Origin of the sequence: Humitalea sp. 24SJ18S-53, from assembly GCF_050632385.1 — a bacterium.
Taxonomy (GTDB): domain Bacteria; phylum Pseudomonadota; class Alphaproteobacteria; order Acetobacterales; family Acetobacteraceae; genus Humitalea.
In genome coordinates this window covers 5,694,429-5,749,650 of sequence record NZ_CP192599.1, presented here as the reverse complement: position 1 = coordinate 5,749,650, position 55,222 = coordinate 5,694,429, and the positions used below count along the sequence as shown (strand labels likewise).

Sequence of the window (55,222 nt, the reverse complement as noted above, 5' to 3'; positions counted from 1 at the left end):
GGATCGCGGGGGGCCTTCCCATGGACCGGCATCAGGAGCCCGGGCGGGCTGTGCCGATCGTCATGCTGGTGGCGGCACGGAAAACGGCCGGCCAGCAAGGTCCCGCAGAAGGAGGAGGGTGGCGCGGCGAAACGGCCGTGCCCGAGGAAGCACTTCGCACATAGGCGCCATGCGCCGCCGCGTCAACGGCGGGGCGGTTCCGATTCGGGCGGAGGTGGCGGCGGGTCGGCGCGTTCCCGGGCCTGGGCCTTGCGGCGCTTGAGGTTTTCCCGAAGGGCGGCGGCCAGGCGCTCGGAGCGCTTTTGGGCCGGGGTCGGGCGTGGCGGGGGGGCGGGGGCGTCGGGCATGCGGCGGGCAGGATAAGGCGGCGCGCCTGGGTTAGCGATACGTTCATGCCGCGCCGGCTAGGGGATGCGGGCATGACGGTGCAACGAATCTCCACCGAGCCCGCCGGGCCACGGCAGCCTGGCGCGCCACGCGCCCCGGTGAAGGCCGCCGATTTCAAGGCGGCCTTGGCGCGCTTGGCGCGGCCAGCGGTGGCCCAGGCCGCCGCACCCGCCGCCGCCGCGCCAGCGCAGGCTGTCGTGCAACAGGTCGCCCTGGGGCGCGGCGCCGTCCCGCCCAGCCAACCCGCCTCGGGCCAGGCCTTCCGCGACCGCATCGCGCAGGCCGAGCGCAGCGCCGAACACCCCGGCGGCGGCTATACCCAGCGCAACCCGACGAGCGGCGCGATCGGGCGCTACCAGATGATCCCGGCCGCCTTGCAGGATATCGGCTGGCGCGACGCCGACGGCGGCTGGACCGCGCGCGCCGCCGCCCAGGGCGTGCGGAGCGAAGCCGATTTCCTGGCCAGCCCCGACGCGCAGGAAGCCGCCATGGGCGACTACCTGCGCCGGACGGCTGCCCAGTTGACCGCCCATGGCGCCCAGGCCGGGCGCAGCGTGACCGGCAGCGATGGCCAGCCCGTGCCGGTGACCGAGGCAGGGCTGCTGGCCGCCGCCCATCGCCGTGGCGCCGGCGCCGTCGCGCGCTGGCTGGCGCATCGGGAGACCAACCCGGACACCCCGCCCCCGCCCGCCCAACGCGCCGCCTTTGCGAGTATCGAGGCGAGGCTGCGCGGCTTCGCCGACCTGCCGGCGCCGACAGCACGGCCGATCACCCTGGCCTCGGCGGGGCGCGGCCAGGCGTCCTGACGCGTTATTCCACCCGGATATTGGCCGCGGTGATAACGGCCGCGAACTTTTGGCCCTCCGCCTGGATGAAGGCGGTGAAGGCGGCGGGGCTGGCGCTGGGCGCGGGTTCCAGCGCCGCGCCGTCAAAGCGTTCGCGCGTCGCGGGCATCGCCAGGAAGCGGGTGGTTTCGACAAACAGCCGCTCGACGACCGCGGGCGGCGTATTGGCCGGGGTCAGAAGCCCGTGCCAGGGGGCGATGTCGGTGCCGGGATAGGTCTCGTTCAGCGCCGGCAGGTCGGGGGCGATGGCCATGCGCGCCGGCATGGTGGTGGCGAGCGCCCGTAGCCGGCCCTCACGCACCTGCGGCCAGGATGTGGCGACAGTGTCGATCATCAGGTCGACCTGGCCGCCGAGCAAAGCCTGCAAGGCGGGGGAGCCGCCATTGAAGGGCACATGGGTCATGCGGATGCCGGCTTTCTGGCAGAACAGCTCCATCGCCAGGTGCAGGCTGCTGCCGACGCCGCTGCTGGAATAGTTCAGTTTGTCGGGATTTTGCCGCGCATGATCGACCAGCGCCGCGACGCTGGTGACAGGCAGTTTCTGGGGATTCACCGCCAGGTAGCAGGGCGTGACGGCCAGGTTGGTGACGGGGGCGAAATCGCGCACGGGGTCATAGGGCAGCCGCCCGCGTTGCAAGGCCGGCAGGATCGCATTGGCGGCGATATTGCCCATGCCGATGGTGACGCCATCACTCGCCTTGGCCAGCGCATCGACGCCGATGCTGGACCCGGCACCGCCACGGTTTTCCACCACGACCGACCGGCCCAGCACGCCCTGCAGATGCGCGGCCAGCAGCCGCCCGATCAGATCGGCGGCGCCGCCGGGCGGAAAGGGGATGATCAGCCGGACATTGCGGTCGGGCCAGGCGGGTTGGGCGTTTGCCCCGGTCGCCAGAATGGCCCCCGTGCCGGCCAGCACATCGCGCCGTGAAAACATCGCCTGCCTCCCCTGTCTGGACTCGTTCGGTCCTTGTTCCGATGGTGCGTGTGGCAACCCGCGCGGGTCAATCGCGCAGGTGATGCGGAGGATTCGGATGACCACACCTTCACTCGACCCATCACTGGGCGGTGTGCTGCCCGTGCTGCCGACGCCCTTTGGCGTCGATGGCGCGCCCGATGTCGTGGCCTTCCTGCGGCTGGCGGATTTCGCGATCGAGTCCGGCGCGGATGGCATCGTCTTCCCCGGCATGGCGAGCGAGGTCGAGACCCTGACCCCGGAAGAACGGGCATCGCTGGTCGCGGCGCTGGGGGCGCATCTGGCGGGGCGGGTGCCCTTTGTCGTGGGCGCGTCGGATCGCGACCCGGACCAGGCGGCGGCGCGGGCGCGGGAGGGCCAGGCGGCCGGTGCCGTCGCCGCCATGGTGATGGCGCCGCCCGGCGCCGACCAGGTGCGGCATTTCGCCACCATCGCCGCCGGGGCGCCGGGCATGGCGCTGATGCTGCAGAATGCGCCTGCGCCCAATGGCGCCGGCCTGTCGCCGGACGCCGTCGCAGGGGTCTGCGACGCGGTGCCGGCGATCCGTTGGGTCAAGGAGGAAACCCTGCCCTGCGGCCAGCATGTCGCGCGCATCCTGGCCGCGACCGGGGGGCGGTTGGCGGGGGTGATGGGCGGCGCGGGGGCGCGTTTCGTGATGGATGAACTCGCCCGCGGCGCCTGCGGCACCATGCCGGCGCTGGAGGTTGTGGATGCGCATGCCGCGCTCTGGGCCGCCTGGCGGCGTGGCGACAAGGCCGGCGCGCGGCGCATCTATGACGCGACCCTGCCGCTGCTGTGCCTGCAGATGGTGTTCCGCGTGCGGGCGACGAAGGAGGTGCTGCGCCGCCGCGGGTTGCTGCTGCATACGGGCGCCCGCGCGGCCGGCCCCGTGCTGGATGAGGGTGACCAGGCGGAGATTTCCGCCCTGCTCGCCACGGCGGCCCCCGTGCTGCGATGACCATGCTGGACGCGATCCGTGGCATCGAGGCCTTCATCGTCGAACTGCCGCGGGAGACGCCTTACCTCGGCCCGCTCGGCCCCGGCGAGACCATCAATCGCCGTGGCTACCTGGTCCGCGCGGGCAATCGCACGCTCTACCCCAGCACCGACCGCAGCCTGCTGGTGAAGGTGACGACCGAGGAGGGGTTGGTCGGCTGGGGCGAGACCTATGGCATCGTCGCCCCCCTGGCGGTGAAGGAATTGATCGCCGATGTGATCGCCCCGCTGCTGGAGGGCCGCGACATCGCCGCCCCCGCCGCGCTGCATGATGAGATGTTTGACCTGCAAAGGGTCCGCGGCATGTCGGGCGGGTTCTTTGGCGATGCGCTGGCGGCGGTGGATATCGCGCTGTGGGATGTCTTGGGGAGGCGACTGGGCGTGCCGGTTTCGACCCTGCTGGGTGGGGCGCGGCGCGAAAGAATACCGGCCTATGTCTCGGGCCTGCCGGTCGCGGGGCTGGCGGCGAAATGCGACATGGCGCTGGGGTTTCGCGACCAGGGGTTTGCGGCGCAAAAATTCGCGGCGGTGGTGAGCCACGACGGCGCGCTGGCCGAAATGGCGGCGCTGCGGGAGGTTTTGGGGCCGGAACACCGCCTGATGATCGACATGCATTGGCGCAATACGGTGCCGGAGGCGATCGCGCTGATCGGCGCGCTGGCCCGCCACGACCTGGCCTTCGCCGAGGCCCCCATCGCGCCCGAAGACGTCGAAGGCCTGGCGCTGGTCGCCCGCGCCGTCGCGGTGCCGGTCGCGGGGGGTGAGGAATGGCGCGGCACGGCCGATTGGCTGCCGCGTTTGCAGGCCCGCGCCATCGGCATCGCGCAGCCGGAAATGGCGCGCACCGGCATCACCGGGTTTTTGCGCGCGGCCACGTTGGCGCAGGCCTTTGCCGTGCCGCTGGCGCCGCATGCGACGGTCGGGATTGGCATCTTCCTGGCGGCATCGTTGCAGGCCGCCAGCACCGCCTGGCGCTGCGACTGGCATGAGTGGCAGCACAGCATCTGGGACGCCACGCGGCGGTTCGTCGTGTCGGAGATGGACTGTGCCGCCGGTTTCTACAGCGTGCCGACGGGGAATGGCATCGGCGCGGAACCCGCCGATGCCGTCTGGGATTTTGTCGTGGGCTGATCAGGCCGGCAGTCGCCCCTCATAGTCTGTCCGCAGACGGGTCCAGCCGTCCCAGAAGGTTTCCGGCTCCGTGCCGTTCAGGCGTGCGACCAGCACATCGAGGTGCATGTGCCAGCCGGCGCTGACGTTCAGCAGCATCGCACGTTCGGTCACGCGACGATGCGTGACGGTGAGCAGCACGTTCTTGCCCAGGGTTTCCAGTTCGAAGGTCACGCCGCCGGTGCTGCCCCAGGTGATGCCGAGCCTGTGGGGCGGATCGAGTTCGGTGATCTCCGCCGACAGCCGGTGTTCCTCGGCAAATCCTTCCGGGCGCTGGCCGGGCGGGTTGGAAAGTTCCGCGTTGCGCCAGACGAATTCGAAAGTCGCGCCGAGTTTCATCTCCATCTCGCCCGCGGCCAACCATTGGCGGCGCAGGTCGCTTTCGGTGAGGTAGGCCCAGACGCGTTCGATCGGACCAGGCAAGCGGCGCTGGATCTTCAGGGTGGTCGGATCGGTCAGCACGCCATGGGCGTCGAGCATCGCAACATCGTTCATTGGTCGTCTCCTTTGCTGGTCGGGGATTTACGCGCGTCCTCCTGACGGAGGAGTTGTTCGAGAACATCCAGACGGCCGGTCCAGAAGCGCTCGTAGAAGCCCAGCCACTCATGCGCATTGGCGAGCGGTCCGGGGTCGAGGCGGCATAGATGCGTGCGGCCCCGCACCTCCCGCCGGATCAGCCCGGCATGTTCCAGCGCCTTGATGTGCTTGGAGGCGGCGGCGAGCGAAATGGCGAAGGGTTCGGCGAGTTGGCCGACCGTGCGTTCGCCGCCGGACAGGTCGCGCAGCATCCGCCGGCGGGTGGCATCGCCGAGGGCGTGGAAGATGGCGTTCAGCGGGGCGGGATTTAATTCAACCATAAGGTTGAATATGAGGGCAGGCGTTTAGATAGTCAACCGATTTGTTGAATGACGGATTAGTAGCTGGAGGCCAGCCCGCTTTCCTCGTTCACCGCCCAGACCCGCCAGTCCGGCCCGCGCTTTTCCAGCCGGGTCAGCGACAGGTTGCGGATGGAGAATTGCAGCACCTGATGCGGCGAAATGCCGGTCGCATGCGCGATGGCCCCGCGGATGCTGCCGCCATGGGCGACGATCACGACATCCTGGCCGGGATGCGCGACGGCCAGGCGTTCCATCACCGCGCCGACGCGGGCGATCACATCGGCCAGGCTTTCGCCGCCCGGGGGGCGTTCCTCGGCGCCATGCGGCCAGAAGGGGTGGGCCGGTTGCAGCATGCGGCTGGCCGCGTCCTCATGCGTCAGCCCCTGCCATTCGCCCAGGGTCTGTTCGCGCAGATGGTCTTCCTGGACCAGCGGCTGTTCCGGCTGCCCGGCGGCGAAGATCGCGGCGGCCGTGGCGTGGGTGCGCGACAGCGGCGAGACATACCAGCGCGCGCCGGTGGGCACCCTGTCGGCCAGCCAGCGATAGGCCTGGGCATCGGCTGCCAAGGCCAGGCCGCAGATCGGCACATCCATGTCGCCATACAGGACGAGGCGCGCGGTGGGTTCCACCAGCGCGTGGCGGATCAGGAAGAAGCGGGTGCTGGTCATGGCCGCTGCTTAGCGCAGAAGCGCCCGGGGTGGAATCTGCACGCTATGCTTGTGGCGGTCAGCCGGGGTGACGTAGCCTCATTGGCAACAAAAAGCGGCTGCGGGAGAAAACCATGGCTTTTGGGAAACGGCTTCTCGGCCAGTCGGCGCTTGGCGCCCTGTTGGCCGGGCGCGGGGCGATGGCCCAGACCGGGCGCCGGCTGACCGTCGGCGTGTCATGGTCCAACTTCCAGGAAGAGCGCTGGCGCACCGACGAAACAGCGATCCGCGGGGCCCTGACCGCGGCCGGGGCGCAATACCTGTCGGCCGATGCCCAGGCCAACAACACCAAGCAATTGGCGGATATCGAGGGGCTGCTGACCCGCGGCATCGGCGCCTTGATCGTGCTGGCGCAGGATGCCCGCGCGATCCAGCCCGCCATCCGCCGCGCCCAGGCCGAAGGCATTCCCGTCGTCGGCTACGACCGGCTGATCGAGGTGCCGGGCGTGTTCTACCTGACCTTCGACAATATCGAGGTCGGCCGGATGCAGGCGCGGGAGGTGCTGAAGCTGAAGCCGCGCGGCAACTACGTGCTGATCAAGGGCTCCTCGGCCGACCCCAACGCGGACTTTTTGGCGGCTGGCCAGCGGGAAGTGCTGAAGCCCGCCATCGACGCGGGCGCCGTCCGCATCGTCGCCGAGCAATATACCGATGGCTGGCGGCCGGAGGTCGCGCAGCGGAACATGGAACAGATCCTGACTGCTCAAAATAACAACGTGGATGCGGTGCTGGCCGCGAATGACGGCACCGCCGGGGGCGCCATCGCCGCGCTGACCGCACAGGGGCTGGCGGGTCGCGTGCCCGTGTCGGGCCAGGATGCCGACCATGCGGCGCTGAACCGCATCGCCCTCGGGACCCAGACCGTGTCGGTCTGGAAGGACAGCCGGGTTTTGGGCGCACGTGCGGGCCAAATCGCGGTCGCGTTGGCCGGCGGCGCGGCGGCGGCCAGCGTGCCGGGTTCGGCCAAATGGCGGTCGCCCGGCGGGGTGGAGTTGGATTCCATCCTGCTGACCCCGGTGCCGATCATCCGTGACAACCTGGGTCTGGTGCTGGAAGCCAACTGGATTTCCCGCGAAAGGCTGTGCCGTGGCGTCGCCGCCGCCGACGCCCCACCCGCCTGCCGGGGATGAAGGCGGGGCTGCTTCGCACCCTCGGCATCGATCCCAGGCTGGCGGCGCTGGTGGCCACGCTGGCCGCCATCTGGCTGGGGCTGCATGCGCTGACCGATGGCGCCTTCCTGACGCCGCGCAACCTGTGGAACCTGGCGGCGCAGACGGCCGTCGTCGGCATCATGGCCTGCGGCATGGTGCTGGTCATCGTGACCCGGCGGATCGACCTGTCGGTGGGGTCCATCGCGGGCTGCGTGGGCATGGTGATCGCCGTGCTCCAGGTCGAGATCTTTGCCCCAGGGACGTGGTGGAATCCGTGGCTGACCCTGGCCATCGGGCTGGCGGTCGGGGCCGGGATCGGGGCGGCGCAGGGGGCGTTGAATGCCTACCTCGGCATTCCGGCCTTTGTCGTGACCCTGGCGGGGTTGCTGATCTTTCGCGGCATTGCCTGGCTGATCACCAGCGGGCGCACGGTGGCGCCGATGGACCCGACATTCCAATTGCTGGGGGGCGGGTTCGAGGGCTCGATCGGCGGCTCCGCCTCCTGGCTGGTCGGCGCGGCTGGCGTCGCGGTATTGGCCTGGTTGCGCCTGTCCACGCGGCGGCGGCAGCAGAGCTTTGGCTTCGTCACGCGGCCGTTGTGGGCCGAGGCGGTGACGATCCTGGTGATGGCCGTGTTCATCCTGGGCTTCGTCGCGGTGATGAACAGCTACACCCGTCCGCGCACCGATATCGTGCAGGGGATCTCGATCCCCGTGCTGGTGCTGATCGCGGTCGCCTGCGCGCTGGAATGGCTGGCGCGGACGCGCCGCTTCGGCCGCTACGTCTATGCCATCGGCGGCAATCCGGAGGCAGCGCGGCTGGCCGGCGTGCCGAGCGCGCGGATCATCGTCGCCGTTTTTGCCCTGATGGGGTTTTTGGCGGGGTTGGCGGGGGCCGTCGCGACCGCGCGGCTGAATGCCGGGGCGAATTCGACGGGGGAACTGGCGGAACTATCGGTCATCGCCGCGGCCGTCATTGGCGGGACCTCGCTGGCCGGCGGGTCCGGCACGGTGGTGGGCGCGGTGCTGGGGGCCTTGATCATGCAAAGCCTGGACAATGGGATGGTGTTGCTCGGCCTGCCGTCGGCGCTGCGGAACGTCATCATCGGCGTGGTGCTGATCGTCGCGGTCTGGGCCGATGCGCTGTGGCGCAAGCGGTCGGGCAAGGCGGCTGAGGCATGACCGCGCCGCTCGTCACGATGCGCGACATCCACAAGCAGTTTGGTGGCGTCGCGGCGCTGGATGGTGCGGAGTTGGAGGTCAGCGCCGGCGAGGTGCTGGGGCTGCTCGGCCACAATGGCGCCGGCAAATCCACGCTCGTCAAAGTGCTGTGCGGCGCCTACCCGGCCGATGGCGGGGAAATCTGCTTGGACGGCGCGCCGGTCGAGATCCGCAACCCGCGCGATGCGCGGCGCCTGGGGATCGAGACCATCCACCAGACCCTGGCCCTGGCCGACAACCTGGATTCCGTCGCCAACATCTTCCTGGGCCGCGAGATCGTGAAATGGGGCGGTGCCCTGGATGTCGCGGCCATGGAAGCCGCCGGCCGTCAGGTGCTGAGCCGGCTGAACCCCAATTTCACCAACTACCACGTGCCGGTCGGAAGCCTGTCGGGCGGCCAGCGCCAGGTCGTGGCCATCGCCCGCGCGATCCAGTTCAAGGCGCGTGTGCTGATCATGGACGAACCGACGGCGGCGCTCGGGCCGGCCGAAACGGCGATGGTCGGGCAGTTGGTGCGGCGGCTGCAATCGGAAGGCATGGGGCTGATCATCGTGAGCCATGATCTGCACGACGTGTTTTCGCTCTGCGGGCGGCTGACGGTGATGAAGACCGGCAAGCCCGTCGGCCACGTCCGGGTGCAGGACGTGACGCAGGATGACGTGCTGGGCATGATCATCGCAGGGAGGATGCCGCACTGATGCAGACCGCCGTCTATCCCAGCCTGGAGGGTCGCGGGGTGCTGGTCACCGGGGGTGCTTCCGGCATCGGCGCCAGTATCGTCACGCATTTTTGCGCCCAGGGGTCGCGGGTCGTGTTCCTGGACATGGACCTCGCCGCTGGCGAGGCCCTGGCCGCCCAGACCGGCGCGCGCTTTTCCCCCTGCGACCTGCGCGACATCGCGGCGCTACGGGCCGCCATCGCCGCGGCGGGACCGGTGTCTGTGCTGGTCAACAACGCCGCGCGCGACGATCGCCATGCGCTGGAGGACGTCGAACCGGACTATTGGGACGAACGCCTGGCCACCAACCTGCGCCACCAGTTCTTCGCCGCCCAGGCCGTGGCCCCGGCGATGAAGGCGGCGGGGGCGGGGTCGATCATCAACATGGGCTCGGTGTCCTGGCTGCTGAGCCAGGGCGGCATGCCGGCCTATACCGCCGCCAAATCGGCGGTGCGCGGGCTGACGCGCGGCCTGGCGCGCGACCTGGGCGGCTTCGGCGTGCGGGTGAACGAGGTTGTGCCGGGATGGATTTTTACCGAACGGCAGGAACGGCTCTGGGCCACGCCGGAAGCCGTCGCCGAAACCATGAAGCGGCAGTGCATCCCGCAAAAACTCTTTGCCCCGGATGTCGCACGCATGGTGCTGTGGCTGGCGGCCGACGACAGTCGGATGGTCACCGCCCAAAGCTTTGTCGTGGATGGTGGCAGCATCTGACCGTCTGGGTTTCGTATCGGCCGGGCGATGGTCTAAACACCGCCGCAATGACCCCTGCGATGTCCTGCGAGGCGCTGACCAAGCGCTATGATCCCACCGCCCCCGCCGCGGTCGAGAACCTGTCCTTCACCATGCCCCGGGGCGCCACCTGGGGGCTGCTGGGCGGCAATGGCGCCGGCAAGACCACCACCATCGCCATGCTGCTGGGGCTGCTGATCCCGACATCGGGGCGGGTGTCGGTGCTGGGGCACGACATGGCGACCGACCGCTTCGCGGCGCTGGCGCGCGTCAATTTCTCCTCCCCCTACATCGCCCTGCCGCATCGGCTGACGGTGCGGGAGAATTTGACGGTCTATGGCCACCTCTATGGGGTGCCGCAGGCGAAGCGGCGGATCGCCGACCTCGTGGAACGTTTCCAGATGGGCGATTTCATCGACCGCGCGGCCGGCCAGCTCTCGGCTGGCCAAAAGACCCGCGTGGCCCTGGCCAAATCGCTGATCAATACGCCGGACCTGCTGCTGCTGGACGAACCGACCGCCAGCCTGGACCCCGATACCGGCGACTGGGTGCGGTCGCTGCTGGAGGACTACCGCGCCGAGACCGGCGCCGCGATCCTGCTGGCCAGCCACAATATGAATGAGGTGGAACGCCTCTGCGGCCATGTGCTGATGCTGAAGCAGGGGCGGGTCGTGGACAGCGGCAGCCCCGCCGGGCTGCTGGAAAAATACGGCCGCGACGATCTGGAACAGGTATTTCTCGACATCGCGCGCAACCGGCGGGCGGCGGCATGATCTTGGCCGCGCGGCGTATCTGGGGCCTGGTCTACCGGCATCTGTCGCTCTACCGCCGGTCCTGGCCGCGGGTGCTGGAACTGGCCTATTGGCCGACCTTGCAGATGGTCGTCTGGGGCTTCGTCACCGCCTATCTGGCGGGGGTGCAGGGCAATTTCGGCTCGATCGCGGCGGGGATGCTGCTGGGCGGGGTGCTGCTGTGGGAAGTGGCGCTGCGCAGCCAGATGGGGTTTGCGATTTCCTTCCTGGAAGAAATCTGGTCGCGCAACCTGGGTCACATTTTTGTCAGCCCGTTGCGGCCCTGGGAACTGGTCGCCGGGCTGATGGTCATGAGTGTCGCGCGCATGCTGGTCGGCGTTCTGCCGGCCATCGGGCTGGCCTGGCTGCTCTATGGCTTTGGCTTGTTCGCCATGGGGCCGGTGGTGGTCGCCTTCTTCGCCCTGCTGGTGGTGATGGGCTGGGCCGTGGCGCTGGGCGTCACCGCGCTGATCCTGCGCCATGGCGCCGGGGCGGAGGCGCTGGCCTGGTCGGTGCTGTTCGGGCTGACGCCCTTCGCCGCCGTCTTCTACCCCGTGTCGATCCTGCCGCATGGCATGCGGGAAATCGCCTGGCTGGTGCCGGCCAGCCATGTGTTCGAGGGCATGCGCGCCGCCCTGTTGGAGGGCCGCGTCGCCTGGGAACAATTGGGCGTGGCGGCGGCGCTGAACCTGGTCTGGCTGGGCGCGATGGCCTGGGTCTTCATGGGCCAGTTGCAGCATGCGCGGACGCGCGGATCGCTGCTGGGCATGGGCGAGTAACCCGAACTTAATTCGTTCCTGTGCAGGATCGGGTTCTGTCTCCCGGGGTTCCTGCCATGCGCCTTCTCGACAATCTTTCCGTGGGGCGAAAGCTCGCGCTTTCCTCCGCCGTGACGCTGACCCTGCTCGGCGGGCTTGTGGTGCTTGTGCATCGGGAGGTGACGCAGATCGCCGCCGAACAGGTCGTGCTGGGCCATACGGCGGATGTGCTGGATGTGATCGACCGTGCCACCACGCATGCGTCGCAGATCCCGGCGCTGATCCGCGACATCGCCAATGAACAGACGGCGGCCGGGGTGACGCAACTGGCCGGTGCGGTCACGACCGAACTGCAAGCCACGCGGCGGGCGGTGCAGGAGGGGCTGACCTTGCTGTCGCCCGGCCCGGTGCGGAACGCGCTGGCCGAATCACCGCCGGCGATCGATGCCATCGCGACGGCGGTCGCCGCGGAAACAACGGCTCGCGAACAATTGCTGACCGCGCGCGACACCAAGCTGTTCCCGCGCGGCACCGATTACGACCAGGTGTTCGAGGCTGTGTCGAACGGCCTGGATTTCGAATTGCGCGAAAGCCCGAACGCCGATGACGCGCGGCAGCGGCTGATGGCCTTCCATACCGCGGTCAACGATGTGCGCCTGGGCGTGCAACGCTATTTGACGACGGGTGAGGCGGAGCAGTTGCGCCGCGTCCGGCGCGGTGCGGCGCAGCAGCGGGTGCATCTGCGCGGGTTGCTGTCTCTGCTGCCCGACGCACGCCTGCAACAGGATGTGCAGCGCCTGTCGGCCTCGGCCACCACCATCGCCGAATCGGCCGAGGAAGTGATCACCGCCGGGCAGGCCCTGGTGACGATCCGCCGCGACCAGACGACCCCGGCGATGCAGCGCTTCAACGATGCGCTGCGCCGGACGGAAGCCGCGGCCGACGCCGAGGCGACCACGAGCCGCAGGCAGATGACGGCCAGCGTCACCCGCACCAGCAATTCCACGCTGTATCTGGGCGGCACCATCGCGTTGCTGCTGATGATGTCCTCCTACTTCGTCAGCCGTTCCATCGGCGCGCCGCTGCGGCGCCTGGCCGGGGCGACGCGCCAGATCGCCGGGGGCGACACGTCCCACCCTGTGCCGGACACGGCGCGGCGCGATGAGATCGGCCGCACGGCGGCGGCGCTGGAAAGCCTTCGCCACACCGCCGCCGAGGCGTTTTCCCGTGGCCAGATGCTGGAACAACTGCCGGTCGGCGTGATGATGGCGGATCCGAAGAATGGCTTCCGCATCGTCGCGATGAATGCGGAAAGCGAGCGCCTTTTCGCCCGTGTCGAAACCCTGCTGCCCTGCGCCGCCACGGCGCTGAAGGGCCAGCCGATCGGCGCGCTGCACGCCGACCTGGCGGCGCTGGAGGCCATGCTGTCCGACCCCGCGCGCCTGCCGCACCGGATGCGGATGCGCCTGGGGGCAGAGGTGCTGGACGTGACGATTTCGGCCATCACCGACGCCAAGGGCGGCTATGTCGGGCCGATGCTGGCCTGGACCCTGGCGACCGAGCAATCGCGCCTGGCCGATACGTTTGAGGGCGAGGTCGCCCATGTCGTCGAGACGGTGGCGGCCGAGGCCCAGGCGGCGCAGACCGCCGCCCGTGCCCTGCGCGAAACCGCGGCGACGTCGGGGCGGGAGGCGGCGATGGTTGCCGATGCCTCCGGCCGTGCATTGGGCGATGTGCAGGCGGTGGCCGCGGCGGCCGAGGAAATGGCCGCCAGCGTCGCCGAGATCACCCGCCAGGTGGGCGATGCCGCGCGCATCGCCGGCCAGGCGGTGACCGAGGTCCGGGCGACCGATGCCACCGTCCGGGGGCTGGCCGAAAGCGCCGGCAAGATCGGCGATGTGGTGAAGCTGATCAGCACCATCGCCGCCCAGACCAACCTGCTTGCCCTGAACGCGACGATCGAGGCCGCGCGGGCCGGCGATGCCGGCAAGGGCTTTGCCGTGGTCGCCAGCGAGGTGAAGGGCCTGGCGGCCCAGACCGCCCGCGCCACGGAAGAAATCGGCGGGCAGATCGCCAATATGCAGCAGGTCACGACCACGGCGGTCAACGCGATCCGCGGCATCGGCAGCACGGTGGAACGCACCAGCGAAATCGCCGTCGCCATCGCCGCCGCCGTCGAACAGCAGGGTGAAGCGACGCGGGAAATCGCCCGCAGCGCGGCCCAGGTCGCCGAAGGCACCGGCACGGTCGCCAGCCGCATCGAAGGGGTGCGCGAAGCGGCCGAGGCGACGGGTGGTTCGGCCGAGGCGCTGCTGAGTGCGTCGGATTCGCTGATCACCTCGGCGGCGACCTTGAAGACCCGGTCCTCCGCCTTCCTCGCGGCGGTGCGGGCGGCCTGAGGGAGGCGGGGGGAACCCCGGGGCGGGCGCCTTTGCCCCGCCCCGCGGAAGGTGCGACCTTGCCGCGGTGATCGCCGCGGGAGCAACAGGTGCATGGATGACGAGACGGCCCTGCTTTCAGCCGCCGAGACCGGACGCCGCATCGCCGCCGGCACCCTGACCCCAGAAGCCCATATCCGCGCGGTGCTGGACCGCATCGCCGCGCTGGATGGGCGGGTCCACGCCTACATCACGCCGCTGGCGGAGCGGGCCATGGCCGCCGCGCGTCATGCCACGGCGGAGATCGCCGCCGGGCGCCGGATCGGGCCGCTGCATGGCGTCGGCTTCGCCGTGAAGGACAATTATTTCACGGCCGGAGTGCGGACCACAGGCGGGTCGCGGCTGATGCTGGATTTCGTGCCCGACGCGACCGCGCATCTGATCGAACGGCTGGAAGCGGCCGGGGCGATTTTGCTCGGCAAGCTCAACACCTGGGAATACGGCACCGGGAACGGCGGCGTGTACCACGACCTGCCGTTCGAGGTGGCTCGCAACCCCTGGAACCTCGACCATTTTACCGGCGGATCCTCGACCGGCAGCGGGGCGGCGGTGGCGGCGGGGCTGGCGCCCTTTGCCCTGGGGTCGGACACGGGGGGGTCGATCCGCCTGCCGGCCGCGGCCTGCGGGCTGGCGGGGCTGAAGCCGACCTATGGGCGGACCAGCCGGGCGGGGGTCCTGCCGAATTGCTGGTCGCTGGATGTGACCGGCGCCTTGTGCTGGACGGTGGAGGACGCGGCGCTGGTGCTGGAGGTCATCGCCGGGCACGACCCGCAGGACCCAGGCAGCGCGGAGGCACCTGTGCTCGACTACAGCGCCACCCTGCATTCCGGCGTCGTGGGGCTGACCATCGGGCTGGTGCGCGGCCTGGGGAATGAGGTGTCGCCCGACATCGAAGCTGGCGTGGTCGAGGCCGCCCTGGTCCTGGAACGCCTTGGCGCAAAACTGGTCGAGGTCAGCCTGCCCGCCCCGCTGGCGGATTTCCGTCGCGCCGCCGGGCTGATCAACTGGTCCGAATCCCATTCGATCCATGAGGCGGATTTCCGCGAACGCCCCGCCCTGATGGGCCGGGCGCTGCGGGAGAAAATGACCAATGGCAGCCTGGTGCGCGCGGCCGATTACCTGGCGGCGCAGCGGCTACGGCGGCAATTGGCCCTGTCGACCGACGCGATCTTCGCGGATTGCGACCTGGTGCTGCTGCCGGGGGCGTTCCGTGTGGCGCCGCGTTTCGACGACGCCGATGCCGTCATGGGTTTCACCCGCCAGAGCGCGATGAACATCGCCAACCTGTCCGGCCATCCGGCGATGTCGGTGCTGACCGGCTTCGATCCCGATGGCATGCCGCTGAACGCCCAGATCATCGGGCGCTATTTTGACGAGGCGACGGTGCTGCGCGCGGCGCAGGCGCTGGAGGCGGCGACATCGCACCGCGCGCGCCGGCCTGCCCTGTAGGAGACCCCAATGCAGCCCTCCCCCGCCGAGATCGACGCTTTCTGCGCCCGCCATGGGCTGGACGCCCTGACCCCAGCCCACCGCGCCCGCATGGCCGAACTGGCCGTGGCGGTGGCCGAGGCCGCCGCCGCCCTGCCCCGCCCGACCGACAAATTTTTGGAGCCGGCGACCGTGTTCCGGGTGCCGGCGTGATGCAGCCCTGGGAACTGACGGCCACCGCGGCCGCCGCGAAATTGCAGGACGGCAGCCTGACGGCGGAGGCGCTGACGCGATCCTGCCTGGACCGCATCGCGGCGCAGGAGCCCGCGGTGAAGGCGTGGATCTTCCTCGACCCCGTCGCCGCTATCGCCAAGGCGCGGGAGGTGGACAAGGCCGCGATCAAGGGTTGCCTGCATGGGCTGCCGATCGGCGTGAAGGACATGATCGATACGGCCGACATGCCGACGACCCACAACTCGCCGATCTACCAGGGCCTGCAACAGGGGCGGGACGCCGCCTGCGTCGGCATCGCGCGGGCGGAGGGCGCGGTGATCCTGGGCAAGACCGATACGGTGGAATTCGCCGCGGCCGGGCGGCGGGCGCTGACGCGCAATCCGCATGACCTGACGCGGACGCCGGGGGGGTCGTCATCGGGCTCTGCCGCCGCCGTGGCCGCCGGAATGGTGCCGCTGGCCTTTGGCACGCAGACGGGCGGCAGCACGATCCGCCCCGGCAGTTTCTGCGGCATCTACGCGATGAAGCCGACGCATGGCGTGGTGAACAGCGAAGGCGCCAAGCGCTACTCCCATACGCTGGACACCATCGGCTGGTACGGTCGCGCACCATCCGACCTGCGGCTGCTGGCCGAGGCGTTTCGGCTGTTCGGGTTGGACGTGCCGCTCGGCAAGACCGTGAAGGATTTGCGGATCGGGTTGTTGCGTGGGCCGAACTGGCATCTGGCGGCGCCCGAATCCCAGGCGGCGCTGCTGCTGGCCGGCAAGCGGTTGGCGGATGCCGGGGTGGTGGTCGAGGAGGTGACGCTGCCCGCACCCTTCGATGGCATCACGGAAGCGCAGCGCATTGTCCTGATGGGCGAGGGGCGTGGCGCCTTCCTGGCAGAATATGTCTCGGCCTTCGGCAAGCTGCACGCCGACTTCCGCAGCAGGGTGGAGAATGAGTCCGGCATCACGGCGGCGATGATGGCCGGCGCTTATGATCTGGCCGGCGATTGCCGCCGCAGTTTCGATGCCATCGCCAGCGGCTACGACGCCGTGCTGACCCCAGCAGCACCTGGCGAAGCCCCCGTGGGGCGCCAGGACACTGGCAATGCCGTGTTCAACAGCATGTGGACCCTGCTGCACGTGCCCTGCATCGGCATCCCCTGCACCGAGGGGCCGAACGGCCTGCCGGTGGGGGTGCAGATCATCGGGCAGCGCTTTGGCGATGCGGCGCTGCTGGATGTGGCGGCGCTGGTGGCACCGGTGATCGACCCTAAGCTGCCTGGGTAGTCCAGGCGTCGAGGATCTGCGCCCCAGTTGCGGGCCAGATGCCGCCGCGGGCAAGCAGTGTGTCCAGCATTTCGGCCAGTGCCCTGATGCGATGTGGCTGGCCCATCAGCCAGGGCGTGATCGCCAGGGTCAGGATGCGCCCGCCACCAGTCGCGCGGGCCTCGGCATCGATGGTGCTATGGGCGGCGAGGATGGCGGCACAAAAATCTTCCGTCGCCATGTGCTGTTGGAACAACAGGCGCTGGTCCGACAGGTCATAGGGCAGCGGCATCGCCGTCAGCGGCCCAGCGCTGGTGGTGACGGCATAGGGCATTTCGTCGTTGACCCAGTCGGCGACGTAGTCGATCCCGGCCTCGGCGATCAGGTCCAGGGTCTGCGCGGATTCCGAAAAGGCGGGCGAATGCCAGCCGCGCACGCTTGGGCCAAAAGCCTCGCGCAGCGTGGTCACCGCTTGCTGCACCAGGGCGCGTTCGGTCGCCACGTCCACCCCGCCGTGGTGGATCTTGCCCATGTCCACGCCGGCCGCAGCGACCTCCCACCCCGCCGCCTTGATGTCGCGCACCAGGGCCGGGTAGCGCGGGGCGAGGGCGGCGCTCATCAATGCCGTCGCCGGCAGGTTGCGTGCGGCCAGCACGCGCATCAGGCGATAGATGCCGACGCGGTTGCCGTAGTCGCGCTGGGTGTAGTCCCAATAGCTCGGGTAGGGGCGTTCCATACCGCCCGGCGCCAGGATCGGCGTCAGCGGCATGTCCATCGGGAAATGCCCGGCATGGACCGCGACCCAGAGCGCCACGCGGGCGCCACCTGGCCAGGTGACCGGGCGCAGGGTCGGCAGGTTGCGATGGGCAAAGCGGTCGTGATCCAGCCCACGACGGCGCCACGGGTATTGCATGTAGCTGTCGGGCAGGCCGGTCATGGTGTGCCCGCCGCGATCCAGGCCTGGAATTCGGCCAGGTGATGGTCGATGAACCAGCGTGCGATTTCGCGGCCGGTCGCAAGCCAGACACCCTCCTGCGCGGTGATATGCGCGAGCACATCGTCCAGCGCCGCGATGCGATGCGGCTGGCCGGTCAGATAGGGGTGCAGGGGCATGCACATCACCGTGCCGCCTTCGTCATGCAACTGGTCGAACTGCGCCTTGCAGATGGCGGCATAGCGCGCGGGCGGCGAGTTCCGCATGTTGAACAGCGGGACGTCGTTGATCTCCAGCGAATAGGGAATGCTGACCAGGCTGCCGGATCGGGTGTTGACCGGCATGGGCTGGTCGTCGTGCAGCATGTCCAGCGTGTAGAGGATGCCTTCCTCGGCCAGCAGGTGCTGCGTCGTTTCGTCATTGGACAGCGCGGGCGACAGCCAGCCGTCCATGCGCTGCCCGCTGGCGCGCAGGATGGTGGCGCGGTCGGTGCGGATGACCTCGCGCTGCTGGTCTTCCGACATGCCGTAGAAGTAGCGGGTGTTGTAGGTGCCGTGGCTGAACAATTCCCAGCCGAGTTCGCAGCAGCGTTCGATGATCTCGGGGTAGTGGTCGCAGACGGCGGTGTTCAGCGACACGGTGCCGCGCACGCCGTGGCGGGCCATCACATCCGCCATGCGCCAAAAACCGACGCGATTGCCGAAATCGCGATGCGCGTAGTTCAGCACATCCGGCAGCGGGCGCGGCCAGGGCGTGCGGCGCGGGTTGGGCGGTGGGTCGAGTTCATAGTGTTCGATGTTCGGCGCCAGCCAGACGGCGATGCGCGCGCCATTCGGCCAGGTGATTTTTGGCCGGTTTGCATAGGGCGCGAAGTCGTAGTGGCCGGGTTCGGCAAGGCGGCTCATGACGCCATGCCCCGCATCACGTCGAAGGCCGCGACACGGCGATCGGCCTGCCGCGCCGGCATGGTGCTTTCCTGCATGGCACGCTCCGTCGCTACACCGTCAGGCACTCGTTCCACTTTTTGCCGCGACCTTCAAGGTGGGCTGGCCTTGCCGGCCTACCCCAGGAAGCGCGACGTCCAACCATCATAGTCATCCTGCCGCGTCACCCGGCGCATCAACTCGGCCGGCGCCAGGTTCGGCAGCGATTTCGGCGCCGTGCCGTCGCGTAGCGCCTTCAGCGTCGCATGAATCGCCTGCACCGCCGCCTGGAAGGGCTGGTGGCCCTGCAAGGCGATCCGCACCCCACGTGCCGCCAGGTAGTCGCGGTCGGCCAGTTCGGCCGTCAGCGTGCCCAGGACCAGGGGGATGGTCGCGACCTCCGTGACCGCATCCAGTTCCGCGCGGGTGGTGACGCCGGTCAGGAACAGCGCATCGGCGCCCGTTTCGGAATAGGCGCGGGCGCGCAAAACGCCCTCCTCAAGCCCCATGACCCCGACCGCCCCGGTGCGGGCGAAGATGCAGGTGGCAGAATCCTCGCGGGCGGCCAGGGCGGCGTTGATCTTACCGATTCCCTCGACCAGCGGGATCAGCCGGGTCGCGCCATCGCCAAAGGGGCGGGGCAGGTCGGTGTCCTCGATCGACATGGCGGCGACGCCGGCGTTCTCCAACTCCCGCACCGTGCGCATGGCGTTCAGCGCATTGCCGTAGCCATGGTCGGCATCGACCACCAGCGGCAAGCCGCTGGCCCGCCCGATGCGGCGGGCCTGGTCGGCGAATTCGGTCAGGGTCAGCACGATCAGGTCGGGCGCACCCAGCACCGCCAGCGACCCGGTGGAGCCGGCGAACATGCCCAGCTCGAACCCGAGATCCTCGGCGATGCGGGCGGAGATGGGGTCATGCACCGACCCCGGATGCACACAGATCGGGCCGCTCAGGATGGCGCGGCAGGCGGTGCGTCGTGCGGTGGCGGTCATTCAGGGCGTCCCATCCAGTTTGGCCGGGTGCGTTGACCCGTCATGGGGGCGCTTCTAGCGTTTCCCCGAACAAGAGGAACGGGTCCAAGATGTCTGCCAATGAGGAAGAACGCTTCCTGACCTTGCACGAGATCGTCAAGGCTGCGCGCAACAAGGTGACGCCGAACGTCTGGGACTACCTGACCGGCGGCACCGAGACCGAGACCACCCTGGCCCGCAACCGCATGGCGCTGGACACGGTGGCACTCCGCCCGCGCGTGCTGCGGAATGTGAGCAACGTCGATACCTCGGTCGATTTCTTCGGCCATCGCATCCGCCTGCCGGTCTTCGCGGCCCCCGTCGGTTCGCTGGAATCGTTTGAGGCCGGGGGCGGCGCCTCGGTCGCCAAGGGCGCCGGCGCCTTCGGCGTGCCGATGATGCTGAGCAGCGTCAGCCAGCCCGGCATCGAGGAAACCGCCGCCGCCGCGACCGGGCCGAAGATGTTCCAGCTTTATGTGCGCGGCGACCATGACTGGCAGGACGAGATCGCCCGCCGCGCCATCGCCGCCGGCTACGACGCCTTCGCCATCACCGTGGACACCGCCCATTACAGCCGGCGCGAACGCGACATCGCCAAGCGCTTCGTAAAAACCTGGCGTGCCTACAACACCGGCATGGATATCCAGGCCGCGCTGTCGTGGGACGACGTCAAGCGTTTCAAGGACAAGCACAGGATTCCGCTGATCCTGAAAGGCATCGGCACGGGTGAGGATGCCGAGATCGCCTGCCAGCACGGGGTGGATGTCATCTACGTCTCCAACCACGGCGGCCGGCAGTTGGACCACGGCCGGGGCTCGCTGGATGTGCTGCCGGAGGTCGTGCAGGCCGTCGCCGGCCGGGCGAAGATCATGGTCGATGGCAGTGTCAGCCGTGGCACCGATATCGTGAAGGCGATCGCGCTGGGCGCCGATTGGGTCGGGCTCGGGCGGTTGTATCTCTATGGCCTGGCCGCCGATGGCGCCGATGGCGTGCGGCGCATCCTGGAAATCCTGGAGGACGAGACGATCAAGGCGCTGGGCCTGACCGGCGTGACTTCTTTCGGCCAGTTGAACGCCTCCTACGTGCATCACGGCGCGCCGCCCGTCGCGGTGCCGCATGTCCACAGCGCCTTCCCGCTGCTGAACCTGGCCGACCGGGGCTATTGATCCGATGGACAAGGACGAACTGACCGCCTGGGCCCTGGCCAATGGCTGGTCGATGGTGGCCGGGCACCCCAGCCTGACCAAGCCCTCATCGCCCAAGGAAGCCATCGTGCGCATGGTGCTGAAGGCGACGGTGGTGAATATCGAGGTGAAGAAACCCGCCGGCAAATGGGAGAAATTCGCCGGCGAGGCCTATGGAAAAATCATCGCCGAGCCGGAAACCGGCATGCCGGGGGGCCTGGGGCTGACCAACATCACGGGCTTCACCCGCCTGATGCAGGAGAACAAGGACCGCCAGGTCTTTGCCGCCATGACCGGCAAGAAGTGACCCATAGGACGTGATTGGCGACCTCCGCCGCTTCGCGCCCGCCGCCGCCCGCAACCGCGAAGCCATCCTGGAGGTGCTGCGCCGGCACCTGCCGCCGCGCGGGCTGGTGCTGGAGATCGCCAGTGGCTCGGGCGAACACGCGCTGCACTTTGCCCAGAATCTCGGCCCCGGCATCGTCTTCCAGCCAACCGATGCGGAGGCCGATGCGCGGGCCAGCATCGATGCCTGGGCCGCCAGCGCACCGAATGTGCGGGAGGCGCTGGCGCTGGATGCCTCGGCCCAGCCCTGGCCCGTCGCCGCGGCCGATGCGGTGGTCTGCATCAACATGATCCACATCGCCCCCTGGGCCGCGACCCTGGGGCTGATGAAGGGGGCGGCATCGGTGCTGGAGGCAGGCGCGCCGCTGATCCTCTACGGCCCGTTCCGCCGCGACGGCGCCCATACCGCGCCGAGCAACGCGGCCTTCGACCAGGATCTGCGCGACCGCAACCCGGCCTGGGGCGTGCGCGACCTGGAGGCGGTCGCGGCCGTGGCGGCCGAGAACGGCTTTGGGCCGCCCGCGGTCGAACCGATGCCCGCCAACAACCTGTCGGTGATCTTTCGCCGCCTTGCTGATAACCACTGACGCAGCGGCCGCATAAGACGGCCGCGCAGGAGGAAACATGATGCGTTTTTCCCGCCGCGCGGCGCTGGCCGCGCTACCGCTCCTGGCCGCCCCGGCCGTGCGCGCCCAGGGGGCCTGGCCCAATGGCCCGGTGCGGATCGTGGTGCCCTTCGCGCCCGGCGGGTCCACCGATGCGGTGGCAAGGCTCGCGGCCGGTGGGCTGCAAACCCGGCTGGGCGTGCCGATCGTGGTGGAAAACCGCACCGGCGCGGCAGGCTCCATCGGCACCGATGCGGTGGCCAAGGCGCGGCCTGATGGGCAGAGCTGGCTGCTGACCTTCGACAGCCATGCGACCCTGCCGGCGCTGCTGCCCAACCTGCCGTTCAACCTGACGCGGGACCTGGACCCGGTGATGCTGATCGGCGGCGCGCCCTATGTGATCGCGACGCAGACGGCCAAGCCCTATCGCAACATCCAGGATGTGCTGGCGGCGGCGCGGGCGCGGCCGGATGCGGTCAGCTATGGATCGACCGGCAATGGCACGAATGGCCATCTGGCGATGATCCTGATGACCGACCGGGCCGGGGTGAAGATGACGCACCTGCCGTACCGCGGCGGCGGGCTGGCCGTGAATGACGCGGTGGCGGGGCATATCGACTGCATGATCGGCAGTGCCGCGCTGATTGCCCCGCATATCGCGGGCGGCACTCTGCGGCCGCTGGTGCAATTGGGGCCGACCCGGCTGCCCGGGCTGGCCGATACGCCGACCGTCGCCGAATCCGGCCTGCCGGCGCTGGAAGCCGTCGCCTGGTGGGGCATCTTCGCCCCCACCGGGACGCCGGCCCCGGTGGTCGCGCGCTTCCACGCCGCCCTGCTCGAAACCTTCAACGAACCGCGCATCCGGCGGGTGATGGAGGACACCCAGCAAGCCAGCCTGGTGCTCGGCACGCCCGACGGGTTGCGCGTGTTCCTGGACGAACAGATAGCGATCTGGGGCAAGGTCGTGCGGGACAACCAGGTCAGGGCCGATTGATGAGCCATCCCATCCGCAGCATCGGTTTCATCGGCATCGGCAACATGGGCTGGCCCATGGCGGCGCGGCTGGTGGGCGCGGGCTTTGCCGTCGCGGTCAGCGACGCGGTCCCGGGCCGCGCGCAAAAATTCGTCGCCGAGGTGGGCGGCAGCGACCAGGACATCGCCGACGCCGATGCCATCGTCACCATCCTGCCGACCAGCACCCAGGTGGCCGAGGTCATCGCCGGGCTGCGCGCGTCGCTGCGGCCGGGGATGGTGGTGATCGAGATGTCGTCAGGCCAGCCTTCGGCGACGCAGGCCATCGCGGCCGATCTCGCGGGCCTGGGCATCGCGATGGTCGATGCGCCGGTGTCGGGCGGCGTCGCCCGCGCCGTCACCGGCGAATTGGCGATCATGGCGGGCGGCGAGGAATCCGCGCTGGACCGCGTCGATCCCGTGCTGCGCGCGATGGGCACCACCATCACCCGCGTCGGCCCCGTCGGCGCGGGACAGGCGATGAAGGCGCTGAACAACCTGGTCAGCGCCGCGGGCTACCTGATCGGGATCGAGGCGCTGTTGATGGGCCAGCGCTTCGGCCTGGACCCCGCGCTGATGGTCGATGTGCTGAACAGCAGCACCGGCATGACCAACAGCAGCCAGAAGAAGTTTCGCCAATTCGTGCTGTCACGCGGCTTCGATTCCGGCTTCGGCCTGGATCTGATGGTCAAGGATCTGACCATCGCGATGCAACTCGGGCGTGAGACGGGCACGCCCGCGCCTTTCGCGGCCCTGTGCCGGGAGATGTGGGCGGCGGCGGCAACCAGCCTCGGTCCGGGCCAGGACCATACGGCCGTGGCGAGGCTGTCGGAACATCTGGCGGGCACCGAACTCGCCTCGCCCCAGGTGAACCGGCGTGGCTGACGCCTGGCAGGTCTTCGCGCTGCGCTACGCGCATCACGAACGGCAGGCGCAGGCCAATTTCCTGATGCCGGTCGCCGATGCGCATGACGCCATGCCGATGGATTATTTTGTCTGGCTGCTGCGCGGGCCGGATGGGCGGGAGATCGTGGTGGACACCGGCTTCGACGCCGCCACCGCCGAACGCCGTGGCCGGACGATCCTGCGGCCGGTGGATGACTGCCTGCGCGCCGTCGGCACCGATCCCGCCACCGTGCGCGACGTCATCATCACGCATCTGCACTACGACCACGCCGGCAATTTGGACCTGTTCCCCAACGCGACCTTTCACCTGCAGGACCGGGAAATGGCTTTCGCCACGGGCCGGCACATGTGCGGCACCTGCATCCGCGCGCCGTTCGAGGTGGAGGACGTCATCCGCATGGTGCGCGCCGTCTATGCCGACCGCGTCTGCTTCCACGATGGGCAGGGTGAGGTCGCGCCTGGTGTGACGTTGCACGGAATCGGCGGCCATTCGGACGGATTGCAGATGGTCCGCATCCGGACCGCGCGCGGGCCGCTGGTGATCGCCGGCGACGCCAGCCACTATTTTGGCAATATGGAACGCCAGAATCCCTTTCCGATCGTGTTCGACCTGGGCGCCATGGTGCAGGGCTGGCGCCGCGCCCGCGCCCTGGCTGGGGGTGACGATACGCTGGTGATTCCGGGCCACGACCCGCTGGTGCGCGACCGCTTCCCGGAGTTGCCCGGCAGCGCGCGGGAAGTGCTGCAACTGCATCTGGCGCCCGTGCTGGCATAGGGCTTGCCTGCCCATCCGGCATGGATGCCCTTCCCCCCCAAAATACTCTTGCCGCGCTGGAGGCGCAGGTCGCCCGCGACCTCGGGCTGCTGGCCTATCCCGCCGCCCCTTGGGTGCAGCCGGTCATGGCGCCCGATGGGTCGGAGGCGCTGGATTGCGCCATCATCGGTGCCGGGCAGTATGGCTTATGCGTCGCCGCCGGCCTGCGGCGGGAACAGGTGCAGCGCATCGAGGTTTTCGATGCCGCCGCCGCGGGGCAGGAAGGCCCCTGGGTCACCTTTGCCCGCATGGCCGGTTTGCGGACGCCCAAATACCTGACCGGCCCTGACCTGGGCATCGGCGCGCTGTCGTTCCAGGCCTATTGGGAGGCGCTGCATGGCGCGGCGGGGTGGGACGCGATCGACCGCGTGCCGCGCACGGCCTGGATGGATTACCTGAACTGGTATCGCCACGTGCTGGATTTGCCCGTGCGGAACGGCTGGACCCTGGTGTCGGTCATGCCGACCTCGGATGCTCGCCTGATGCGCCTGGGTTTTTCCACCCCTGACGGCCCGCGCCAAAAATTCGCCAAGACTGTGGTGTTGGCGACGGGGCCGATGGGCGGCGGGGGCCATGGCCTGCCCGCCGATCTGGTCGCCGCCGTGCCGCCTGGGCGACTGCATCACGCCAATGATGTGTTCGACCTGGACGTGTTGGCCGGGGCGCGGGTCGGCATCCAGGGCGCCGGCGCGACGGCGTTCGATGTCGGCATCTCGGCGCTTCGGGCGGGGGCGGCCGGTGCCACGGTCTGCGTGCGGCGCGGCGCCCTGCCGCGCGACAATCCGCGGCGCTGGATGGAGACGGCGGGATACCTCGGCCACTACGTCGATCTGCCGGATGACGCGAAATGGGCGATCATCCGCCACCTGCGGACCTTGGGCCAACCGCCGCCGCAGCCGACCTACGACACCGCGATGGCGCTGCCAGGCTTTGCGATCGCGGAAGGTTTCCCTTGGGACAAGGTCACCTGGACGGGGGATGAGATCGTGGTGGAGGGCGGCGGCCGGCGCCTGGCCTTCGATCATCTGGTGGTGGCGACGGGGTTTTTCTCCGACCTCGACCGGCGCCCGGAATACCATGAGATCGGCCGTCACGCGGCGCGCTGGCACGATCGCTACACGCCGCCCGAAGCGGATGCGGGGATGGGGCGGCAGCCATACCTTGATCGCTTTGGCGCCTTCATGCCGCGCGATCCCGCGGCGGCGCCGTGGCTGGACCGGGTGCTGACGATCACCGGCAATGCCAGCCTCAGCCTGGGGCCGATCACGACATCGATCAGCGGGATGAAATACGCGGCCCCACGCCTGGTCGAAGGCGTGAAGCGGCGCATTTTCCTCGACCAGCAGGCGCAGGACTGGGACGCGCTATTGCACCGCGATCACGCGGAGTTGCGCTAGAGCGCGATGCGTTCGCATTCGCTCACGCATCGCGGTCTAGCTTGTTGTTTTGTCGCGTGATTCAGCCCTACGGCGCATTCGCGCCTACGGCCATCACGCTCCGATCCCGCCCTACTTGCGCGCCTTGCGGGCCGCGTAGCGGGCGTCGCGGGCGGCCTTCTGCTCGGCGGCCAGGGCCAGCGAACGGGCTTTTTTCTCGGCGGCCCAGGTGATCGCGCGGGCGGCCTGTTCGGCTTCCAGGGCGGCCTGTTCGGCTTCGCGCGCGGCCTGCTGGGCGGCGCGTTCCAGCTTTTCTGCGGCCTTGCGGGCTTCTTCGACGCGGCGGGCTTCGGCACGCTCAGCCTCACGCTGCTTGCGGGCCTCGGCGATCGCCAGGGCGGCGGCCTGTCGTTCCTTCACCACCGGGTCATCGGGACCCGGGCGGGCGCGGAAGCGCTCCAGAATGGCCTGCTTGGCCTTGGCGGCGGTGGCTTGCCGATCGGCGAATGTGTCGGGTTTGAAAGCGCCCATGCGTCCCTTCTGATGATCCTGGGCCGGCGGAGGTGCCGGCCCCTACGGGTCGGGGGCTTGCGCCCCGCGACCGGTTCTTTTTGCTCAGCCCTTTGCGGACTTACGCTTGGCCTTCTTAACGCCCGCGAAAACCGCTTCCTTCAGCGACGGGCTGACCTTGAAGCGCACGGTGGCGCCGGCCTTGACCTGGACCTTTTCGCCCGTGCGCGGGTTCAGCGCGGTGCGCTTCGGGGTCTCACGCACCGCGAAGGCGCCGAAATCGGGCAGCGTGAAGCGGCCGGTTTCGATGATCTGGGTCTTGATCGCGGCGATGATTTCAGCGGCAAGGCGGTTGGCGGCCACAGCCGGCATTTCGGTGGACGCGACGATGACGTCGGTCAGGAACTTCTTCGACACGCAGCGATCTCCTTCACAATGGACCCCCCTTTAGACCAGTCGTGTTCGGATGTCAGGGGTGGCGATGCGCGTCAGACCCGCGCAAATCGTGTGTGTGGGCCGCGAACCGATGCCGCCGGCGCCCACGGACGAAAATGAATCGCGCGCGTGGCGGAGGCAAATGTCGCGCGTGGCGCGTGCAAACCTGTCGCGCGGACCGTTGAACACGCCGCGCGTGGCGTGAGAATGTTTCGTTCAACGTGCAATTCGCCCCGCCGGCTTGCCCCAAAAGCGCAGCGAATGCGTCCGATCTTCGACCGCCGGTACGAATCCCACCCCTTCCTTGCGAGATGGCCCTGTTGCGGACCCCCCGCTTGGCCGTATATCGGCCTTGATGTGGTGTGGGGCTGCCCGAGGTCGGGCGTCTGTTCCAAGACCGGTCGCCCCGGTCGAACCGCAAGAGAGATGGACAAGGCTTAGGACATGGCGAGCAACGGAGGCGGGCGTGCCCGCAGGTCCCGCGGCAGGGGTGGTTTTGACGATGATGGTCCGTCCGACGTGGGTTGGGCACCGCCACCGCCGTCGTTCAGCGACGCCCCGGCACGCCGGGCATCGCCGTCGGTCTTCGCCACCGGCCCCGAGGTCAAGGCCGTGGTGAAGTGGTTCAACCCTGAAAAGGGCTTTGGCTTCGTCGAAGTGTCCGGCGGTGGCGGCGATGCATTCCTGCACGCCAGCGCCCTGGAACGCGCCGGTGCCAAGATCGTGAACCCGGGCGCCGTCCTGTCGGTGCGCGTGGGTCCGGGCCAGAAGGGCCTGCAGGTGACCGAGGTCGTCGAGATCATCGACGCCGAGGGCGTGCCCCCTGCCCCGTCATCCTTCGGCGCCGGTCCCGGTGCCGGGCCGCGCGGCCCGCGGCCGGAAATGCGCCGCGCCGCGCCGCTGCCCACCGATGGCGAGGAGATGCGCGCCACGGTGAAGTGGTACAGCCCCGAGAAGGGCTTTGGCTTCGTGACGCCGGATGGCGGCGGCAAGGATGTGTTCGTCCATGCCACGGCCCTGGAACGCAGCGGCGTCGCGGCGCTGGCCGAAGGCCAGATCGTCTCGGTCCGCGTCGTGCAGGGCAAGAAGGGGCCGGAAGCGGCCTCCGTCGCCAACGTCTGAGGTGCGACGGGCTTTGCCGGGCGGGGTTTTTCCCTGCCCGGCCAGCCTCTACGCCATGATTTGGGCCGTTTCGACGACCCGCAGAGCATGAAGAAGAAGTCGGGCCATGCGTAAACCGAACTATAATTTTGAACGCCAGGAACGCGAGCGGATCAAGGCCGAGAAGGCCAAGGTCAAGGCGCAGAAAAAGGCCGAGCAGGCCATCGAGGACAGCGCCGCCGCCGAGCAGCCGCAGGACCAGGCCGCTGCCCCGCCGCGTGAGCCCGGCGCCTAAGTGGCGCTGCGGGTCGATTACTACGTCTCGCTGAATTCCCCCTGGACGCATCTGGGGGCTGCGCGAATCGTCGAGATGACGGCCCGTCACGGCGCCAGCCTGCATATCTGGCCGGTGGATTTCGGCACGATCTTCGCCGCATCCGGCGGCCTGCCCCTGCCCAAGCGCTCACCGCAGCGCCAGGCCTACCGGATGATGGAATTGCGCCGCTGGCGCGACGAGCTGGGCATCCCGATCCATCTGGAACCCGCACATTTTCCGGCAAGCGAGGCGCTGACCACCTCCTGCGTCATCGCCGTGCGGGAGACCATCGGCCAGGCGCCGGCGGTGGCCCTGGCGCATGCCGTGCTGAAGGCGCTGTGGGAAGACCAACGCAACCCCGCCGACCCGGCCTGCCTGGGTGACTTGATCGCGGGATGCGGGCTGGATGCACCGGCCGTGCTGGCGCTGGGTGCGGACCCCCGCTGGGCCGCGATGCGCATGGCCGATAGCCAGGCCGCCCTGGCGCGCAACGTCTTCGGCGCCCCGAGCTTCGTCATCGGCGACGAGATCTTTTGGGGACAGGACCGGCTGGCCTTTGTCGAAAAACGCCTCGCCCAAGGCTGAGGTCACGGATGTCCTGGTGCTGGGCTCCGGCTCGGCCGGGCTGACCGCGGCGCTGACAGCGGCCGCCCAGGGGCTGTCCGTCACCATCCTGGAAAAGACCGACCGGCTGGGCGGCACCTCCGCCATGTCCGGCGCCGGGACCTGGATCCCCGCCAATAGCCATGCCCGCGCGGAAGGCATCGCCGACAGCCCGGAAGAGGCCCTGGCCTATATCCGCGCCGCCGCCCCCGAAGGCTGGGCCGCGACCGAGGATGCGCTGTGGCAGGCGTTTGTCACCCAAGCCCCGGCGATGCTGGATTTCGTCGAGGCCGAGACGCCCTTGCGCTTCCGCCTGACACCGGAACCCGACCCGTTGCGCGACCTTCCCGGCGCAAAACCGCGCGGCCGGATGCTGTCGCCGCTGGCGCTGAGTCGCTGGCGTGCCGGGCGCTACGCCTTCCGGCTGCGGCGTTCGACGATCCCGGAAATTTTCACCTATCACGAATCCGTCACGACTGATCTGTATCACAAGCCCTACCGCACGGCGTTGTCGCTCTGGCCGCGCCTGGCCTGGCGGCTGCTGACGAATGCGGCGGGCAAGGGCACGGCGCTGATCACCGGGCTGCTGCGCGGCTGCCTGGACCACGGCTGCCGAATCGAACTGTCGGCCCGCGCGGTGTCGCTGACCCTGGATGACAGCGGGGCCGTGACCGGGGCGGTGGTCGAACAGAATGGCGCCACCCGCACCATCACCGCCCGGCGCGGCGTGTTGATCGCGACGGGTGGGTTTGAATGGGATGCGGCGATGCTGGCCCAGAACTTCCCGGGGCCGGTCGATTACCTGGGCAGCCCCAAGGCCAATGAAGGCGACGGGCATCGCATGGCCACCGCCGCCGGGGCGGCGCTGGCCCATATGGACCAGGCGACGCTGACCCCCAGCATCCCCACGCGCTACCAGGGCGCGCTGCATGCGCTGCCGGTCCCCTTCCATACCGAACCCAATGCCATGCTGGTCAATCGCCACGGCCAGCGCTTCGTGAACGAGTTGCGCTTCAACATCGGCGAGTTGCTGGACACACGCGATCCGGTCACCGGCCAGCCCATCCACCTGCCGGCCTGGGTCATCAGCGATGCGGCGATGCTGGACGCCCTGCCGCCCGTGCGCTGGGCGGCCCGGCACGACCCGGCATGGCTGCGCCAGGCGCCGGATATCGCCAGCCTGGCCCGGATGATCGGGCTGGACCCGGACGTGCTCGCGGCCAGCGTCGCGCGGTTCAACGCGGCCTCGGCGGCTGGGCGGGACGCGGAGTTCGGCCGCCCCGCGGGGCGGGATGCGGCGGCGTCGGCCGACAAGCGGCGGCGCGCGGGGCTGGACCCGATCATCCGCCCGCCGTTCCTGGCCATGCCGTTCAACCGATCGATCCTGGCGACCAAGGGCGGTCCGCGCACCAATGAACACGCGGAGGTCCTGCGTCCCGACGGCAGCGTCATCGCCGGTCTGTTCTGCGCCGGGGTCGCCATGGCCAATCCGCTGGGCACGCGGTCGGTCGGCACGGGCACCACCATCGGCCCCAACATGACCTGGGGCTGGATCGCCGCGCGCCGCATGGCCCAACGCAACACCGCATCGCTTGCGCCGGAGGCTGGCCGGGCCTAACTCGGCGCCATGCGCGCCGATGCCGAAAACCTGAAACTGCGGATTGCCGAATCCGCCGACCTGCTGCGACGACACCTGAACTGGGACGTGGCCCAGGCCAGGCTGGAGGAGCTGAACGCCCGCGCCGAGGACCCCACCCTGTGGGACAAGCCCGACCTGGCCCAAACCCTGATGCGCGAACGCACCAAGCTGGCCGACCAGATCGAGGGCGTCGCCAGGCTCGAACAAGCCGTCAGCGACGCGCTGGAACTGGTCGAGATGGCGGAGGCCGAGGGCGATGCCGCGACGGCCGATGCCGCCGTGGCCGACCTGCAGACCCTGGCGGCCGAGGCCAAGCGCCGCGAGATCGAAAGCCTGCTGTCCGGCGAAGCCGATGGCAACGACGCCTGGCTGGAAGTCAACGCCGGCGCCGGCGGGACCGAGGCGCAGGACTGGGCCGAGATGCTGCTGCGCATGTACACGCGCTGGGCCGAACGCCATGGCTACAAGGTGGTCATGACCGAGGAAAGCGCCGGCGAGCAGGCCGGGCTGAAATCGGCGACCATCCAGGTCACCGGCCCCAATGCCTATGGCTGGCTGAAGACCGAAACCGGCGTGCACCGCCTGGTCCGCATCAGCCCCTTCGATGCCGCCGCCCGGCGCCAGACCAGTTTCGCCAGCGTCTATGTCTATCCGGTGGTCGATGACCGCATCGAGATCGACATCAACCCGGCCGATCTGCGCACCGACACCTTCCGGGCGAGCGGCGCCGGCGGGCAGCACGTCAACAAGACCGAATCGGGCGTGCGCTTCACCCATATCCCGACAGGCATCGTCGCCGCATCGACCCAGGACCGCAGCCAGCACAAGAACCGCGCCATCGCGATGAACATGCTGAAGGCGCGGCTCTACGAATTGGAACTGACCAAGCGCGAGGCGATCGGCGCGGCCATCGAGGCCGGCAAGACCGACATCGGCTGGGGCCACCAGATCCGGTCCTACGTGCTGCAGCCGTACCAGATGGTGAAGGACCTGCGGACCGGCACCGAATCCGGCAATCCCGGCGCGGTGCTGGACGGCGGCCTGGACGAATTCATGGCCGCCGCCCTGGCGCTGCGCGTCGGCACCACGCGGTCCGAAGCCAGCGCCAGCGTCAAGGCGAGCTTGTAGCCGGCTCGATCGCCCGCAACACCGCCTCGGCCGTCGCGGTCCAGGGGGTCGGGCGGTAATCGGCGGCGATCCGCGCCTCCAGCGCCGGCACCACATTCGGATCCTCGACCGCGCGGCGCACGACGGCATAGGCCGCGGTCGTGTTCTCCGGGTCCACATACAGGCAGAACGGCCCACCGGCCTCCGGCACCGAGGTGCGGTCCGAGGCGATGCAGGTCTTGCCAAAGGCCAGGCTCTCCGACACCGGCAGGCCCCAGCCCTCGTAATGCGAGGTGAACAGCGTGAAGCGGCAGTTCTCGTAGAGCGCCGAGAGCGTGGAATCATCCGGCTCCCGCACCAGCACCAGCTTGCCGTCGAGCCAGTCGGTGTTCTCGATCGCCTGCATCAAATCGGCCACCATCCAGCCGACGCGGCCAGCAAAAACCAGGGTCGGCACCTGGTCGCGCGGCATCTCCTCCAGCATCTGCCGCCAGATGCGGAAGGCCTGGAGGTGGTTCTTCCGCGCCTCGATGGTCGAGACGAAGAGGGCGTAGCCGCCGGGCACCAGCCCCTCCGGCAGGGCCGTGGCGGGGGCGGGCACGAAGCCGGTGCCGATCGGGATGGGGCGCGGGGTGGACCGCAGGGCGATGCCTTCCCGGGCCGCCCAGGTTTCGATGTCGCGGGCGGTGGCGTCGGAAATCGCCAGGATGATATCGGCCGCGGGCAGGCAGCGGCGGATGAAGCCCTCGAAAATGCGGACCAGGCCGCGGTCGCAGAATTCCGGCCGCAGCACGGGGATCAAATCGTAGACCAGCAGCGCGAAGCGCATGCCCGTGGGGCCAACCACGCGGGACACGAGGGTGGCATAGGCCGGGTGGAACCAGGGCGAACCGAAGCAGGCCAGGGTGTCGCCCGGCTGCGCGACCTCACGCAGGTCGGTGCCCCAGGCGACGGGCTCAGCCTCACCGGGGATCTGTTCGCCGTCCGGCGGCTCGGCCTGCACGGGTCGAACCGGGCGCCGCCACAGGCTCGGCACGGCGCGCACGGCCTCGACGAAGTGGCGCATGACCGCGATCTGGTGATGTGCCCCCTGTGACAGCGGCTGGCGCAGGTCGAAGGGCAGGCGGGAGATGACGTGCCGGATGGGGCCAAGGCCGAGCGGCCTCGTGGTCGGGATGGAAAGCGTGCCGGCTTCGGCGGCCGCGGTCGTGGCGGCGTCATGGGCCGAGGGGCCGGCGATCATCCCCTCGTACAGCGCCACCACCTCCCCCCAGGCGACCACGCGCATGGTGCCGCGCGGTGAATCGTGGCGGACGAAACCGACGTCGCGGTCCGGGCAGGCGACAAGGGCGCGGTAGAGTTCAAAGCTCAGGCGCTGGATCCCGCTCGGGCGAGCGAGATGCCGGGCGTAATCGAACAGGTCCTCGACGTCGATCCAAAGCGTCACAATCAATCATTCCGTTTCTGACGCCTGTGCCGCAAGCAGAATGTTGCGGTACCGTTTTTTGGCGCGGGTTGGTTCTGCCATGCTCCGGCGGGGGGCATCCACCATGCGCGGCGCAAGCCGCGTTGCGCTCCCCTAACCCCGAACGCTTCGGCCACACAACAGTTACTGGCCGATACAGCCCCGCGTGCGGGGCGCACCGGTCATCCCCGAATGCTGCTGCGCAGCACGTGCTTCTGGATCTTGCCTGTGCTGGTGCGCGGCAATTCGCTGAAGATGATTTTTTTCGGCGCCTTGAAGCCGGCCATGCGTTCGCGGCACCAGGCGATCAGCTCGGCCTCGGTCGCGTCCATGCCGGGCTTGAGCTCGATGAAGGCGCAGGGAACCTCGCCCCATTTCTCGTCCGGCAGGGCGACGACGGCGGCCAGGGAGACGGCGGGGTGTTTGTAAAGCGCGTCCTCGACCTCGATGCTGCTGATATTCTCGCCGCCCGAGATGATGATGTCCTTGCTGCGGTCGCGCAGTTGGATGGTGCCATCGGTGTGGCGCACGCCCAGGTCGCCGGTGTGGAACCAGCCATGGGCGAAGGCCTTTTGGGTGGCCTCGGGGTCCTTCAGGTAACCCTTGCTGACGACGTTGCCGCGCATCATCACCTCACCCATCGTGATGCCATCGGCGGGGACCGGCACGCGGGTCAGCGGGTCGATGATGTCGAGACCCTCCAGCACATGGTAGCGCACGCCCTGGCGGGCCATGCGGACCGCCTGTTCGGCGGGGGGCAGCGCGGTCCAGTCGTCGTGCCATTCATTGACCACGGCGGGGCCGTAGCATTCGGTCAGCCCATAGACGTGGCAGACGGTGAAGCCGGCGGCGGCCATGCGGCCCAGCACGGCCTCCGGCGGCGGCGCGCCGGCGGTGGTGAAGTTCACATGGGTCGTCAGCGTCGCGCGGTCGGACAGGGGCGTGTCCAGCAACGTCGACATCACGATGGGCGCGCCGCACATGTTGGTCACGCCATGTTCGGCCATCAGCCGCCACATCGTGGCCCCGCGCACCGCGCGCAGGCAGACATGGGTGCCGGCCAGCGCCACGATGGTCCAGGGGAAGCACCAGCCGTTGCAATGGAACATCGGCAAGGTCCAGAGATAGACCGGGTGGCGGCGGATATCGGCCGCCAGCACATTGCCCAGCGCCAGCAGGTTGGCGCCGCGATGGTGATAGACCACGCCCTTGGGCCGGCCCGTGGTGCCGCTGGTGTAGTTCAGGCTGATCGCCTTCCATTCATCGGCGGGCATCGGCCAGGCGAAATCGGAATCGCCCTCCGCCAGCAATGCCTCATAGCCGATGGCGCCGGGGATGGGCGCGCCGACGCCGTCATCGACCTCGACCAGCAAGGGCTTGCTGGTGCAGCGTTCCAGCGCGTCGCGCAGCACCGGGAAGAGTTCGCGGTCCACGATCACCACGCGCGCTTCGCCATGGTCCAGGATGTAGCCGATGGTATCGGCATCCAGCCGCGTGTTGATCGTGTTCAGCACGCAGCCCGACATCGGCACGCCGTAATGCGATTCCAGCATCGGCGGGATATTGGGCAGCAGGGTCGCGACCGTGTCGCCATCGCCGAAGCCGCGCCGCGCCAGGGCCGACGCGAGGCGGACGCAGCGTTCGCGCAGGCTCCGGTAATCCGTCACCTGCCCATTGTGGATCACCGCCGGACGCGCCGGATGGGTCAGCGCGGCGCGTTCCAGGAACAGCAGCGGCGTCAGCGGCTGGTGGTTCGCGGGATTGCGGTCCAGGTCCGTGTCGTAGGCGGCATTGGCCATGGGTCAGACTTTCAATGAAAAGCGCCAGGCGGCGCTGTCAACGGTTACGCCAGACCGGCGTGGTCTTGTTCAGGAAGGCGCCGATGCCGATGGCGGCATCCTCGGCCAGCATGTTCTCGGTCATGGTCGCGGCGGCGATGGCATAGGCCTCGGCCAACGGCAGCCCGGACTGGGTGTGGAAGGCGCGCTTGCCCAGGCGTACCGCGACGGCGCTGCGGGCCGCGATCTTTTGGGCCAGCGCGGCGGCTTCGGCGACCAGCGCGTCGGGGGCGACCACGCGATTGACCAGGCCCAGGCGGCGTGCGGCCTCGGCGCCGATGGGGTCGCCGGTTAGCAGCATCTCCAGCGCCGCCTTGTGCGGCACGGCACGGGACAGGGCGACCGCCGGTGTCGAGCAGAACAGCCCGATGTCCACGCCAGGCGTGCAAAAGCGCGCGGCGGCGGAGGCGACGGCCAGGTCGCAGGTCGCGACCAACTGGCAGCCGGCCGCGGTCGCCATGCCCTGCACCGCGGCGATGACGGGCTGCGGCAGAGCGACGATGGCCTGCATCAGCGCGGAACAGGCGGCCATGGTCTCGGCGAAGAATGCGGCGCCGGCATCGGCATCGGCGCGATGTGCGGTCAATTCGCGCAAATCGTGGCCGGCGCAGAAGACCGGGCCATCGGCGGCCAGGATGACGCAGCGGATGGTATCATCGGCCGTGATCCGGGCCAGCGTGTCGCGCAGCGCCGCGATCATGCCCATCGACAGGGCGTTGCGCGCAGCCGGGCGGGCCAGGGTCAGTGTTGCGACACCGCCCGAAGCCTCAAGCCGCAGCAGCGGCTGGGTTCCGCCGTCCATGTGCTGTTCCCCCCCTGTCTGCTATTGGCCTTAGCCAACAAAATGGCGCGCCGGTATGAGCCGGCGCAATGATCAGCCGATTTCGATCCCGGTCTGCGCCACCAACCCGCGCATCGCCTCGCGCTGTTCGGTGACATAGCGGGCGAAGGCCTCGGGTTCGCTGCCGACCGGGATGGCGCCCAGCGTGTCCAGCCGGCTGCGGACCGTCGCATCGGCCAACGCGTCGCGCGACAGGGCGAACCAGCGGTCGCGCAACGGCGCCGCCAACCCGGCCGGGCCGTAGAGCCCGTTCCATTCGTTCAGCTCGTAGCCAGGAAAACCCTGTTCGGCGATGGTCGGCACATCCGGCAGGGCCGCCAGCCGCGTGATGGTGGTCACCCCCAGCCCGCGCAGCCGCCCCTCCCGCGCGAATTGCAGCGACGAGGCGACGGTGCCGAAGACGCAGGCGATGTTGCCCCCCAGCAGATCCTGCAAGGCCGGCGCGCCGCCGCGATAGGGCACGTGTTCCAGCCGCACGCCGGCGCGCGAGAACAACAGCGCCGCCGCCAGATGCGCCGCCGTGGCATTGCCCGACGATCCATAGGACAGCGCCCCGGGCCGCGCCCGCGCGTAGTCGAGGAACTCGGCCAGCGTCCGCACCGGCAGGGTCGGCGGCACCAGCAGGATCTGCGGCCAGACCAGCAATTGCGTGATCGGGGTAAACGCCGTCGCGTAGTCGAAGGGCAGGTTCCGCTGCAGCACCGGGTTCAGCACATGGCCCAGCGCATCGACCATGACCGTGCTGCCATCGGGTGCGGCGCGCGCCAGTTCGGCGGCCCCGATCGCCCCGCCGGCGCCGGGCCGGTTTTCCACGATGACAGGCTGGCCGAGTGCTGCCCCCATCGGCACGGACAGCAGGCGGGCGGAGGTATCCACCCCACCGCCCGGCGCATAGGGCGCGATCAGCCGGACGGGGCGGCTGGGCAGGGTCTGGCCTGGAAGAGTCTGGGCGGCGGCGCCAAAGGGCAGGAGCGCGCCTGCGGCCACGAGACGGCGACGGGTGATTGTCATTGGGCGTGTCCTCCGGTTCCCGCTTGCGTAGCCGCCGCGCCGCCCGGGTGCAACGCGGTGGGGCATGGCTTCGCAGTCCTGCCCGACCGGCGCTATTCTGCCGCATGTCCCGCGATCCATCGCCGCCCCCCGACCTGTTCGGCGAAACAGCACCACCCGCCACGGCCGCCACGGCGCGGCCGCTGGCCGACCGGCTGCGCCCGCGGGCCCTGGCCGATGTCGCGGGACAAGGCCATCTGGTCGGGCCCGAGGGCGTGCTGACGCGCATGCTGGAACGCGGGGCGCTGTCGTCGCTGATCCTCTGGGGGCCGCCGGGGGTGGGCAAGACGACCATCGCGCGGCTGCTGGCAGAAGCGGCGGGGCTGCGGTTCGAATCCCTCTCGGCGGTGTTTTCCGGTGTCGCCGACCTCAAGCGCGCGTTTGAATCCGCCCGTGCCGCGCCGCGCGCGACCCTGTTGTTCGTCGATGAAATCCACCGCTTCAACCGCGCCCAGCAGGACGGGTTTTTGGGGGTGGTGGAGGACGGGACGGTGGTGCTGGTGGGCGCCACGACGGAGAATCCGTCCTTCGCCCTGAACGGCGCGCTGCTCTCGCGCTGCCAGGTGCTGGTGCTGAAGCGGCTGGACGAGGCGGCCCTGGACCTGCTGCTGAGCCGCGCCGAGGCCGATGCCGGCCGTCCCCTGCCCGTCGATGCCCCCGCCCGTGCCACGCTGGCCGCGATGGCCGATGGCGATGGGCGCTACCTGCTGAACATGGCCGAGCAATTGCTGGCGCTGCCGCCGGGCACCAGGCCGCTCGACACCGCCGCCCTGTCGGCGTTGCTGGCGAAACGCGCGGCGCTGTATGACCGCAACAAGGAAGAACACTACAACCTGATCTCCGCGCTGCATAAATCGATGCGCGGCAGCGACCCGGATGCGGCGCTGTACTGGTTCGCCCGGATGCTCCATGGCGGCGAGGATCCGCGCTACATCGCCCGCCGCCTGACCCGCTTCGCCTCGGAGGATGTCGGCCTGGCCGACCCGGGCGCGCTGCCTTTTGCCTTGGCCTGCTGGGAGACCTACGAACGCCTGGGCAGCCCGGAAGGCGACCTGGCCCTGGCGCAATGCGTGCTGCGCCTGGCGACGGCCGATAAATCCAACGCATCCTATTCCGCCTGGGGCGCCGCCCGGGCGCTGGCCGCCGAAACCGGCAGCCTGATGCCGCCCGCACATATCCTGAACGCGCCGACGGCCATGATGCGCGACCTGGGCTACGGCGGCGGCTACGACTACGACCACAAGGCCGAGGACGGGTTTTCCGGGCAGGACTACTGGCCGGATGGCATGTCCGCCCGCAAACTCTACGAACCCACGGATCGAGGGCGGGAGGCGGCATTGCGCGACAAGCTCGAACACCTGGCGGCGCTGCGCCGCACCCGCGCCGCACCGCGCGGCCGGCTTGAAGGGGCGGTGCCCGCGCGGCGCCCGAAGTGAGGGGGCTGCGCGTTGAAAGGGGCTTTGCCCCTCTCAAACTCTCCCCACCAAGGGGCCGTGGCCCCTTGGAACCCACGGGATTTGGTAAAATAAAGGGAGGGGCGTCATTGGCGTACCCTGGGCGAAGCGTGGTCTCGCCCCTCCCTTTATTTTACCAATACATCGCGCCGGTCCAGGGGCGGCGGCCCCTGGTGGGGGAGGTGTGGAGGGGGCAAAGCCCCTTCCACGGCGCCCCCCCCCCATTCCAGTGACCGCCCTGACACCACAGGCCCTGCTATGGGTCGCGCTGGGTGGTGCCATCGGGTCGGTGTTGCGGTTTTCGGTGTCGGTGGTCGCGGCGGGGCTGTTGGGGCCGAACTACCCTTGGGGCACGTTGCTGGTGAATATCATCGGCAGTGCGCTGATCGGGGTGGCGGTTGGGGTGGAGTTGAGCGGCACGGCGCGGTTGCTGCTGGTGACTGGGATGCTGGGCGGCTTCACGACCTTTTCCGCGTTTTCGGCCGAGACGCTGCTGCTGTGGGAACGCGGCTGGTGGCAGGCGGCGCTGTATGTCGGACTGTCGGTCGGGCTGGGCCTGGCGGCCTGCGCGATCGCCTGGGTGGCGACGCGCAGTGCCTTGCACTGACGGTCAGATGCCGGGGCTGGACCAGTCCGAGGCCACGTAGCGGAAGCCGTCGCCTTCCTTGGCGATGTAGCCGGTCGCCGGGAAGGGGAAGTGGTAGCCGGTGACGCGCATCCGGTCGGCGGCGACCCGGTCGAGCACCCGCATCCGCGACACGCCCCCGGCCGCCCCGTCGAAATCGAAGGTCGAGATATAGCCGGGCCGCCGGGCGAAGAGTTCCGGCCGGTGGGTGAGGTCGGCCAGCACCATCAGTTGCGCGTCGCCATCGGCCACCTGGAACACGCTGTGCCCCGGCGAATGGCCGTAGGCTGCGATGGCGCGCACGCCGGGCGTGACCTCGGTCTCGGCCGCGAAGCGGCGGATGCGGCCCTGGTAGGGGGCGAAGCGGCGGGCGACGTTGGCGAAGTTGACGCGCTGGCCCTGCGGGCTGCGGCTTTCGTTGGAGGCGTCGGTCCACCAGGCATATTCGGCCTCGTTGATCGCGATTTCGGCGTTCGGGAAAACCGCGCGGCCATCGGCGGTGGTCAGGCCGTGGATATGGTCCTGGTGGCAATGGGTGACGATCACCAGCCCGACGCGGGCGGGGTCGATTCCGGCGGCCGCCATATTCGCCGTCATCAGCCCCGCGGTCGCCGCCATCTGCCCGCCGGTGCCGGCGTCGAAGGCGATCAGCAGCCGGCCGGTATCGACAAAGGTGACGGTATAGGGGCCGCGATAATCGACCGCCGGCAGGAAGGATTGCGCCAGCACGCCGCGCACTTCCTCCAGCGGGGCGTTCAGCACCAGGCCTTCGACGTTGCGGCGGTTGAAGCCGTCATAGACGGTGGTGACGGTGAAGCCGCCAAGCTTGAAGCGATAGAAGCCGGGGTTTTGCGGCGCCGTGGGCGTGGCCTGGGCCAGGGCGACCCCGGGCAGGAGCGGCAAGGCGGCGGCGGCGAGGCCGGCGTGGCGACGGGTGATCAGCATGGCGCTCCCCTCCCAGGGATGTCTTGTATTATCTGAAGTCTGCACGGAGCGGACGACGTCTTGCAATCGCCGCGCGGCATCACCCGGCCAGCGTCACCGTGGTCAGCATCGCCTCCAGCAGGTCGTCGGCATCGGCTGGCCCCGGCAGTGCCTTGATCATGCCGTTCAGCCGGCCGTCGAGCAGCAGCACGGCAAACCCATGCACCAGCGACCAATAGGCCGCGGCCTGGGCCGCCATCTGCAAGGGGCCGGCCGGTGCCGTGCTGCGTGCGGAAATCGCCTGGCGCAAGGCCTCCCGCGACGCATCGATGGCCGCGCGCAGGGCCGGCCGGCTGGCGTCCAGCCTTTCGCTGCGGAACATCAACACGAACAACCCGGGATGCGCCCTGGCAAAACCGACATAGGCGCGGCCCATCGCCTGGAACCTCAATCGCGGGTCAGGCCCTGCCGCGTCCATCGCCGTCGCCAGGGCGGCACCGAAGCGCTGGTAGCCGACGGCGGCCAGTTCACTCAGCAGCCCCGTCATATCGCCGAAGTGGTTGGCCGGGGCGGCGTGGGAAACGCCGACGGCGCGGGCCGCCGCGCGCAGGGTCAGCGCGGGCAGGCCCTCGGTTTCCAGGATGGTCTCGGCGGCGGCCAGCAGCGCCTCGCGCAGGTCGCCGTGGTGATAGGGTCGTGTCATGCGTGAATGTTTACACTGGAAATATAAGCGTTGACAGAGCCCGTCGCATCGGCGATGTTTCCACTGTCAATTTCGCAATGGGAGCGAACAATGCCCTACGATGCCGACCCGTCCGACAACTACGCCCCGATCCACAGCGAACAGGACCTGCCCAACCTGCCGGTGATTGGCGAATTGCCGAAAGCGCTGGCGGGCACGCTGTTCCGCAACGGACCCAACCCGCAATTCGCCCCGATCGACCCGGCGCAGCATCACTGGTTTTCCGGCGACGGGATGATCCACGGTTTTACGCTGGAAAACGGTCGCGCCGCCTATCGCAATCGCTGGGTCCGCACCGACAAGTGGCAGGCCGAACATGCCGCCGGCAAATCGCTGCTGATCGGTTTCGGCCGGCCCTCACCGGAGCATGTGGACATCCCGCGCACCGGCGTCGCGAATACCAACATCGTCTGGCACGCGGGCCGGCTGATGGCGCTGGAGGAAGCCCACCAGCCTTTCGGCATGAACCCCAGGACTTTGGCGACCGAGGGCGTCGTGCATTTCGACAGACCGATGGAAGGCCCCTTCACCGCCCATCCCAAGATCGACCCGGTGACTGGGGAGTTGATCTTCTTCGGCTACTCCGCCTCCGGCCCGCTTTCGGCCGGCATGACCTATGGCACGCTCGACCGCGCGGGACGGGTGACGCGGCATGAGGCCTTCGACGCGCCCTATTGCAGCATGGTCCACGACTTCGCCGTGACCGACAGGCATGTCCTGTTTCCGGTGTTGCCGTTGGTGGGCCGCATGGAACGCGCGATGGCCGGCCAGATGCCCTACATGTGGGAACCCGACCTGGGCGGCCATATCGGGGTGATCCGGCGCGACCAGGGCGTGGCGTCGCTGCGCTGGTTCCGCGCCGAGGCCTGCTATGTCTACCACATCCTGAATGCCTGGGAGGACGGCGAGCGCATCCTGGTCGATGTGATGCAATACGACGCGCCGCCCCTTTTCGGCCGGATCGACGGGCGGGAGTCGACCCACGAGGAGACCAGTGCCCGGCTCGTCCGCTGGACCCTGGAACCCGGCACCGACGCCTTCCGCCGCACCGTGCTGGACGACATGGCGGGCGAATTCCCGCGCCTGGACGACCGCCGCGCCGGGCTGGCCAATCGCTTCGGCACCTTTGCCGGCAGCACCCGCCCGGATCGGGAGCTGAACACGGCCGTCTGGCATGACTTTTCCAAGGGGCAGCGCGACATCTTCACCCTGCCCGACGGCGATGCGCTGTCGGAAGCCGTCTTCGTCCCGCGCGGCCCGGACGCGCCGGAAGGTGATGGCTGGCTGCTGACGGTCGCCTGGCGCGGGAACGAACAACGCTCCGACCTTTTGGTGCTGGACACGCAGGGTGTCGACAAGGGGCCGGTCGCGGCCGTGCAACTGCCTGATCGCGTGCCCTTCGGCTTCCACGGCAATTGGGTGGGCGCCTGAGCCCATGGGCATCCTGCTGGCCTTCGCGCCGTTCCTCGCCTTCGCCGTCGTCGATGTCCTGGCGGGCGCGGTGCCGGGGCTCCTGGCGGGTGCCGCCATCGCCTTCGCCCTGCTGGTCCGTGACTGGATCGACCCGAAGCGGTCGCCCAAGTTGATGGAAATCGGGGCGGCGGTGCTTTTCACAGCGCTGGCGCTCTACGCCTTGCTGAGCGGCGCGGGGATGTCCCTGGTCGGAGCAAAATTCTGGGTCGACCTGGGGCTGCTGGCGATCGCGCTGCTATCCATGGTCATCGGGCGGCCCTTCACCCTGCAATACGCGCGGGAAAGCGTACCGTCCGCGTATTGGAACAACCCGGAGTTCCTGCGCACCAACCAGGTCATCACCGCGGCCTGGGCGCTGGCCTTTGCCGTGATCGTGTCGATGAACCTGGTGATGCTCTACGTGCCGGGCGTGCCGCGGCAACTGCCCATCGTGGTGACCATCCTGTCCGTGGTTGCGGCGGCGAAGTTCACCACCGCCTATTCGGAACGGGCGGCGGCGCGACCCTAGCGCGCGATGGGCGTAGGCGCGGATGCGCCGAAGGATAAAGCAACAGGCTCGACCGTGGTGCGTGAGCGAATGCGATCGCACCACGGTCCAGTCCTACCCGATCAGGAACGGCGCCCCGCAGGCGTCGCAGACCGCGCGCAGCCGCTTCGCCAGGCTGTCCGGCATCGGGATCCCGTCGCGCAGGCGTTCGGTGCGGCTCATCGCTTCAGGCTCGCCCGGGACCAGCACGGGGCGTGCGGGGTCGATCGGGGTCGAGCCGTGCAGCACGTCGATGGCGTCGTCCAGATCAGCCTCGAACGCGCCTTCGTCACGGAATGCGCCGGGGTCCAGCGCCATGAAGAAATGGCCGAGGTCATCGGGGTCCTGCGGTCGCTGGGTGCGAACGCGGATGGGCGAGAACGAGGCGCCCGACAACGTGCCGCCCAGCACATGCGCCATCATGGCGAGCCCGTAGCCCTTGTGGCTCGCCATGTCCTCGGTGCCGCCCAAGGGGGTCAGGCCGCCGATGTCGCGGTTCTTGATGGTGTCCCAGGCCTCGGCCGCGTCCAGCACCGGCACGCCCGCGCCATCGAGCACCCAGCCCGTCGGCAGCGGCTTGCCCTTCAGATCATAGACCTTGACCTTGTTCGACGCCGTCGTGCTGGTCGCCATGTCCAGCCGCAGCGCGCGGTTGCGCCGCGCCGGGGCGGCGAAGGCGATCGGGTTGGTGCCCAGCACCGGCACGGCGCTGCGCGTCGGCACGACGCCAATCGTGCGGGTGGCGCTGGTGACCAGCCCGATCAACCCGGCAGCGGCGGCCAGGCTGGCGTAATGCCCGGCGGCGCCAAAGTGATGCGAGTTGCGGACGGCAACAACGCCGACCCCGGCGGCCTTGGCTTTTTGGATCGCCAGTTCCATCCCGAAGACAGATGCCGGATGGCCGAGCCCGGCATCGGCATCGACCAGCGCCGTGACCGGGTTTTCGCGGATGATGCGCGGGCGGGCCATCACATTCAGCCGGCCCTTGGCGCGGCTTTCGCCGTAATCCATCAGCATCGAGATGCCGTGGCTGTCCACGCCGGCCAGGTCTGTCTCGATCATCACCTCCGCGGTGGTGGCGACGAGGTCCGGCGGCATGCCCCAGGCGGTCAGCACCGCGACGATCTGGGCATGCGCGGTCTGGGCGGGGACCAGCTTCATGCCCCGACTCCTTTGCGGACGCCCGCGACCCATTGGCCCGCCGCGGCGGTCAGGAAACCAAGGTCGGTCTGCGTCGTGACAAAGCGTGCGCCGCGCTGGATCGCCGCCACCTGGCGCGCGACGTCGCGATTGCCGCCCGATCCCGCAAAAATGCCATTGGCACCGGCGGCGGCGATGGCGCGGTCCATCGCCTCGATCAGGATGGGGTCGTCGAACTGGCCTGTCTTGCCGAGCGAGACGAGCAGGTCATTGGCGCCGACGTGGATGACATCGACGCCGGGAACGGCGGCGATCTCCTCGATATTCCGCAGCCCCTCGGCGGTTTCGATCATGCAGACCACCAAGGTGGCGGCATTCAGCGCCGGGCAGGCCTCCGACAGCGGAGTCGGGCGGAAATCGAAATGCGGATAGGCGCCGCAGACGGAGCGTTTGCCGACCGGCGGAAACTTGCACAGATCAACCGCGCGCCGCGCGCCGACGGCATCCGCGACATCGGGGAAGACGATCCCGGTCACGCCATTGTCCAGCAGCAGCGAGATATCGGGATCGTCCAACCCGCGCACCCGCACCAGGGGCGCGACGCCGATGGCCAGCGCGGTATGCGCGATGGAGGTCAGGGTTTCGAGGTTGAACACCGAATGCTGCACATCGATGAACAGGAAGTCGTGGCCGGTCGCCTTGGCGACGCGCGCGATATCGGGCGAACGGCCCAGCCGGACGGCGAGGCCGAGCGACGCCTGCCCGCCGCGCATGCGGTCGAGTACCGGATTGATCAGGGTTGTCATGCGTGTTCCTCCGCCGCGCAGTCTTGACGGGGCGTCGCCGGTTGTCGATGCAGGGCGGGCGGCAGCAAGACCGCACATGGAGGAAGCCCCGATGCATCGCAGGGATATTTTTGTCGCAGGCCTTGGCCTGGCCCTGGCCACAGGCGCCCGTGCGCAAGACGCCTGGCCGGTGCGCCAGGTGCGGATCGTCATCCCCTTCGCGGCCGGCGGGCCGCAGGACGTGCCCGCCCGGTTGATCGCCGACCGGCTGAGCCGGCGGATGGGCGCCACCTTCGTCATCGACAACCGGCCCGGCGCCGGCGGCGGCCTGGGCGCACAGGCGGTGGGGCAGGCGCCGCCCGATGGCGCGATGCTGCTGTTCATCTCCTCCTCGATCTCGATCATCCCGACCTTGCAGCCGGCGCTGGGCTTCGACCCCGTGCGCGACCTGGCGCCGCTCAGCGTGATCTGCGACGTGCCTGCGGGGCTGATGGTGCGGCAGGATTCGCCGCTGGCCTCGCTGGAGCAATTGCTGCGGGACGCGCGGGCCAATCCGGGCAAGCTGACCTATGGCTCCGGCGGCGTCGGCTCGGCCAATCATCTGGCCGGCGCCTTGTTCGCCTCGCTGGCCGGGGTCGAGTTGGTGCACGTGCCATATCGTGGCGTCAGCCAGGCGGTGAACGCGATCTACACCGGCGAGATCGACCTGGTCTTCGGCAGCACGATCGAGGTGATCAGCCACATGCGCCAGGGCCGCGCGCGGCTGCTCGGCACCACGATGCCGGAGCGCCTGGGAGAGACGCCCAACGTGCCGGCCATCGCCGAACAGGTGCCGGGCTATTCCGCGCCCAATTGGTTTTCGATGTTCGCGCCGAAAAATATGCCGGAGCCGATGATGGCGCGACTGGTCGCGGAACTCGCCCTGCTGAAGGAGGACCGCGACATGCTGGACCGCCTGGCGCAGGGTGCCGCCATCCCGCGCTTCGACGGCCCGGCGCCCCTGGCGCGGCAATTGTCGGAAGAGGTCGTGAAATGGCGCGACGTGATCCGCACCGCCAATATCCAACCGGTTTGAGAAAGGCAGTCTCGATGACCAGCGTGAACGCGATGCGGATCGAACCGCTGCAGGGGTCGGTCAGCGATGCCGAATGGCAGGCGCGGGTGGACCTCGCGGCGGCCTACCGGCTGTGCGAGAGCCATGGCATGTCGGACATGATCTACACTCACATCTCGGCGCGGGTGCCCGACAGCCCGGACCATTTTTTGCTGAACCCGAACGGGATGTTGTTCGGTGAAATGACGGCGTCCTGCCTGCTGAAGGTCAGCATGGATGGCGCCATCGCCTACAAGCCCGACCTGCCCTATGGGCTGCACCCGGCGGGCTTCACCATCCACAGCGGGCTGTATCGCGCGCGGCCGGATGTGATGGGGATCATGCACACGCATACCATCGCGGGCATGGCGGTCTCGGCGCTCAAATGCGGGCTGCTGCCGCTGACGCAGACGGCGACGCGCTTCTATGGGCGCATCGCCTATCATGATTTCCGTGGGCCGGAGCGCGACCCGTCGGAGCGCGAGGCGCTGGCAAAATCCCTGGGTGCGCTCGACTACATGATCCTGAAGAACCACGGGATGATCACCGTGGGGCAGAGCGTGGCGGAAGCCTTCATCGCCATGTGGGGGATGGAACGGTCCTGCCAGGCGCAACTGGCGGCGATGGCCTGCAACACCGAATTGGACATGCCGTCCGATGCGGTGGTGGCGGCGTCCTGCGCGATGTACCTGCCCGGCGCGTCGCGCCGCTACGGCTTGCTGGAATGGCCGGCCCTGCTGCGCAAGCTGGACCGCACCGAGCCTGGATTCCGCGACTGAGCTTCAGCATGCGCGCTGTTTTCGGGATGCCGGCACGATGACGACCCGCCGGCACCTCTATGGCTGGGCCACGCCCAATACCCACCGGGTCTCGATCCTGCTGGAGGAACTCGGCCTGCCCTACAGCGTGACGGGCGTGAATATCCGCGCCCGCGAACAATTCGCCCCAGAGATCCTGGCGCTGAACCCCTTTGGCAAGGTGCCCATCCTGGTCGAGGAGACCGACGGGGCGCCGCCGCTGGTGCTGTTCGAAAGCGGCGCGATCCTGATCCACCTGGCCGAGGCGCATGGCCGTTTCCTGCCCGGCGCCGGGGTGGCCCGCGCGGATACCCTGGCCTGGCTGATGGTGGCGCTGACGGGGGTCGGCCCCGCGACCGCCCAGGCGCATCACTGGCTGGGCCTGGCGCCGGAGAAACCGGACCCCGCGCAAGCCTATGCGCGGGCGGTGGTGGACCGGGTCTATCGTTTCCTGGACGGGCGGCTGGCCGAGGTGCCCTATCTGGCCGGAACCGATATCAGCATCGCCGATTTCGCGGCCTATCCCTGGGTCGCCCGGCACGGCTGGGCCGAACGCGACCTGGCGGAGACGCCGCATCTGGCGGCGTGGTTCGCACGCCTGGGACAGCGCCCGGGTGTTCGTGCAGGCATGGCCGTGCCAGAGGGAGTAGTGCTCGCGTGACGGAGGAACGGACCATGACACGACGCTTTTGGGCGGCCCTGCCGATCCTGGCAGCCCTTATGTGCGGCCCGGCCTTGGCCCAGGCCCTGCCGCCGGAACAGATCCTGCGCATCGTCCCCAACGCCGATCTGCAGACGCTGGACCCGATCAACACCACGGCCGGCGTGGTGCAGAGCCACGCGCACATGATCTACGACCAGCTTTTTGGGCGCGACGCGCAACAGCGGCCGCAGCCGCAGATGGTCGGCGACTACAGCGTCTCGGCCGACAACCTGGTCTGGCGCTTCACCCTGCGCGACCGGCTGTTGTTCCACGATGGCGCACCGGTCACCGCGACGGATGTGGTGGCATCGCTGCGGCGCTGGGCGGCGCGCGATCCGCATGGCCGGCAGATCCTGGCGATCACCGTCAGCCTGACGGCGGAGCCCGATGGCAAGACCGTCGTCTGGACGCTGAACCGCCCCTACGGGCTGATGCTGGATGCGCTGTCCAAGCCGGCCGGCAACATGCCCGCGATCATGCCGGCACGGGTCGCCGCGACCGATCCCTTCACCAATATCCAGGACACGGTCGGCAGCGGGCCGTTCATCTTCGTGCGCGACGAATGGGTGCCGGGCAGCAAGGTCGTCTATCGCCGCAACCCCGCCTATGTGCCGCGCAGCGAGGAGCCCTCCGGCACCGCCGGCGCCAAGCGGGTGTTCGTCGAACGGGTCGAATGGCTGAACATCGCCAATGCGCAGACCTCGGCGCTGGCGCTGATCCAGGGGGAACTGGACTACATCGAAACCCCGGGCGTCGATTTCCTGCCAATGCTGGCGCGGCGCGGCGTGCGTATCCTGCGGACGAACACGCTGGGCGCGCCGGGCATGATCCGGATGAACCACATCCACCCGCCCTTCAACGATCCGCGCGCGCGGGAAGCGCTGATGCTGCTGGTGAACCAGGAAGAATTCCTGCAGGCGATGTTCCCCGACCCGGCGCTGACCCAGGTCTGCCACGCCTTCTTCGTCTGCGGTTCGCCGCAGGAAACCAACGCCGGCGTGCCGCCGGGGCTGGGCAGCCCGGCCGCCGTCGCGCGGGCGCGGGATCTGCTGCGCGAAAGCGGCTACGATGGCGCCCCCATCGTCATCATGGACCCGACCGACAACCCCTTTATGCACGCGGCAACGCTCGTGTTGGCGCAGCAGATGCAGGCGGTGGGGTTCCGCACCGATATCCAGGCGATGGACTTCGCCTCCATGGCCGGGCGCCGGGCCAATCGCCGCCCGCCGGCCGAGGGCGGCTGGCACATCGGCCTGACCTTCTGGAACGGGCTGGGCGCCTCGGACCCGGTCGGAAATGTGCCGATGCAGGCATCCTGCGACCGCGCCTGGCCGGGCTGGCCCTGCGATGCGGCGCATCAGGCGCTGATCGACGCCTATCCCTATGCGGCATCGGCCGAGGAACGCCGGCGCATCCTGGATGACTTGCAGACCAGCGCCTACCGCCTGGTGCCCTATGTGCCCTTCGGCCAATGGTACCTGCCGGTGGCGCATAGCCCGCGGATTTCCGGCATCCTGGCGATGCCGGGGATCATCGTGCCGTGGAACATCCGCAAGGCGACGCGGTGACGGGTTGCTGAAAAGAGGGGGTGGTCCTGCCATGCCCTCCTTGACGAGGTCCAGCACGTCCCGGACCTGCCGGCCGAGTTTGGCGTTCGGGCTGCCACGGCCCCGAACGCGCAACCGGGCGAACCAGCGATAGAGGATGCGCGAGCACGGAAAGCTGCCAGGTCAGGAACCGCCCCGGGTCGCCTGCCCACCGGACGTAGACGTTGGCACTGGCGATTTGGCGCTGCCGCCAATTCCCTCGGCGCCCCTGCCGACGTGGCCGTGGCGTTCGAGGCAGCGATTCGGGCCGGCGCGCGGCACGCCATGTGGTTGCGGCACGAAGGGTCAGGTCTGTGCCTGCGACGATAATATTCCGCGATCAATCCCGGCCGCCGATGACCGCCGCGACTTGATCGGCAACCCGCAACAGGCGCAGGTCGCCGAAGCGCGAGGTCGTCAGCGTCAAGCCGATCGGCAGGCCCCGGACCAGCGACCGCACCGGGATGTTGATGCAGGGCACGTGCAGCAGGCTCCATGAACGGCTGAAGGTCGAGTCACCGGTGCTGTCGATCCCGAGCGGGGCGACGCCGGTGGAGCTTGGCGTCAGTATGGCGTCGAAGGGGGCGGCGATCTCATCGAAGGCCTGCCGGCAGGATGCCGCGAGGTCGTAGGCCGCGCGCAGATCGTTGTGGGTGAGGCCGAGGCTGTTCTCGACGCGCTTGCGCAGATGGGGGTGCAGGGCGGCGCCGTGCCGGCGGTATTCATTGAGGAACGCGCCACGCGCCTCGCCTTCCATGACGACGGAATGCGCGCGCAGCAGGCCCGCGAAGGCCGCGGGCAGATCAATGTCGGTCACCACCGCGCCCGATTGCCGGAGTGCCACGATGGCTTCATCCATGGCGAATCGGGTCGAATCCTCGGCCCTCGCCCAGAACGGCGTGCGGCAGATGCCGATGCGCAGAGGGGCAGCATCGGGTCGCACGGACGTGTCGTCCGGCAGGTCAAAAACCTCGGCCAGCAGCCGGAGGTCGCGAACCGATCGCGCCATCCAGGTCAGGGTATCCAGCGAATTGGCGAACATCTTGACGCCCTCTCGGCTCACGACGCCCCAACTCGGTTTCAGGGCATAGACCCCGCAATAGGATGCGGGGCGGATCGTGGAACCGCTGGTCTGCGTCGCGAGCGCGAGAGGCACATGGAAATCCGCGACCGCGGCGGCCGAGCCGCTGGAGGTGCCGCCTGGCGTGCGGGTCAGGTCCGCTGGGTTGCGGGTCAGGGCCTTGCGGCCGCCGGCCGCGAATTCCACCGTTTCCGTCTTGCCGATGATCAGGGCGCCGGCTTCGCGCAACACCTCGATGCAGGCCGCGTCCAGGCCGGGCCTGCTGCCCGTGTAGTGCGGCGAATTGTGCTGGGTCGGCATGTCGCGCGTGTTGACGACATCCTTCACGCCGATCGGCAGGCCGTGCAGCGGGCGCCTGGCGCGCTGCTTGTCGAGGTCCCGCGCCTGGGTCAGCGCGGCTGGCCCATCGATCCAGGCCCAGGCCTTCAGCAATGGCTCCCGTGCCTCGATCCGCGCCAGGCATGCGCGGACGACCGCCTCGGCGCAGGTTTTGCCGCTGGCGATGGCGGCCAGCATGGCGGTCCCGTCGGCGCCGTCGAGCGGCAGGTCGGGATTGTTCATGCGCATCCCGCGACACGGCGGGCTGCCGTCACTACCGAACCCATGAGCAGTCTCCCCCGGACGTCGATCGATGATCCCGCCGGCACTGGTCTGCCAGTGCCGGCAAGGCAGGCGGCTATTCCGCGCGGATGCCCAACTGGCGGATCAGCGCGCTCCACTTCACATCTTCCTCGCGCATCAAGGTGCCGAGTTCGGCGGGGGTGCCGTTGATGATGGTCGCGTCCTGGGATGCGAAGCGTTCACGCATGGCCGGCGTGTCCAGGGCGCGGGCGATATCCGCGTGGATGCGCTGGATGATGGGCTCTGGCGTGCCGGCCGGCGCGATCACGCCATACCAGGTTTCGGCGGTCACGTTGGGCATGCCGGATTCGGCGAAGGTCGGGACCTCCGGCATCAGCGGCGAGCGTGCCGGCGTAGCAACCGCGATCCCGCGCAGCCGCCCCGCGCTCACCATCGGCGCGACCTGGGTCGTGCTGAGGAATGCGAGCGGCACGACACCCGCCACCGTATCGTTCAGCGCCGGGGCGCCGCCGCGATAGGACACATGCAGCCAGGGCAGGTTCTGGGTCCGGGCGATGAACTCGGCCGCCAGATGCTGGGTGGAGCCGACGCCGGCGGTGGCATAGCCGATCTCATTCGGTCGTGCCCGCGCCAGGCGAAGCACATCGGCGAGGGTCCGCGCCTCGAACTGCGGGTTCGCGACAAGCACGATCGGCGTGCTGGTCACGAGAGAGACAGGTGCGAAATCCCGGATCGGATCGTAGGGCAGGTTGTTGTGCAGCGCCCGGTTGGTGACGTGGGCGCCGATGATCATCAGCAGCGTGTAGCCATCGGGCGCGCTGCGCGCGACCAGTTCGGAAGCGATGTTGCCGCCGGCACCGCCGCGGTTCTCGACGACGACCGGCACCGACCAGGTGGCGGACAGCGCCTCTGCGACGTAGCGGGCGATGATGTCGGTCGACCCGCCGGGCGGGAAGCCCAGCACCATCCGCACGGGACGCGTCGGATAGGCCTGGGCACGTGCACCATCGGACAGGCATGTCATCAACGGCAAGAGTGCCGCGATGCCCAGAAACAGCCTCTTCATCTTGTGGTCCTTCTTCGATGCTTTGTTGTCGGTCCTGCGAGAATTCTGGTTTCACCCTGTCGTGGCGAAGGCGCTTGCCGCCTGACTTGCGCGGCTGGCCATCAGCGGCTGGATGTGTTGGCCGAACTGGTCGATGCCCTCGCGGAAGTCATCGAAGGACAGCATCGCCCCCGCGAGGCCCGGCACGTTCGCCATGGTGTCGAGGTGCCGGGCGATCGTCGCGTAGGAGCCGATGAGCTTCATGGCCGAGGTGGGTGTGGCGGACTCACCCGCATTGTTGACGAACCTGGCGCCGGTCGAATGCGGATCGACGACGGCCTGGTTGGTTTCGGCCTGCTCCTTCGACCAGGCGAGGGCGACGGTGTCGGTGCCGCGACGATAAAGGTCCCACTTCGCCTCGGCCGCGGCATCCGTGGCGGCCGCGATCACCGAGACACGCACGAGAGCCTTCAGGTCACGGCCGTACTTGCCACCGGCCGCCTTCAGGCGGGCGGTCGGGCCTTCGCAGGCCTCGGGCTGGTTGATGGTGCCGGGCGCGGAGCAGAAGTTGTAGTCGCAATACTTCGCCGCGAAATCGAGGCCGCGCGCGCTGCCGCCCGCCATCACCAGGTCGATCTTGTTGGCGGGCTGCGGTTCCAGGCGGCAGTCGTCCATCTGGAAATAGGTGCCGCGGAAATCGGAGCGGCCATCGCGCCACAACTGCTGCATCACCTCCACATACTCGGTGACGTAGTCGTAGCGGTTGTCGAAATGGATGTTGCCCGGCCAGGCGCCCATCTGCGCATATTCGGCCTTCTGCCAGCCAGTCACGACGTTGATGCCGCAACGGCCGGGCGCGATGCTGTCCATCGTCGCGGCCATGCGCGCGACCACGGCCGGCGGCATCACCAGGCTGGACGCGGTGGAGATAAGGCGGATGCGGCTGGTGACCGCAGCCAGGGCGGAGATCAGCGTGAAGGGTTCCAACGCGCCGTTCCAGTAGCGGGATTCGCCGCCGAAGCCGCGGAACTTCACCATCGACAGCGCGAACTCGCAGCCATAGCGCTCGGCTTGCGTCACGACATAATGGTTCAGGTCGTAGGTCGGTTCGTTCAGCGGGGCGGTGGATGAAATCAGGTAGCCGCGCGTTCCGGTCGGCAGGAAGATACCGATATCCATCTGTCGTCGATCCTTTCAGTTTGCATTCAGCAACAGGCGAAGGTTGGGGCGGCGGTTAACCCATGTAGCTGCCTCCGTTGACCTGGACCGTTTCGCCCGTGATGAAGCGGGATTCTTCGCTGGCCAGGAACAGAACGACGTCGGCGATGTCGTTCGGCTGTGCCAGTCGGCCAAGTGGGATCGCATCGCCTGCGCTCTGCAGATCCGCCTCGGTCATGCCGAACCTTGGCTGTGCGGTATCGGTCAGCCCGGGCGCGACGGCGTTCACCCGGATACCGTGTTGGGCCAGTTCCAGCGCCATGCTGCGGGTCAGGCTGACGATGCCGCCCTTGGTCGCCGAATAATGCGCGCCGCGAACGGCACCGCGCACGGCACCCGACGACATGTTGATGATGGCGCCCTTGGATTGACTGGCGATCATGACGCGGGCGGCGGCCTGGCCGCAGAAGAATGTGCCGCGCAGATTCACATCCTGCACGACATTCCAGTCCTTCGGTTCCATCTCCAGCACCGACACGCGGGGATAGACGCCGGCATTGTTGATGATGACATCGACGCCGCCGAATGCGTCGGCCGCTTCCCGCACCAGCGCGCGACAGGCGTCTGGATCGCCGATGTCGCCGTGAACGAGCAGGGGCGTGCCGCCCGCTTCGCTGACCGCGCGCGCCACCGCTTCGGCGGCGATGCGGTCGTCCAGCCAGTTGATGGCGACCTTCGCACCCCCGGCACCGAAGGCGATGGCGATGGCGGCGCCGATCCCCTGTTGGGCGCCCGTGACGATGACGGACTTATTCGCGAAGCGCATGATCTGATCCCGCCAGCTCGGCCTGGGTTGGTAAGTCGAAAACGAAAAGCGGCGTCATCGTCAGCGGAAATGCGTGGCCAGATCCTCGGCCGTCGCGGACCAGGTGTCCTGCGCCTTCAGGATATCGCCGAGCAGGTGGTCGAGCGTGGCGATGCGATGCGGCTGGCCGATGATCCATGGATGCAGCGGCAGTGACAGGACGCGCCCGCCGCGCGTGGCGGCCTCTGCCTTCAGGGCGGTGAAGGCATCCATGCATTGCCGTTGGTACTGCGGCGGCGTCATGTGCTGCTGGGACATGAGATAGTCATCCGCCCATTCACTGGCGAGCGGCAGGGAGAGCATCGCGCCATGCCGGGTGTTCATCCGGTATGGCATGTCGTCATTCACCCAATCGGCCACATGCAACACGCCGCGTTCACGCAGGCGGTGCAGGGTATCGAAGGATTCCGAATGGGCCGGCGAATGCCACGTCCGCACCGGCTGGCCGCTCATACGGCGCAGGGTGGACAGGGATTCGTCGATGATGGCGATTTCTTCCGCGGCCTCCAGCCGGCCATGCAGCGGGCGGCCCATGTCCACCCCGCCGGCGATGACCTCCCACCCTGCCGCGAGCACATCGGCAAGCAGCCGTGGATAGCGCTCGGCGACCGCGGAATTGAACACGGCCGAGGCCTTGAGATTGTGCTTCCGCAGCACCTTCATCACGCGATACGCACCGACACGGTTGCCATAGTCGCGCCAGGTGAAGACGCGATAATCGGGATAGGCGAATTCCATCCCGCCGATCGGTGAGACCGGCCCCGGCTGGGTGTCCATCGGGAAGAAATCGAAATGCACGGTGATCCACAGCGCCACCGGCGCGCCGCCGGGCCAGGCCTGGGCCGGACGTTCGAACAGCCGCGAATGTTCGTAGAAGCTCTGGTCCATACCGGCTCGGCGGTGCGGGTACTGCAGGTATTCGTCAGGCATTGTCATGACGCGTCAGACCACCGCATGGCCGCGGAAGGCGTCGTAGCAATGGGTGTCGTACCAATCGGCGATCTCGCGGCCAGTCGCCAACCAGACGCCGTCATGTGAGGTGATATGGGCCAGGACCTCGTTGAACATGGCGATGCGATGCGGCTGCCCGAGGTTGAAGGGATGCAGCGGCCAGCCCATGACCGTGCCGCTTTCGGCGCCTTCGGCGTAGAGTTGGTCGAACTGGCGTTTCACCATGTCGCCATAATCGGCCGGGGTCATGTTCCAGCTCTTGAAGCTGGGGGCGTCGTTGATTTCCCAGGAGTAGGGCAGGCTCATGAGCCGACCACTCCTGGTCTTCAGCGGTGTCGGCTGGTCGTCGTGGAAGAAATCCATCGTGTAGCGGATGCCTTCCTCGGCCAGCAGTTCGATCGTGTGCTCGGTGTTGGACAGGGCCGGCGAGAGCCAGCCATCAAGCCGCTGTCCGGTGTGTTGTTCGATGCTGTCGCGCGTGTCGTGGATGATCTGCCGTTCCTGCTCCGGCGACATGCCGTAGAGGTATCGGGTGTTGTAGATCCCGTGGCTGAGAAATTCCCAACCGAGCGCGCGACAGTCCCGGATGATGTCCGGGAAATGATCGCAAACCGCGACGCTGAGCGAGACCGATCCGCGGATTCCGAAACGCTGCATCGCCTCCATCATCCGGCCCAGGCCCACGCGATTTCCGTAGTCCCGCATTGCGTAGTTCAGAACATCAGGGGATGGACGCGGCCAAGGCTGCCGAATGGCGCCGCGAGGTGGATCGAATTCGTAGAATTCGATGTTCGGCACAACCCATACGGCGATGCGTGCGCCGCCTGGCCACGCAATCATGGGCCGGTCATTATAGGGGAGGAAGTCGTAGAGACCGGTATCACGCTGCCTCATCTGGATGGACGTCTCCATGGCGCGATGTCTGGCGCGCGGCGCTGGCGATGGGCGTTTGAAGCGAGGGCGTGACAGCCAATTCATCGCCAGCGTGCCCGCC

56 protein-coding genes (1 of these 56 running past the window's edge) are annotated in these 55,222 nt (G+C 68.8%); 33 read left to right on the top strand and 23 right to left on the bottom strand.

The window, feature by feature from the left end; translation table 11 throughout:
- The first annotated feature begins 419 nt into the window (after positions 1 to 419).
- Positions 420 to 1,193 carry a hypothetical protein gene (locus tag ACQW02_RS27570; RefSeq protein ID WP_431283113.1) on the top strand — a complete coding sequence of 258 codons (774 nt, stop codon included), beginning with the start codon at positions 420 to 422 and terminating at the stop codon, positions 1,191 to 1,193.
- Between the two features lie 4 nt (positions 1,194 to 1,197).
- On the opposite strand, the gene ACQW02_RS27565 is transcribed toward ACQW02_RS27570, so the two are convergent.
- Positions 1,198 to 2,169 (bottom strand): Bug family tripartite tricarboxylate transporter substrate binding protein, encoded by a 972-nt coding sequence (locus tag ACQW02_RS27565; protein ID WP_431283112.1) that lies wholly within the window; start codon positions 2,167 to 2,169, stop codon positions 1,198 to 1,200.
- Positions 2,170 to 2,266: 97 nt separating this feature from the next.
- On the opposite strand from ACQW02_RS27565, the gene ACQW02_RS27560 reads away from it, so the two are divergent.
- Positions 2,267 to 3,166 (top strand): dihydrodipicolinate synthase family protein, encoded by a 900-nt coding sequence (locus ACQW02_RS27560; RefSeq protein ID WP_431283111.1) that lies wholly within the window; start codon positions 2,267 to 2,269, stop codon positions 3,164 to 3,166.
- Between the two features lie 2 nt (positions 3,167 to 3,168).
- Positions 3,169 to 4,335 carry a mandelate racemase/muconate lactonizing enzyme family protein gene (locus ACQW02_RS27555; RefSeq protein WP_431283110.1) on the top strand — a complete coding sequence of 389 codons (1,167 nt, stop codon included), beginning with the start codon at positions 3,169 to 3,171 and terminating at the stop codon, positions 4,333 to 4,335.
- Here the strand turns inward: ACQW02_RS27555 and ACQW02_RS27550 are convergent, their stop codons facing one another.
- Genes ACQW02_RS27550 through ACQW02_RS27540 form a run of 3 tightly spaced genes read right to left on the bottom strand, consistent with a single transcriptional unit; the run spans position 4,336 to position 5,920 of the window.
- Positions 4,336 to 4,869: an SRPBCC family protein gene (locus tag ACQW02_RS27550; RefSeq protein ID WP_431283109.1), complete on the bottom strand. Its 534-nt coding sequence runs from the start codon at positions 4,867 to 4,869 to the stop codon at positions 4,336 to 4,338.
- Positions 4,866 to 5,231 (bottom strand): ArsR/SmtB family transcription factor, encoded by a 366-nt coding sequence (locus ACQW02_RS27545; RefSeq protein ID WP_431283108.1) that lies wholly within the window; start codon positions 5,229 to 5,231, stop codon positions 4,866 to 4,868. The genes ACQW02_RS27550 and ACQW02_RS27545 overlap by 4 nt, the downstream gene beginning before the upstream one ends.
- A 56-nt stretch (positions 5,232 to 5,287) precedes the next feature.
- Positions 5,288 to 5,920, bottom strand: coding sequence for a histidine phosphatase family protein (locus ACQW02_RS27540; protein ID WP_431283107.1), 633 nt, complete (start codon positions 5,918 to 5,920; stop codon positions 5,288 to 5,290).
- A gap of 113 nt (positions 5,921 to 6,033) precedes the next feature.
- On the opposite strand from ACQW02_RS27540, the gene xylF reads away from it, so the two are divergent.
- The 10 genes from xylF to ACQW02_RS27490 all read left to right on the top strand — a co-directional run bounded on the left by xylF (position 6,034) and on the right by ACQW02_RS27490 (position 16,703).
- Entirely contained in the window at positions 6,034 to 7,089 is a 1,056-nt protein-coding gene (gene xylF / locus ACQW02_RS27535; RefSeq protein WP_431283106.1) for a D-xylose ABC transporter substrate-binding protein, read from the top strand.
- Positions 7,041 to 8,291 carry a sugar ABC transporter permease gene (locus ACQW02_RS27530; protein WP_431283105.1) on the top strand — a complete coding sequence of 417 codons (1,251 nt, stop codon included), beginning with the start codon at positions 7,041 to 7,043 and terminating at the stop codon, positions 8,289 to 8,291. Before xylF ends, ACQW02_RS27530 begins: the two co-directional genes overlap by 49 nt.
- Positions 8,288 to 9,028 (top strand): ATP-binding cassette domain-containing protein, encoded by a 741-nt coding sequence (locus ACQW02_RS27525; RefSeq protein ID WP_431283104.1) that lies wholly within the window; start codon positions 8,288 to 8,290, stop codon positions 9,026 to 9,028. The genes ACQW02_RS27530 and ACQW02_RS27525 overlap by 4 nt, the downstream gene beginning before the upstream one ends.
- Positions 9,028 to 9,762: an SDR family NAD(P)-dependent oxidoreductase gene (locus ACQW02_RS27520; RefSeq protein WP_431283103.1), complete on the top strand. Its 735-nt coding sequence runs from the start codon at positions 9,028 to 9,030 to the stop codon at positions 9,760 to 9,762. Before ACQW02_RS27525 ends, ACQW02_RS27520 begins: the two co-directional genes overlap by 1 nt.
- Positions 9,763 to 9,809: 47 nt before the next feature.
- Entirely contained in the window at positions 9,810 to 10,553 is a 744-nt protein-coding gene (locus ACQW02_RS27515) for an ABC transporter ATP-binding protein (RefSeq protein ID WP_431283102.1), read from the top strand.
- Positions 10,550 to 11,350 (top strand): ABC transporter permease, encoded by an 801-nt coding sequence (locus tag ACQW02_RS27510; protein WP_431283101.1) that lies wholly within the window; start codon positions 10,550 to 10,552, stop codon positions 11,348 to 11,350. The genes ACQW02_RS27515 and ACQW02_RS27510 overlap by 4 nt, the downstream gene beginning before the upstream one ends.
- Before the next feature lie 56 nt (positions 11,351 to 11,406).
- Positions 11,407 to 13,728: a methyl-accepting chemotaxis protein gene (locus ACQW02_RS27505; RefSeq protein ID WP_431283100.1), complete on the top strand. Its 2,322-nt coding sequence runs from the start codon at positions 11,407 to 11,409 to the stop codon at positions 13,726 to 13,728.
- A gap of 93 nt (positions 13,729 to 13,821) precedes the next feature.
- Entirely contained in the window at positions 13,822 to 15,216 is a 1,395-nt protein-coding gene (locus ACQW02_RS27500) for an amidase (RefSeq protein WP_431283099.1), read from the top strand.
- Between the two features lie 9 nt (positions 15,217 to 15,225).
- Positions 15,226 to 15,408 (top strand): hypothetical protein, encoded by a 183-nt coding sequence (locus ACQW02_RS27495; RefSeq protein WP_431283098.1) that lies wholly within the window; start codon positions 15,226 to 15,228, stop codon positions 15,406 to 15,408.
- Positions 15,408 to 16,703, top strand: coding sequence for an amidase (locus tag ACQW02_RS27490; RefSeq protein ID WP_431285984.1), 1,296 nt, complete (start codon positions 15,408 to 15,410; stop codon positions 16,701 to 16,703). Before ACQW02_RS27495 ends, ACQW02_RS27490 begins: the two co-directional genes overlap by 1 nt.
- Here the strand turns inward: ACQW02_RS27490 and ACQW02_RS27485 are convergent.
- The 3 genes from ACQW02_RS27485 to ACQW02_RS27475 form a co-directional block, all read right to left on the bottom strand.
- Entirely contained in the window at positions 16,687 to 17,619 is a 933-nt protein-coding gene (locus tag ACQW02_RS27485; protein ID WP_431283097.1) for a polysaccharide deacetylase family protein, read from the bottom strand. The genes ACQW02_RS27490 and ACQW02_RS27485 overlap by 17 nt on opposite strands.
- Positions 17,616 to 18,521, bottom strand: a complete 906-nt coding sequence (locus ACQW02_RS27480) for a polysaccharide deacetylase family protein (RefSeq protein WP_431283096.1) — start codon at positions 18,519 to 18,521, stop codon at positions 17,616 to 17,618. Before ACQW02_RS27480 ends, ACQW02_RS27485 begins: the two co-directional genes overlap by 4 nt.
- A 155-nt stretch (positions 18,522 to 18,676) precedes the next feature.
- A complete protein-coding gene (locus tag ACQW02_RS27475) occupies positions 18,677 to 19,534 on the bottom strand; it encodes an isocitrate lyase/PEP mutase family protein (RefSeq protein ID WP_431283095.1) in 858 nt (285 codons plus the stop codon).
- 89 nt (positions 19,535 to 19,623) lie between these two features.
- Here ACQW02_RS27475 and ACQW02_RS27470 point away from each other — a divergent pair, with 89 nt between their 5' ends.
- From ACQW02_RS27470 to ACQW02_RS27440, 7 genes are read left to right on the top strand one after another with little or no spacing between them, the layout of a single operon-like run.
- The gene (locus ACQW02_RS27470; protein WP_431283094.1) at positions 19,624 to 20,718 is read left to right on the top strand and encodes an alpha-hydroxy acid oxidase; all 1,095 of its coding nucleotides are present in this window, start codon (positions 19,624 to 19,626) and stop codon (positions 20,716 to 20,718) included.
- A 4-nt stretch (positions 20,719 to 20,722) separates the two neighbouring features.
- Complete coding sequence (locus tag ACQW02_RS27465) at positions 20,723 to 21,043, top strand: hypothetical protein (protein ID WP_431283093.1); 321 nt, start codon at positions 20,723 to 20,725, stop codon at positions 21,041 to 21,043.
- Between the two features lie 10 nt (positions 21,044 to 21,053).
- Positions 21,054 to 21,668: a DUF938 domain-containing protein gene (locus ACQW02_RS27460; RefSeq protein ID WP_431283092.1), complete on the top strand. Its 615-nt coding sequence runs from the start codon at positions 21,054 to 21,056 to the stop codon at positions 21,666 to 21,668.
- Positions 21,669 to 21,705: 37 nt separating this feature from the next.
- Positions 21,706 to 22,680 carry a tripartite tricarboxylate transporter substrate binding protein gene (locus ACQW02_RS27455; RefSeq protein WP_431283091.1) on the top strand — a complete coding sequence of 325 codons (975 nt, stop codon included), beginning with the start codon at positions 21,706 to 21,708 and terminating at the stop codon, positions 22,678 to 22,680.
- Complete coding sequence (locus ACQW02_RS27450) at positions 22,680 to 23,582, top strand: NAD(P)-dependent oxidoreductase (protein WP_431283090.1); 903 nt, start codon at positions 22,680 to 22,682, stop codon at positions 23,580 to 23,582. Before ACQW02_RS27455 ends, ACQW02_RS27450 begins: the two co-directional genes overlap by 1 nt.
- The gene (locus ACQW02_RS27445; RefSeq protein WP_431283089.1) at positions 23,575 to 24,378 is read left to right on the top strand and encodes an N-acyl homoserine lactonase family protein; all 804 of its coding nucleotides are present in this window, start codon (positions 23,575 to 23,577) and stop codon (positions 24,376 to 24,378) included. Before ACQW02_RS27450 ends, ACQW02_RS27445 begins: the two co-directional genes overlap by 8 nt.
- A gap of 20 nt (positions 24,379 to 24,398) precedes the next feature.
- Entirely contained in the window at positions 24,399 to 25,814 is a 1,416-nt protein-coding gene (locus ACQW02_RS27440; protein WP_431283088.1) for an FAD/NAD(P)-binding protein, read from the top strand.
- Positions 25,815 to 25,925: 111 nt separating this feature from the next.
- Here ACQW02_RS27440 and ACQW02_RS27435 read toward each other — a convergent pair whose 3' ends face one another.
- A complete protein-coding gene (locus tag ACQW02_RS27435) occupies positions 25,926 to 26,324 on the bottom strand; it encodes a DUF6481 family protein (RefSeq protein WP_431283087.1) in 399 nt (132 codons plus the stop codon).
- A gap of 84 nt (positions 26,325 to 26,408) precedes the next feature.
- Entirely contained in the window at positions 26,409 to 26,720 is a 312-nt protein-coding gene (locus tag ACQW02_RS27430) for an HU family DNA-binding protein (RefSeq protein ID WP_431283086.1), read from the bottom strand.
- Positions 26,721 to 27,257: 537 nt separating this feature from the next.
- Between ACQW02_RS27430 and ACQW02_RS27425 the strand changes: the two genes are divergently transcribed.
- The 5 genes from ACQW02_RS27425 (at position 27,258) to prfB (ending at position 31,525) form a co-directional block, all read left to right on the top strand.
- A complete protein-coding gene (locus ACQW02_RS27425) occupies positions 27,258 to 27,860 on the top strand; it encodes a cold-shock protein (protein WP_431283085.1) in 603 nt (200 codons plus the stop codon).
- Positions 27,861 to 27,966: 106 nt separating this feature from the next.
- Positions 27,967 to 28,134 (top strand): hypothetical protein, encoded by a 168-nt coding sequence (locus tag ACQW02_RS27420; RefSeq protein WP_431283084.1) that lies wholly within the window; start codon positions 27,967 to 27,969, stop codon positions 28,132 to 28,134.
- The gene (locus tag ACQW02_RS27415) at positions 28,135 to 28,740 is read left to right on the top strand and encodes a 2-hydroxychromene-2-carboxylate isomerase (RefSeq protein WP_431283083.1); all 606 of its coding nucleotides are present in this window, start codon (positions 28,135 to 28,137) and stop codon (positions 28,738 to 28,740) included.
- The gene (locus tag ACQW02_RS27410; protein ID WP_431283082.1) at positions 28,712 to 30,376 is read left to right on the top strand and encodes an FAD-dependent oxidoreductase; all 1,665 of its coding nucleotides are present in this window, start codon (positions 28,712 to 28,714) and stop codon (positions 30,374 to 30,376) included. The genes ACQW02_RS27415 and ACQW02_RS27410 overlap by 29 nt, the downstream gene beginning before the upstream one ends.
- Before the next feature lie 9 nt (positions 30,377 to 30,385).
- Complete coding sequence (gene prfB, locus ACQW02_RS27405; RefSeq protein ID WP_431283081.1) at positions 30,386 to 31,525, top strand: peptide chain release factor 2; 1,140 nt, start codon at positions 30,386 to 30,388, stop codon at positions 31,523 to 31,525.
- Here the strand turns inward: prfB and ACQW02_RS27400 are convergent.
- The 4 genes from ACQW02_RS27400 to ACQW02_RS27385 all read right to left on the bottom strand — a co-directional run bounded on the left by ACQW02_RS27400 (position 31,509) and on the right by ACQW02_RS27385 (position 36,659).
- Positions 31,509 to 32,951: a glycosyltransferase family 4 protein gene (locus tag ACQW02_RS27400; RefSeq protein ID WP_431283080.1), complete on the bottom strand. Its 1,443-nt coding sequence runs from the start codon at positions 32,949 to 32,951 to the stop codon at positions 31,509 to 31,511. The genes prfB and ACQW02_RS27400 overlap by 17 nt on opposite strands.
- A gap of 200 nt (positions 32,952 to 33,151) precedes the next feature.
- Entirely contained in the window at positions 33,152 to 34,768 is a 1,617-nt protein-coding gene (locus ACQW02_RS27395) for an acyl-CoA synthetase (RefSeq protein WP_431283079.1), read from the bottom strand.
- Between the two features lie 37 nt (positions 34,769 to 34,805).
- Complete coding sequence (locus ACQW02_RS27390) at positions 34,806 to 35,609, bottom strand: enoyl-CoA hydratase (RefSeq protein ID WP_431283078.1); 804 nt, start codon at positions 35,607 to 35,609, stop codon at positions 34,806 to 34,808.
- A 72-nt stretch (positions 35,610 to 35,681) separates the two neighbouring features.
- Complete coding sequence (locus ACQW02_RS27385; protein ID WP_431283077.1) at positions 35,682 to 36,659, bottom strand: Bug family tripartite tricarboxylate transporter substrate binding protein; 978 nt, start codon at positions 36,657 to 36,659, stop codon at positions 35,682 to 35,684.
- A gap of 104 nt (positions 36,660 to 36,763) precedes the next feature.
- Between ACQW02_RS27385 and ACQW02_RS27380 the strand changes: the two genes are divergently transcribed.
- Together ACQW02_RS27380 and crcB are read left to right on the top strand one after the other, a co-directional pair.
- Positions 36,764 to 38,134: a replication-associated recombination protein A gene (locus tag ACQW02_RS27380; RefSeq protein ID WP_431283076.1), complete on the top strand. Its 1,371-nt coding sequence runs from the start codon at positions 36,764 to 36,766 to the stop codon at positions 38,132 to 38,134.
- A gap of 247 nt (positions 38,135 to 38,381) precedes the next feature.
- Positions 38,382 to 38,759, top strand: coding sequence for a fluoride efflux transporter CrcB (gene crcB, locus ACQW02_RS27375; RefSeq protein ID WP_431283075.1), 378 nt, complete (start codon positions 38,382 to 38,384; stop codon positions 38,757 to 38,759).
- Between the two features lie 3 nt (positions 38,760 to 38,762).
- Here crcB and ACQW02_RS27370 read toward each other — a convergent pair whose 3' ends face one another.
- Together ACQW02_RS27370 and ACQW02_RS27365 are read right to left on the bottom strand one after the other, a co-directional pair.
- Complete coding sequence (locus ACQW02_RS27370; RefSeq protein WP_431283074.1) at positions 38,763 to 39,722, bottom strand: MBL fold metallo-hydrolase; 960 nt, start codon at positions 39,720 to 39,722, stop codon at positions 38,763 to 38,765.
- 79 nt (positions 39,723 to 39,801) lie between these two features.
- Positions 39,802 to 40,404, bottom strand: coding sequence for a TetR/AcrR family transcriptional regulator (locus ACQW02_RS27365; protein ID WP_431283073.1), 603 nt, complete (start codon positions 40,402 to 40,404; stop codon positions 39,802 to 39,804).
- A gap of 90 nt (positions 40,405 to 40,494) precedes the next feature.
- On the opposite strand from ACQW02_RS27365, the gene ACQW02_RS27360 reads away from it, so the two are divergent.
- The gene (locus ACQW02_RS27360) at positions 40,495 to 41,874 is read left to right on the top strand and encodes a carotenoid oxygenase family protein (RefSeq protein WP_431283072.1); all 1,380 of its coding nucleotides are present in this window, start codon (positions 40,495 to 40,497) and stop codon (positions 41,872 to 41,874) included.
- A 4-nt stretch (positions 41,875 to 41,878) separates the two neighbouring features.
- On the top strand, positions 41,879 to 42,424 hold the full coding sequence (locus tag ACQW02_RS27355; protein ID WP_431283071.1) for a hypothetical protein: 546 nt from the start codon (positions 41,879 to 41,881) through the stop codon (positions 42,422 to 42,424).
- A gap of 93 nt (positions 42,425 to 42,517) precedes the next feature.
- On the opposite strand, the gene ACQW02_RS27350 is transcribed toward ACQW02_RS27355, so the two are convergent.
- Both ACQW02_RS27350 and ACQW02_RS27345 read right to left on the bottom strand, forming a co-directional pair.
- Positions 42,518 to 43,603 (bottom strand): Ldh family oxidoreductase, encoded by a 1,086-nt coding sequence (locus ACQW02_RS27350; protein ID WP_431283070.1) that lies wholly within the window; start codon positions 43,601 to 43,603, stop codon positions 42,518 to 42,520.
- Complete coding sequence (locus ACQW02_RS27345) at positions 43,600 to 44,388, bottom strand: HpcH/HpaI aldolase family protein (protein ID WP_431283069.1); 789 nt, start codon at positions 44,386 to 44,388, stop codon at positions 43,600 to 43,602. Before ACQW02_RS27345 ends, ACQW02_RS27350 begins: the two co-directional genes overlap by 4 nt.
- Before the next feature lie 91 nt (positions 44,389 to 44,479).
- Between ACQW02_RS27345 and ACQW02_RS27340 the strand changes: the two genes are divergently transcribed.
- From ACQW02_RS27340 to ACQW02_RS27325, 4 genes are read left to right on the top strand one after another with little or no spacing between them, the layout of a single operon-like run.
- Positions 44,480 to 45,442 (top strand): Bug family tripartite tricarboxylate transporter substrate binding protein, encoded by a 963-nt coding sequence (locus ACQW02_RS27340; protein WP_431283068.1) that lies wholly within the window; start codon positions 44,480 to 44,482, stop codon positions 45,440 to 45,442.
- 14 nt (positions 45,443 to 45,456) lie between these two features.
- A complete protein-coding gene (locus tag ACQW02_RS27335) occupies positions 45,457 to 46,239 on the top strand; it encodes a class II aldolase/adducin family protein (RefSeq protein ID WP_431283067.1) in 783 nt (260 codons plus the stop codon).
- 37 nt (positions 46,240 to 46,276) lie between these two features.
- Positions 46,277 to 46,918 (top strand): glutathione S-transferase family protein, encoded by a 642-nt coding sequence (locus tag ACQW02_RS27330; protein ID WP_431283066.1) that lies wholly within the window; start codon positions 46,277 to 46,279, stop codon positions 46,916 to 46,918.
- 14 nt (positions 46,919 to 46,932) lie between these two features.
- On the top strand, positions 46,933 to 48,528 hold the full coding sequence (locus tag ACQW02_RS27325; protein ID WP_431283065.1) for an ABC transporter substrate-binding protein: 1,596 nt from the start codon (positions 46,933 to 46,935) through the stop codon (positions 48,526 to 48,528).
- A gap of 358 nt (positions 48,529 to 48,886) precedes the next feature.
- Here the strand turns inward: ACQW02_RS27325 and ACQW02_RS27320 are convergent, their stop codons facing one another.
- The 6 genes from ACQW02_RS27320 to ACQW02_RS27295 all read right to left on the bottom strand — a co-directional run.
- Positions 48,887 to 50,188 carry an amidase gene (locus ACQW02_RS27320; protein ID WP_431283064.1) on the bottom strand — a complete coding sequence of 434 codons (1,302 nt, stop codon included), beginning with the start codon at positions 50,186 to 50,188 and terminating at the stop codon, positions 48,887 to 48,889.
- 115 nt (positions 50,189 to 50,303) lie between these two features.
- Positions 50,304 to 51,275: a Bug family tripartite tricarboxylate transporter substrate binding protein gene (locus ACQW02_RS27315; protein ID WP_431283063.1), complete on the bottom strand. Its 972-nt coding sequence runs from the start codon at positions 51,273 to 51,275 to the stop codon at positions 50,304 to 50,306.
- A gap of 51 nt (positions 51,276 to 51,326) precedes the next feature.
- Positions 51,327 to 52,433 (bottom strand): LLM class flavin-dependent oxidoreductase, encoded by a 1,107-nt coding sequence (locus ACQW02_RS27310; RefSeq protein ID WP_431283062.1) that lies wholly within the window; start codon positions 52,431 to 52,433, stop codon positions 51,327 to 51,329.
- A 55-nt stretch (positions 52,434 to 52,488) separates the two neighbouring features.
- On the bottom strand, positions 52,489 to 53,238 hold the full coding sequence (locus ACQW02_RS27305) for an SDR family NAD(P)-dependent oxidoreductase (RefSeq protein ID WP_431283061.1): 750 nt from the start codon (positions 53,236 to 53,238) through the stop codon (positions 52,489 to 52,491).
- A 60-nt stretch (positions 53,239 to 53,298) separates the two neighbouring features.
- Complete coding sequence (locus ACQW02_RS27300; RefSeq protein WP_431283060.1) at positions 53,299 to 54,213, bottom strand: polysaccharide deacetylase family protein; 915 nt, start codon at positions 54,211 to 54,213, stop codon at positions 53,299 to 53,301.
- Positions 54,214 to 54,219: 6 nt separating this feature from the next.
- A protein-coding gene (locus ACQW02_RS27295; protein ID WP_431285983.1) for a polysaccharide deacetylase family protein crosses the window boundary here: on the bottom strand, positions 54,220 to 55,222 show its 3' portion. It continues 86 nt past the right edge of the window; the window shows 1,003 of its 1,089 coding nt (coding positions 87-1,089); the start codon falls outside the window, past its right edge; the stop codon is at positions 54,220 to 54,222.

Bases quoted from the DNA above. Each gene is read 5' to 3' on its own strand.
- ACQW02_RS27515 (WP_431283102.1), top strand. From the start codon at position 9,810: ATGACCCCTGCGATGTCCTGCGAGGCGCTGACCAAGCGCTATGATCCC.
- ACQW02_RS27525 (WP_431283104.1), top strand. From the start codon at position 8,288: ATGACCGCGCCGCTCGTCACGATGCGCGACATCCACAAGCAGTTTGGT.
- ACQW02_RS27455 (WP_431283091.1), top strand. From the start codon at position 21,706: ATGATGCGTTTTTCCCGCCGCGCGGCGCTGGCCGCGCTACCGCTCCTG.
- ACQW02_RS27475 (WP_431283095.1), bottom strand. From the start codon at position 19,534: ATGACCGCCACCGCACGACGCACCGCCTGCCGCGCCATCCTGAGCGGC.
- ACQW02_RS27300 (WP_431283060.1), bottom strand. From the start codon at position 54,213: ATGACAATGCCTGACGAATACCTGCAGTACCCGCACCGCCGAGCCGGT.
- ACQW02_RS27365 (WP_431283073.1), bottom strand. From the start codon at position 40,404: ATGACACGACCCTATCACCACGGCGACCTGCGCGAGGCGCTGCTGGCC.
- ACQW02_RS27395 (WP_431283079.1), bottom strand. From the start codon at position 34,768: ATGGCCAATGCCGCCTACGACACGGACCTGGACCGCAATCCCGCGAAC.
- ACQW02_RS27465 (WP_431283093.1), top strand. From the start codon at position 20,723: ATGGACAAGGACGAACTGACCGCCTGGGCCCTGGCCAATGGCTGGTCG.
- ACQW02_RS27385 (WP_431283077.1), bottom strand. From the start codon at position 36,659: ATGACAATCACCCGTCGCCGTCTCGTGGCCGCAGGCGCGCTCCTGCCC.
- ACQW02_RS27550 (WP_431283109.1), bottom strand. From the start codon at position 4,869: ATGAACGATGTTGCGATGCTCGACGCCCATGGCGTGCTGACCGATCCG.
- ACQW02_RS27490 (WP_431285984.1), top strand. From the start codon at position 15,408: ATGCAGCCCTGGGAACTGACGGCCACCGCGGCCGCCGCGAAATTGCAG.
- ACQW02_RS27310 (WP_431283062.1), bottom strand. From the start codon at position 52,433: ATGGATATCGGTATCTTCCTGCCGACCGGAACGCGCGGCTACCTGATT.
- ACQW02_RS27440 (WP_431283088.1), top strand. From the start codon at position 24,399: ATGGATGCCCTTCCCCCCCAAAATACTCTTGCCGCGCTGGAGGCGCAG.
- ACQW02_RS27420 (WP_431283084.1), top strand. From the start codon at position 27,967: ATGCGTAAACCGAACTATAATTTTGAACGCCAGGAACGCGAGCGGATC.
- ACQW02_RS27380 (WP_431283076.1), top strand. From the start codon at position 36,764: ATGTCCCGCGATCCATCGCCGCCCCCCGACCTGTTCGGCGAAACAGCA.
- ACQW02_RS27505 (WP_431283100.1), top strand. From the start codon at position 11,407: ATGCGCCTTCTCGACAATCTTTCCGTGGGGCGAAAGCTCGCGCTTTCC.
- ACQW02_RS27480 (WP_431283096.1), bottom strand. From the start codon at position 18,521: ATGAGCCGCCTTGCCGAACCCGGCCACTACGACTTCGCGCCCTATGCA.
- ACQW02_RS27345 (WP_431283069.1), bottom strand. From the start codon at position 44,388: ATGACAACCCTGATCAATCCGGTACTCGACCGCATGCGCGGCGGGCAG.
- ACQW02_RS27520 (WP_431283103.1), top strand. From the start codon at position 9,028: ATGCAGACCGCCGTCTATCCCAGCCTGGAGGGTCGCGGGGTGCTGGTC.
- ACQW02_RS27450 (WP_431283090.1), top strand. From the start codon at position 22,680: ATGAGCCATCCCATCCGCAGCATCGGTTTCATCGGCATCGGCAACATG.
- prfB (WP_431283081.1), top strand. From the start codon at position 30,386: ATGCGCGCCGATGCCGAAAACCTGAAACTGCGGATTGCCGAATCCGCC.
- ACQW02_RS27495 (WP_431283098.1), top strand. From the start codon at position 15,226: ATGCAGCCCTCCCCCGCCGAGATCGACGCTTTCTGCGCCCGCCATGGG.
- xylF (WP_431283106.1), top strand. From the start codon at position 6,034: ATGGCTTTTGGGAAACGGCTTCTCGGCCAGTCGGCGCTTGGCGCCCTG.
- ACQW02_RS27570 (WP_431283113.1), top strand. From the start codon at position 420: ATGACGGTGCAACGAATCTCCACCGAGCCCGCCGGGCCACGGCAGCCT.
- ACQW02_RS27315 (WP_431283063.1), bottom strand. From the start codon at position 51,275: ATGAAGAGGCTGTTTCTGGGCATCGCGGCACTCTTGCCGTTGATGACA.
- ACQW02_RS27350 (WP_431283070.1), bottom strand. From the start codon at position 43,603: ATGAAGCTGGTCCCCGCCCAGACCGCGCATGCCCAGATCGTCGCGGTG.
- ACQW02_RS27540 (WP_431283107.1), bottom strand. From the start codon at position 5,920: ATGACCAGCACCCGCTTCTTCCTGATCCGCCACGCGCTGGTGGAACCC.
- ACQW02_RS27390 (WP_431283078.1), bottom strand. From the start codon at position 35,609: ATGGACGGCGGAACCCAGCCGCTGCTGCGGCTTGAGGCTTCGGGCGGT.
- ACQW02_RS27335 (WP_431283067.1), top strand. From the start codon at position 45,457: ATGACCAGCGTGAACGCGATGCGGATCGAACCGCTGCAGGGGTCGGTC.
- ACQW02_RS27560 (WP_431283111.1), top strand. From the start codon at position 2,267: ATGACCACACCTTCACTCGACCCATCACTGGGCGGTGTGCTGCCCGTG.
- ACQW02_RS27330 (WP_431283066.1), top strand. From the start codon at position 46,277: ATGACGACCCGCCGGCACCTCTATGGCTGGGCCACGCCCAATACCCAC.
- ACQW02_RS27370 (WP_431283074.1), bottom strand. From the start codon at position 39,722: ATGCTGATCACCCGTCGCCACGCCGGCCTCGCCGCCGCCGCCTTGCCG.
- ACQW02_RS27435 (WP_431283087.1), bottom strand. From the start codon at position 26,324: ATGGGCGCTTTCAAACCCGACACATTCGCCGATCGGCAAGCCACCGCC.
- ACQW02_RS27500 (WP_431283099.1), top strand. From the start codon at position 13,822: ATGGATGACGAGACGGCCCTGCTTTCAGCCGCCGAGACCGGACGCCGC.
- ACQW02_RS27355 (WP_431283071.1), top strand. From the start codon at position 41,879: ATGGGCATCCTGCTGGCCTTCGCGCCGTTCCTCGCCTTCGCCGTCGTC.
- ACQW02_RS27510 (WP_431283101.1), top strand. From the start codon at position 10,550: ATGATCTTGGCCGCGCGGCGTATCTGGGGCCTGGTCTACCGGCATCTG.
- ACQW02_RS27325 (WP_431283065.1), top strand. From the start codon at position 46,933: ATGACACGACGCTTTTGGGCGGCCCTGCCGATCCTGGCAGCCCTTATG.
- ACQW02_RS27320 (WP_431283064.1), bottom strand. From the start codon at position 50,188: ATGAACAATCCCGACCTGCCGCTCGACGGCGCCGACGGGACCGCCATG.
- ACQW02_RS27545 (WP_431283108.1), bottom strand. From the start codon at position 5,231: ATGGTTGAATTAAATCCCGCCCCGCTGAACGCCATCTTCCACGCCCTC.
- ACQW02_RS27305 (WP_431283061.1), bottom strand. From the start codon at position 53,238: ATGCGCTTCGCGAATAAGTCCGTCATCGTCACGGGCGCCCAACAGGGG.
- ACQW02_RS27565 (WP_431283112.1), bottom strand. From the start codon at position 2,169: ATGTTTTCACGGCGCGATGTGCTGGCCGGCACGGGGGCCATTCTGGCG.
- ACQW02_RS27470 (WP_431283094.1), top strand. From the start codon at position 19,624: ATGTCTGCCAATGAGGAAGAACGCTTCCTGACCTTGCACGAGATCGTC.
- ACQW02_RS27555 (WP_431283110.1), top strand. From the start codon at position 3,169: ATGCTGGACGCGATCCGTGGCATCGAGGCCTTCATCGTCGAACTGCCG.
- ACQW02_RS27340 (WP_431283068.1), top strand. From the start codon at position 44,480: ATGCATCGCAGGGATATTTTTGTCGCAGGCCTTGGCCTGGCCCTGGCC.
- ACQW02_RS27360 (WP_431283072.1), top strand. From the start codon at position 40,495: ATGCCCTACGATGCCGACCCGTCCGACAACTACGCCCCGATCCACAGC.
- ACQW02_RS27485 (WP_431283097.1), bottom strand. From the start codon at position 17,619: ATGACCGGCCTGCCCGACAGCTACATGCAATACCCGTGGCGCCGTCGT.